This is a genomic window from Amycolatopsis sp. NPDC059021 (genome assembly GCF_042739895.1).
GTDB lineage: Bacteria > Actinomycetota > Actinomycetes > Mycobacteriales > Pseudonocardiaceae > Amycolatopsis.
Genome location: NZ_JBHYIQ010000034.1, coordinates 1 through 52855, shown reverse-complemented (window position 1 = coordinate 52855; position 52855 = coordinate 1). Strand labels below are relative to the sequence as shown.

The window sequence follows — 52855 nt, the reverse complement described above, 5'->3', positions numbered from 1 at the left end:
CGCCGCCGATCGGTGAACAACACCCCCGGCGCGGCGCCGGAAACCCCACCCTCGGAGTAACCCGGCACGACGACCGCGGTCCTTTCACTGCCGGTCGCGCCCCGCTTCTTCGTGTCCTCAAAGGACGTTGCCGAGACCGTGGTGTTCAGCCTCGCAGCCGGGAAAGCCGTTCGGCCGCCGTGCGTGCCTCGGCGCGCAAACGCTCCACAATGGACGCCGCGGAACCACCACCGGCGAGCGGGTAGGTCTGCCCCGCCCACAGCGACAACGCCTCCGGGTCGCCCGCCTTCGCGGCGGCGGCCCTGACCGGGCGGCTGATGTGGTGCAGTTGCGGATAGGCCGACGGCGCGTCCGCCGACAGCTCGGTGAGCACCCGGTTGACCAGCCCGCGCGCCGGCCGCCCGCTGAACGCGCGGGTGAAGGCGGTCGCCCGCGTGCCCTCGGCCAGCGCGGCCCGGTGCGGAGCCGAGGTGCCCGCCTCGTCGGCCTGGAGGAACGCGGTGCCCAGCTGGGCGGCATCGGCGCCCGCGGCCAGGACCGCCGCGATGTCGGCACCGTGCACCAGCCCGCCCGTGGCCACCAGTGGCAGGTCGATGCGGGCGGAGACCAGCCTCAGCAGAGCGAGCAGCCCGTAGGTCTCGCCTCCGGCGGGCGAGGCCGGATCGTCGGCGAACAGGCCGCGGTGGGCACCGGCTTCGAAGCCCTGCACGACGAGCGCGTCCGCGCCCGCCGCGGCGGCGAGTTCGGCCTCCCTCGGCGAGGTGACCGTGACCAGGACCTTGCTGCCGTTCTCGTGCAGGCGCGCGATGTCGGCCTCGCCGGGGATCCCGAAGGTGAAGGACACCACGGGCATCCGGCGCTCGGCGACGACCTCGAACTTGCCGAGGTACGCGTCGTCGTCCCAGAGCGGTTCGCCGGGTTCGACGCCGTAACGGCGGGCCTCGGCGCGCATACGCTCGCGATGCGCCGACAGGTCCGCCGCGGACCGGGGACCCGGGACGAACAGGTTGACCCCGAACACGCCCGGTGTCAGCGCGGCCGTCTCGTCGATCCGTTCGGCCAGCGCCTGCGGGGTGAGGTAACCGGCGGCGAGGAAGCCGAAGCCACCCGCCTCGGTCACCGCCGCGACCAGCGCAGGCGTCGTGGGACCGCCCGCCATCGGGGCCGCTATCACCGGGAACTCGAGATCTTCGAACATGGCACCGAGGGTAGTTCTCCGACGCGGATCGCTCCTGGCGGGAGCGAGCGGGCTCACGAATTGCTGCAAAGTGGTCTAGACCTATGCCGGGTGAAGTGCGACGATCCGGACATGCGCGGCAGCGACGCCGCGCCCCCTTCACGCCAGGAGGACTCCCGTGAAGAAAACCCGAACGCGGCGGCTCGGGCACGCGCTCGCCGCACTGACCCTGCTCGTCGGCACGGCGGGTGTCACCACGGCGGGCACCGCCGCCGCGGCCACGCCACCGCTGCAGTCGATCGTCCCCGTCCCGGTCTCCGTCCAGGCGGTCGACGGTGTCAGCTACCCGCTGACCGCCGCCACCAAGATCTACACCGAAGCCGGCTCCGCACCGGCCAAGGACGTCGGCGAGTACATCGCCGGGGTGCTGCGCCGGTCCACCGGCTTCCCGCTGCCGGTCTCCGACGCGGCGGGCACCCCCGCCGACGGCATCTCCCTGCTGCTCACCGGAGCCGACGCGAAGGTCGGCGATCAGGGCTACCAGCTCAACGCCGCGGCGAACTCCGTGGTGCTGCGCGCGAAAACCGCCGACGGCCTGTTCACCGGCGTGCAGACGCTGCGTCAGCTCCTGCCGGGGAAGATCGAAAGCCCGACCGTGCAACAGGGCCCGTGGACGATCCCGGGCGCGAACATCCTCGACTATCCGCGCTTCGGCTACCGCGCGGCGATGCTCGACGTCGCACGGCACTTCCACCCGGTGGACACCGTGAAGCGGTACCTCGACCAGCTCGCGCAGTACAAGATCAACCACCTGCACCTGCACCTCGCCGACGACCAGGGCTGGCGGATCCAGATCGACAGCTGGCCGCGCCTGGCCACCTACGGCGGCAGCACCCAGGTCGGCGGCGGCCCCGGCGGGTACTACACCAAGGCGCAGTACACCGACCTGGTGAACTACGCGGCCTCGCGGCACATCACGATCATCCCCGAGATCGACATGCCAGGGCACGTGAACGCCGCGCTGGCCTCCTACGCCGAGCTGAACTGCAACGGGGTCGCGCCGCCGCTGCGCACCGACATCGAGGTCGGCTACAGCTCGCTGTGCATCAGCAAGGACATCACCTACACCTTCGTCTCCGACGTGATCCGCGAGATCGCGGCGCTGACCCCCGGCCCGTACTTCCACATCGGCGGCGACGAGGCCTCGGCGACCTCGCAGCAGGACTACCTCAAGTTCATCGGCAAGGTGCTGCCGATCGTGGCGGCCAACGGCAAGCAGCCGAACGGCTGGCACGACATCGCCAAGGCCACCCTTCCCGCGAACGCCACCCCGCAGTTCTGGGGCACCACCACCTCCGACGCCAACGTGGCCAAGGCCGTCGCGAACGGCAGCAAGGTGATCATGTCGCCGGCGAACAAGGCCTACCTCGACATGAAGTACAACGCCAGCACGCCGATCGGGCTCAGCTGGGCCGGGTACATCGAGGTGCAGGACGCCTACAACTGGAACCCCGGCGCGTACCTGTCCGGGGTCGGCGAATCCGCGGTGCGGGGCGTCGAATCTCCACTGTGGACCGAAACCGTGGTGACCCCGGCCCACATCGACCTGCTGGCCTTCCCCCGGCTGGCCGCGCACGCCGAACTCGGCTGGTCGCCGTGGTCGACCCACGACTGGGCCAAGTTCCGGACCCGGCTCGGCGCACAGGGACCGCGCTGGGAAGCGCAGTCGATGAACTTCTACCGCTCGTCGCAGATCCCGTGGGACAACGGCGGCAACCCCGGCACCTGCACGTTGCCGGCTTGGGACAGCGGGACCGTGTACACCGGCGGGAACACCGTTTCGCACAACGGGCACAAGTGGACCGCGAAGTGGTGGACCAAGGGTGAGGAACCCGGTGCGGGCGGCGAATGGGGCGTCTGGCGCGACGACGGCGTCTGCTGACGCGTTCCTCCTGCCGGAGAGCGCTCGTACGGGCGTTCTCCGGTACGGCCCGGAACAGGACCGGGCCGCGCCGCGTTGAGCACCGGCATGAGCGATGACCTGGATCACATCCGCACGCTGTCCCTGCAGGAGCACGGCCTGGCCACGATCGCGACGACCCGCCCCGACGGGACGGTGCACTCCACGATCGTCAACGCCGGGGTCATCGACGACCCGGTGACGGGCGCGCCCGGCGTCGCCTTCGTGGCCAGGGGCGACGCGTACAAGCTGAAACTGCTTCGCCGTGCCGGGCATGCGAGCCTCGCTTTCCGCCGTGGCTGGGACTGGGGTTCGGTCGACGGACCGGTCCACCTGATCGGCCCGGACGACCCGGACCCCGCCTTCGACGCCGCCGGGCTGCCGAAGCTGTTGCGTGACGTGTTCATCGCGGCGACGGGCACGCACGACGACTGGGACGAGTACGACCGCGTGATGGCCGCCGAACGCCGCGTCGCCGTGTTCATCCAGGCACGCCGGATCCTGCGCAACCGCGGCTGATCAGCGCTCCGCCAGACGTCCGAGCAGGTCGTTCGGGACGATCCGTACCGGGAACGGCCGCTCGGCGTCGAACGCCTCGTCCCCCGCTGCCTTCGCGACCCGCTGATAGTGGCCGTACCGGTCGAGTTCGAACACGGTCAACTCCGGCTCGGCCGGGTCGATCACCCAATAGCTCGGCACACCCAGCCGCTCGTACGCGGCCTTCTTGTCGTTCAGGTCGTAGAGCACCGTGCTCGGGGACAGCACCTCGACCGCGAGCACCGGTGCCGCGGGGAGATCCTTCTCGGTGAAGTCCTCCTCCCGGCCCACCACGACGTCCGGCTGGAGCTCGAGCCGATCGCCGATGCGTACCGCGAAGGGCGCGATGAGGACCTCGAGCCGCGGCGGACAGGCCGCCTCCAGCATGCCGCAGAGCCGGAGGCCGGTTTTCTGATGTCTGCGGCCCGGCGCGGGGCTCACGTGGAGCATCCCGTCGATGAGTTCGTAACGTCGGCCATCCTCCGGCATCCCCTCGAGGTCGCGCACCGTCATGGGGCCCGACCCGGCCGGATACTGGATTTCCGTCATGACCGTCATGGTGCCCTCCTTCCCAGGCTTTGACCAGAGCGCACCACGGAGCACCGACAAAAACGGCGCCGGCGAAGACGAGAACGCCCCGCCTCACTCGATCGTGTGAGACGGGGCGCCGAAAAGCCGAAGCTACTTCTTGTTCTTTCCGTTGTCCTCTGTGGACAGTGCGGCCACGAAGGCCTCCTGCGGGACCTCGACCCGGCCGACGGTCTTCATCCGCTTCTTGCCTTCCTTCTGCTTTTCCAGCAGCTTCCGCTTCCGCGAGATGTCACCGCCGTAGCATTTCGCGAGCACGTCCTTGCGGATCGCGCGAATGGTCTCCCGGGCGATGATCCGCGAGCCGATCGCCGCCTGGATGGGCACCTCGAACTGCTGGCGCGGAATCAGTTCGCGCAGCCGGGTCGCCATCCGGTTTCCGTAGTTGTACGCGGCGTCCTTGTGCACGATCGCGGAAAACGCGTCGACGGTTTCGCCCTGCAGCAGGATGTCGACCTTGACCAGATCGGCGATCTGCTCGCCCGCCTCCTCGTAGTCCAGCGAAGCGTAGCCGCGGGTGCGCGACTTGAGCGTGTCGAAGAAGTCGAAGATGATCTCCGCGAGCGGCAGGTTGTAGCGCAGCTCGACCCGCTCCTCGGACAGATAGTCCATGCCGAGCAGGACGCCGCGCTTGGTCTGGCACAGCTCCATGATGGTGCCGACGAACTCCGACGGCGCGAGGATGCTCACCTTGCTGACCGGCTCGTGCACCTCGGAGATCTTGAGCCCGGTCGGCCAGTCCGACGGATTGGTCACGGTGACCTCGGTGCCGTCCTCGAGCACCACGCGGTAGACGACGTTCGGCGCGGTCGAGATCAGGTCGAGGCCGAACTCGCGCTCCAGCCGGTCGCGGGTGATCTCCAGGTGCAGCAGGCCGAGGAAACCGCAGCGGAACCCGAATCCGAGCGCGACCGAGGTCTCCGGCTCGTAGTCGAGCGCGGCGTCGTTGAGCTGGAGCTTGTCCAGCGCCTCGCGCAGTTCGGGGTAGTCCGAGCCGTCCACCGGATACAGCCCCGAGTAGACCATCGGCTTCGGCTCGCGGTACCCGGCGAGCGGTTCGGTGGCGCCCTTGCGCTCCGAGGTCACGGTGTCGCCGACCTTCGACTGGCGGACGTCCTTCACGCCGGTGATGAGGTAGCCCACCTCGCCGACGCCGAGTCCCTTGCTGGCCTTGGGTTCCGGCGAGATGATGCCGACTTCCAGCAGCTCGTGGGTGGCGTTGGTGGACATCATCCGGATCCGCTCGCGCGGGGTGATCCTGCCGTCCACCACCCGGATGTAGGTGACGACGCCGCGGTAGGTGTCGTACACCGAGTCGAAGATCATCGCGCGGGCCGGGGCGTCGGCGTCGCCCTGCGGCGGCGGGACCTGGCGGACGACCTCGTCGAGCAGCTCGCCGACGCCCGCGCCGGTCTTCGCCGAAACCCGCAGCACGTCCGAGGGCTCGCAGCCGATGATGTGCGCGATCTCGGCCGCATACTTGTCCGGATCGGCCGAGGGCAGGTCGATCTTGTTCAGCACCGGGATGATCTGGAGGTTGTTCTCCAGCGCCAGGTACAGGTTGGCCAGTGTCTGCGCCTCGATCCCCTGCGCGGCGTCGACCAGCAGGATCGCGCCCTCGCACGCCTCGAGCGCGCGGGAGACCTCGTAGGTGAAGTCGACGTGGCCGGGGGTGTCGATCATGTGCAGGACGTGGTCCTGGCCGTCGACCTGCCACGGCAGGCGCACGTTCTGCGCCTTGATCGTGATGCCGCGCTCGCGCTCGATGTCCATGCGGTCGAGGTACTGAGCGCGCATCGCCCGCGCTTCGACCACCCCGGTGAGCTGCAGCATCCGATCCGCCAGCGTCGACTTTCCGTGGTCGATGTGGGCGATGATGCAGAAGTTCCGGATGAGCTCCGGTGAGGTGAAAGTCGTGTCCGCGAACGTGCTCACTCGTGTGATCCTCGGGAAAGGTCGGGGATGGCCACCCCTATGGTCCCATGGAGCTCCGGGTGCGGGTGGGGGTCATCCCCGATGCGAGCCGCGACGGGGCGTGGTGCCCTCGAAGTATGAGCACTTCCCCCTCGCCCGTGCCCGCCCCCGGACCGGCCCCCGCCGGTCTGCTGGACCGCACGTTCGGCCATCCCCGCGGTCTGCTCGGCCGCCTCGGTGGCCTGGTCATGGCACACGGCAACGCACCGACCGAGCACCGGATGGCCGCACTCGCGAAGATCGAACCGGACGAGTCCGTACTGGTGGTCGGGCCCGGTCCCGGCGTCGGCCTGGACGACGTGGCGAAGCTCGCCCGGCGCGCGGTCGGCGTCGATCCGTCGCCGGGCATGCTGGCGCTGTGCCACCAGCGCTGCGGCGACCGCGCCGAACTGCGCCAGGGCACGGCCGCGGACACCGGGGAGCCCGGCGGATCGCTGGACGTGGTGCTCAGCGTGAACAACGTCCAGCTGTGGCCCGACCGCGCCGCGGGCTTCGCCGAGCTGTACCGCGTCCTGCGTCCCGGCGGCAGGCTGCTGGTCTCCGCCCACGAGAAGTGGCTGCCCGTGTCCCGGCACGTCCTCGCCCGCGAGGCCGGGTCCGCCGGGTTCACCGACCTCCAGACCTGGACCTGGCAGCCGCCGGGCTTCACCGCGCTGGCCGCGCAGCTCCGCGCCGTCAAGCCCGCGCGCTAGCTCCGGGGATCGGTGCGCAGCGGATGCCCGGCGGGCACCTCGACCAGGACGATGCGGGTGCCGTCGGGGTCGGCGATCCACGCCTCGTCCAGGCCCCACGGCTCCCGGCGGGCCTCCCGCACCGGCGTCACCCCGCGGGTGGCGAGGCCGGCGAGCGTGGCGGGCAGATCACGCACCTGGATCCACAGCGCGACGTCCGGGCTCGGCCCGGTGCTCGCACTGCCGACGATCTCCAGCGAGCCGTGGCCGAGGAAGAACACCGTGCCGCCGGGGAACTCCTTGTCGATCGCCAGGCCGAGGGTGTCGCGGTAGAACGCGGTGGACGCCTCGAGATCCCGCGGATGGATGAGAATCCGGCTGCTCAGCACTTCCATGGGCTCAATCCCTACCGGGAAGATCAGGCCACCGCAATCGCGGCGATACCGGACAGCACGACCACGGAACCGACCAGCCTGCGCACCGCGTTCGCCTCGCCGAGCACGAGCCAGGCGGCCAGCCCGCCGAGCACGATGCTCAGCTCGCGCGCGGGGGCGACCAGGCTGACCGGGGCGATCCGCAGCGCGTAGAGCACCAGGAGATACGCGACCGGGGACAGCAACCCGACCAGCAGCGCCTCACGCTTGTGCTCACGCCAGAGCTTGCCGATCATCGGCCGGTCGGCGAGGGCGTAGGGCATCAGCAGCAGGCTCTCCATGACCGAGCCGACCGCGAAGTAGACGATCGGCGGGACGGCGAGGCCGGTCACCGCGTGCGCGTCCCACAGCGTGTAGCCCGCGATGAACGCGCCGGTGAGCAGTCCGTAGCCGATCCCGGCCCGGCGGGCCCGCGGATCGGTCTCCCCGTCCCGGCGCCCGGTGCTGATCACCAGCACCCCGGCGATCACCAGCAGCGCGCCGGCGAGCCCGAGCCAGCCCGGCCGTTCGCCGAGCAGCACGACCGCCGCGATGACCGAGAGCAGCGGCCCGGTGCCCCGCGCGAGCGGGTAGACCACCGAAAGATCGCCGACGACGTAACCCCGTTGCAGGACGACGCCGTACCCGACGTGCAGCAGCGCGGTGACCGCCGCGGCCAGCAGCCATGTCCACTGTGGACGTTCGTTTTCCACGGCGAGGACGGCGATCGTGACCGGGAGGAGCGCGACGGCCGAAACGCTGTAGTAGAGGAACACGAAGCGGGCGCCGCCGTAGCCGACCCGCTTGGCGGCGAGGTTCCACACGGCGTGCACGACGGCGGCGACGAGGACGAGGGACAGCGCGGTGGCGTTCATCGGACCCTTTCGGGGTTTTCGCGCACGCGAAAACCTCAGGTCCTCCAGGCTTTTGTCCCGTCAGATGAACGGCGGGCTCCTGAGCCGCCGATGGTGCCGCTCGGACCTGTCCCACCAGCCCTCGTTGTGTTCTCCCGCAGGTGCGGGCCGATGGCGGAACCCTAGGCACTGACTCCACCCACCGTAGTACGCGTAAGCGATCACGTCGAGGCCCTCGCGAGGCCGTCGGAGCAGGCTGTTAGGCTTGCCGTTCGTTGCCGTGCGGCATTCCGTCATGGAGGAAACCCGCGCACCGCCCGCGAGGGTGGCCGGGGCCACAGAGTTATCCAGCGACGCGGCAGCGAACTCACCGAGTACGAACAGGAGCGCCACCATGGCCAACATCAAGTCGCAGATCAAGCGCATCACCACCAACGAGAAGGCGCGTCAGCGCAACCAGGCGATCCGGTCCTCGGTGAAGACCGCGATCCGCAAGTTCCGCGAGGCCGCCGAGTCCGGGGACAAGGCCAAGGCCGTCGAGCTGCAGCGCGAGGCCGCCAAGAAGCTGGACAAGGCCGTCACCAAGGGCGTCATCCACGCCAACCAGGCCGCGAACAAGAAGTCCGCGATGGCCAAGCGCGCGAACAACATCTGAGCCCGCTCTCCGCAAAGGCCCCGGCGACCTCGGTCGCCGGGGCCTTTCGCGTGTCTTCGCCTCAGCGGTCGCCCTTGGCGGCGACGACCTCGTTCACCGCGCGCTCCAGTGCGTAGTCCGGGCTCGCCGCGGCACCCTTGACCTCGGAGTTGAGCCGAGCGACGACCCGCATCGCGGTGGCGAGGCCGTCGGAGTTCCAGCCCCGCGACTGGCCCTGCGCCTTGCGCACCTTCCACGGCGGCATCCCGAGTTCCCCGGCCATCTGGTTCGGGTTGCCCCGCCCGGCCGCCGAGACCCTGGCGATGGTGCGGACGGCGTCGGCGAGCGCGTCGGCGACGAGCACATGCGGCACCCCCAGCTGCATCGCCCAGCGCAACTGCTCCAGCGCGGCCGCCCTGTCCCCCGCCACCGCCTTCTCCGCGACGGCGAAGCCCGTGACGTCGGCGCGGCCCCGGTGGTACCGGCGCACGGCCTGCTCGTCGACGACGCCGCCGGAGTCCGCGACCAGCTGTGTCGCCGCCGACGACAGCTCCCGCAGATCCGAGCCGACGGCGTCGATCAGCGCGAGCACCCCGGCGCCGTCGATCTTGCCGCCCGCCCGGCGGACTTCGTTGCGGACGAACGACTCCCGGTCGGCGGCCTTCGTCAGCTTGGCGCATTCGGTGATCTGGGCCCCGGCCTTGCGCAAGGCGGCGGGCAGCGCCTTCGCCGCCTTGCTCCTGCCGCCCCCGGTGTGCACGACGACCAGCACGATCCCGTCGGCGGGGGCCTTGAGGTAGGACAGCACGGCGTCGGACAGCTCCTGCGAGATGTCCTGCGCCGCTTCGAGGACGATCACGCGGCCCTCGCTGAACAGCGAGGGGCTCACCAGTTCGGCGAGCTCGGGCGCTGTGAGTTCCGACACCCGCATCCTGGTCATGTCGGCGGTCGGATCGGCCGCCTTGGCGGCGTCCAGGGCGGCGCGGACGGCCCGTTCGATGAGCAGTTCTTCCTCACCGAGCACGAGATGCAGCGGTGCGGTGGCGGTGGCTTGCGCGGTCACCCCCCGATCCTCTCACCCGCCCCGCGACACGCCCGCTCCGGTGACACCGGCGCGCCCACCGTGGCACGAGCCGATCAGGATGCCGTACGGTGTGTCCCGAGGCGGCGCCCGCGCGGCGCGCCGACAACCGAATACCGCTCATCCAGAGGGGCAGAGGGAACGGCCCGACGAAGCCCCGGCAACCGGCGTCAAAGCCTGTCATCCCGCGATCGCGGGGTAGCTGACGAACACGGTGCCAATTCCGGCCCGCCTCGGCGGGACAGATGAGGAAAGGAACCTCGCGATGACCGCAACCCTCGGCACGACCTCCACCACCAAGACCCCGGACCTGGGCCCGGCCGTCGAACTGGTGTCGAAGGAAGAGGGTCACCGGCAGCCGCTCGCTCCCGAATTCGTCTCCGCCGAAGACTTCTCGCCGCTCGAGGTCGCCTACGACTTCGGCCGGGTCCGGCGCGAGGACATCGAAGCCGGCCCGAAGAACATCTGGCGCTACAAGAAACTCCTCCCGGTTCCCTCCAACGTCGAGGAGATCCCCAACACCGAGCCCGGCGCCACCCGGCTGATCCGGGCCGACCGGCTGGCGAAGGCGCTGGGGGTCAAGCGGATCTGGGTCAAGGACGACACCGGCAACCCGACCCACTCCTTCAAGGACCGGGTCGTCGCCGTCGCGCTGGCGGCCGCCCGCGAGTTCGGGTTCGAGGTGCTGTGTTGTCCCTCGACCGGGAACCTCGCCAACGCCGTCGCCGCCGCGGCCGCCCGCGCGGGCTGGCAGTCCGTCGTGCTGATCCCGAAGACGCTGGAGCGCGCCAAGATCCTCACGACCGCGGTGTACGACGGCGCGCTGATCGCCGTCGACGGCAACTACGACGACGTCAACCGCCTCGCCACCGAACTCGCCGCCGAGCACGAGAGCTGGGCGTTCGTGAACGTGAACGTCCGCCCGTACTACTCGGAGGGCTCGAAGACGCTGGCCTTCGAGGTCGCCGAGCAGCTCGGCTGGCGGCTGCCCGAGCAGATCGTCGTGCCGATCGCCTCCGGCTCCCAGCTGACCAAGGTGGACAAGGGCTTCCGCGAGCTCGGCCAGCTCGGACTGGTGGAAGCCAGCCCGTACAAGGTGTTCGGCGCCCAGGCCACCGGCTGCTCGCCCGTGTCGGCCGCGTTCCGCGCCGGGCACGACGTCGTCCAGCCGGTCAGGCCGGACACCATCGCGCGCTCGCTGGCGATCGGCAACCCCGCCGACGGCCCCTACGTGCTCGACGTGGTCAACCGCACCAACGGCGCGATCGAGGACGTGAGCGACGAAGAGGTCGTCGAGGGCATCCGGCTGCTGGCCCGCACCGAGGGCATCTTCACCGAGACGGCGGGCGGGGTCACCGTCGCCACGGCGAAGAAGCTCATCGAAACCGGCAAGCTCGACCCGGACGCCGAGACCGTCCTGCTGATCACCGGTGACGGCCTCAAGACGCTCGACGCCGTCGAGAACCACATCGGCCCCAAGGCGACCGTCCCGCCGTCCGCCGCCGCCGTGCGCGAGGCCCTCGGCTACTGACGCCGGCTCACCGCCGGGGCGGGCCACGCGGCTCGCCCCGGCGGGAGACCGCCGGACCGCCGCCGTCCGGGACCACCGCGGTGTCGCCGTCGATATCGGTGCGGGTCACCAAGGCCCCCAACGCGATCAGAGCGTCCACAGTGGACTTACTGGGGTGGCCGTAGCGATTTCCCGCGCCCACACTGGCCATCGCGACGCGGGGCGCGACGGCCGCGAGGAAGTCCGGCAGCGAATACCGCGACCCGTGGTGGGGGACCTTCAAGACCTCCGCCCGCAGATCCGCTCCCCCGGCCAGCAAATCGGCCTGCGCGGCCAATTCCACGTCGCCGGTCAGGAGCACGCGCCCGGCCGGGGTGCCCGCGCGCAGCACGACCGAGCTGTTGTTGACCATCGTCCCGTCCTGCTCGGCGGCCGACCGCGCGGGTACGTACCGCGGCCCGAGCACCTCGAGGGACAGCCCCGGCCACTCCAGCCGCTGCCCGATGGTCAGCTCCAGCAGCGGTACGCCCTGGCGCCCGGCCTCCTCCGCGACCTGCCGCCAAGCCCAGCCCGGCGCCCGGCCAGGCCCGACCGCCACCGCACCCACCGTTCTGCCCTCGAACACCGACACCAGCCCGCCGAGATGGTCGGCGTGCAGATGGCTCAGCACGATCAGCGGCACGCGGTCGACGTCGAGCCGCCGCAGGCACTCGTCGACCGGGCCGGGTTCGGGCCCGGTGTCGACGACCACCGCCCGGCCGCGCTCCGCCGTCGCCAGCACCAACGCGTCCCCCTGGCCCACATCGCATTCGACCATCGCCCACGAATCCGGCGGCCAGGCCGGGGCGAGCACCCGGACCGGGACGAACACCAGCAGCACCACGGCGAGCACCACCGTCACCAGCACCCGGATCCGGCGCAGCCGCAATGTCACCACCAGGACGGCGAGCAGGCCCGCCGCCAGCAGGCCGCCCCACCAGCCGCCGGGCCAGTCCAGGACGGCACCCGGTGCCCGCGCGCCGTGCCGCGCCACGAGGATCAGCCAGCGTGCCTCCGGATCGGCCAGGTGGACCAGCACGTTCCCGGCGCCGGGCCACCACGGGCCCACCACGGTGGCGAGTACTCCGAACACGGTGGCCGGGGCCACCACCGGCGCCGCGAGCACGTTCGTCAGTACCGACACCAGGCTCACCGAACCCGCCATACCCGCCAGCACCGGCGCGGTGACCACGAACGCCGCGAGCGGAACGGCCAGCCCCTCGGCGTAGCCCGCCGGAACACCCCGGCGCACCATCGCGTCCGCCCAGCGCGGCGCCAGCAGAACCAGCCCGGCCGTGGCCAGCACCGAGAGCGCGAAGCCGAAGTCGACCGCCATCGCCGGATCCCAGATCACCAGCGCATAGACCGCAAAGGCCAGCGCGGGCAAGGCAGAGCCCCGTCTGCCCAGCGCCAGTGCGAGCAGGCCGACCGCGCCCATGACCCCGGCCCGGAGCACGCTCGGCTCCGGACCCGCGAGCACGAGGAACCCGGCCAGGCACAGCCCGGCCGCGATCGCCGAGGCCCGCGGCCCGATCCGCAGCACGCGCAGCAGGAGCAGCACCGCACCGCAGACGATCGCGAGATTCCCGCCGCTGACGGCCGTGAGATGGGACATCCCCGCGGCGACGAACTCGTGCTCGACTCGTGGCGGCAACGCGCTCGTGTCCCCGACGACCAGACCGGGCAGGAGACCGGCGGGTTCTTCCGGGAGGCTCGCGCACAGCCGGTGCAGCCCCGCACGCAAGGACTCGGCGGCCCGCTGCCACCACGGTGCGGTGCCAGGATCGCCGGGCGGCCCGCGCACCGACAGCACCGCGACGGTCAGTTCCGCGCCCCGCGCGGGCCCCAGTTGCCCGGAGACCGTCACGGCCTGACCGGGCAGCATGCCCGACCACGGCGTGACCGGGGCGAGCAGCAAGACACGTCCGGTGCTCTCGGCGGGCCGCCCCGCGACTTGCGCGGAGGTCACCTCGGCGGGAAGCACGACCGAACGGGCACCGGCCTGGCGGTCGGCGTATCCGGCCGAGCGAACCGGTTTCGGACGTTCGGTGAGCACCACTCGCAGCACGGCCGGAGCCCCATGGGCGGCGGCCGCGCGCAACGGATCCTGTTCCGCGTCGCGAACACGCAGCGCTGTCGGGCCCGCGAGCGCCAGCCCGAGCACCAGCAACGCACCCGCCGAAGCTCGCCAGGACGGGCGGCGCCAGCACACCACCGCGCCCGCGAGCGCGGTGACCGCTCCCCCGGCCACCGCCGCCCACCACGTACCGAGCAGGGCCGCCAGCGTCACGCCCCACACCGCCAGCGCGGCCGGGACGAGCCGAGGATCCTGCGCACGCCACCACGGCAACGGCTGCCGCGTCTCCGGAGTACCGGGCCCCGCGCTCATCCGACGCTCACCTGCTCCCGGATCTTCGAGAACTTCGCTTCGCCAATGCCTTCGACGTCGCGAAGTTGCTCGACACTGGCGAACCCGCCGTGCCGGGTGCGCCATTCGACGATCCGGCGGGCCATCACGGCGCCGACGCCCGGCAGCGTGTCGAGCTGATCGGCCGTGGCCGCGTTGAGATCGACCTTGCCCGGTGGCGCCCCCGCTCCACCGGGCCCGGCCGCCGCCGGCGCCGGGACACCGACCGCGAGCTGTTCTCCGTCGGTCAGCCGCCGGGCCAGGTTCAGCGCGCTCAGGTCGGTGCCGGGTTCCGGGCCACCGGCGGCACGGAGCGCGTCCGCGACGCGTGCCCCCGCGGGCAGGCTGATCAGCCCCGGTGCGCGCACCCGCCCGATCACGCTGATGACGAGACCGGTCTTCGGCTGCGGGGGCTGCTCGGCCACCGGTTTCGCGCTCGGCAGCCCCGGCGGGCTCTCCGCGGCGGGCCTGCCGCCGAAGAGCGCCACCGCGCCGAACACCAGCAGGACGACGCCGACGAGGACGGCGCCGAGCACGAGCCGTCGTTTACCGGCCGAGCCGCCGGCCAGCCCCGCGGGCAGCCAGCGCCGGACCAGCCGCCCACCGGGGCCCATCGCAGGGGCGTCCGGGGACAGCTGATCGGCCAGCCACGCGAGCCTGGCGTTGACGGAGGAGCCCGGGTCCCGGGCGGCGGGGTCGAACACACGATCGACGTTAGGACAGCCGGAAGCCGTCCGGCAGGGGAAATCGGCGCGGCTGTGGACAAGTGGGGTCCTGTGGACAGATCACCGGCCGAGACCGGGATCGAGCGGTTTTCCGTCGTACCCGGAGGCGATACTGAAGGGTTGCCCACTCACCCCTAGCGGCGAGAACCCAGCCGACGCCGATGTGTCCACTATGGACGTTCAGCCGGTCGCGCGCTGGACGACGACGCCGAGCACACCGGGGCCGGTATGCGCACCGATCACCGCGCCGATTTCCGAGACGACGCAGCCGGACGAGCCGGGTACCGCCTCCTCCAGCCGGTTGGCCAGTTCGACCGCCCGCTCCGGCGAGGCGAGGTGATGCACCGCCAGCTCGACCTCGCCCTGTCCGGCGGCCGAAACCGCCAGCTCGACCAGCCTGGCCACCGCGCGGTTCATCGTGCGGACCTTCTCCAGCGGCCGGATCCGGCCATCGGCCATGTGCAGCACGGGTTTCACCGCGAGCGCCGTGCCGAGCAGCGCGGCGGCGGGGCCGATCCGCCCGCCCCGGCGCAGGTAGTCCAGCGTCTCCACGACGAACAGCGTCTCGGAGTGCTCGGCGGTCGCCACCGCGGCGGCCTCCACCTCGGCCGCGGACGCTCCGGCCGCGGCGGCACCGGCGGCGTGCAGGGCCGCGAAACCCAGGCCCATGGCGGTGGTCCGCGAATCGACCACGCGTACCCGATCCGGCCCGACCTCCTGCGCCGCCAGCACGGCGGCTTCCCAGGTGCCGGACAGCTCGCTGGACAGGTGCACCGACACGACGGCATCGGCGCCCGCGTCCAGCGCGGCGCGGAACTCGGCGGCGAATTCGGCAGGGGTGGGCCGCGAAGTGGTGACGATCTTCCGCTGCCCCAACGCTTCGGCGAGCGCGGCCGGGCCCATCTCGGTGCCGTCGAGGGACACCACGCCGTCCACGAGGACGTGCAGGGGCACCACCCGCACCGCGCTGCGCTCGGCGAAACCCTCGGGCAGGTGGGCGGTGGAATCCGTGACTACCGCGACCGACACGCGCGTCAGCCTACGTGGCCGGGGGTGAGGGACGGCGTCATCAGCGCCGCCATCGCGTCGCCGACCGCGGCATGCCCCGCCCAGCCCCAGTGCATCCCGTCCGGGTTCCCGTGCCCGCCGCGGACGTGCTCGCCGACGACGGCGGGGAGATCCAGCATCGGCACGTCCACCCGCGCGCCCCACTCCGCCAGCGCGGTGGTCGCGCCCGGATGCGCGGTGTGCACGCCGCCGTACGCGGCGGCGCGGTGGACCGACGGCAGCATCCCGAAGACCGGCAGCTCCGGCCGGAGGATCCGCAGTGCCCCGACCGCCGTGTCGAGGTAGTGCACGGTGAGCTTCGCGGGCAGCACGACGGGACGGCCGCGCAACGCGATCGCGAGCCGCGGCTGAGCGGCGAGGTAGGCCTTGCGGGCGAGCCTGCGGACCGGATCCGGCCGCAGATAGCGCAATCCGGTGCGCAGATACGTCGGCAGGGGCGAAGGCAGGGTGTCCATGCTGCCGACGGCGAGGACGACGGCGTCGACGTGGTGCAGATCGGCCCATACCCGCGGGTCGCCGATGAGCGACCACCAGGCATCCCGCGCCGTCCAGCCGAAACCGGCGACGAGATCGGCGCTGCCACCGAGCGCGTCGGCCGCGATGTTCGGCCACAGCCGGGGTTCGTCGGCGGCACACGGCCCCTCGGGTCCGTGGAAGCTCAGCGAATCGCCGAACACCAGCAGGCGTGGCCCCATCGTCAGCCGGTGATACCCGCGTTGTACGCGTACAGCCGCCACTTCCCGTCCCGCTGGACGAGCTCGACCCAATGGCAGTTCACGATCCCGCCCAGCGAGGGCCACACCTCGACGGGCAGGCCCAGCAGCTTCGCGGTCAGCGCGATGATCAGGCCGCCGTGCGTGGCCAGCAGCACCGTGTCCCCGGCGCCGGAGTTCGGCAGGCTCAGGTCGGCGACGACCTCGATGGCGCGCTCGGCGACGTCCACCCGGGACTCACCGCCGGGCGGGGCCCAGGTGGCGTCGGCACGCCAGCGGTCGCGCTCGCCGGGATAGGCCGCGTCGACCTCCTCGCCGGTGAGGCCCTGCCACTCCCCCAGATGCGTTTCCCGCAGCCGCTTGTCGATGCGCAACTGGACGCCGAGCGCCTCGGTCAGCACCGTGGCGGTATCGGTCGCGCGGCGCAGGTCGGAGGCGATGACGAGCTCCGGCGAGAACCGCGCCAGCCCCGGCACCGCGAAACGCGCCTGGTTCCACCCGACCGGGGTCAGCGCGGAGTCGAGATGCCCCTGCATCCGTCCGGCGGCGTTGTAGTCGGTCTCCCCGTGCCGCCACAGCACCAGCCGCCGCGGGTTCACAGCGAGTCCGGCCCCTCGTCCGCGGCGTCACCGTCCTCGCCGGGCTCGGCCAGCCCGGCGACCTCGATGCGCGGACAGTCCTTCCACAACCGTTCGAGGCCGAAGAAGACCCGCGCCTCCTGGTGCTGGACGTGCACCACGACGTCGACGTAGTCGAGCAGCACCCAGCGGCCCTCGCGGGCGCCCTCGCGGCGGACCGGTTTGTGCCCGGCCAGCCGCAGCTTCTCCTCGACGTTGTCGACGATCGCGCCGACCTGGCGTTCGTTGGGGGCCGAGGCGATGACGAAGGCGTCGGTGATCACCAGCTGTTCGGACACATCCAGCACGACGATGTCGCTGGCCTTCTTGTCCGCCGCGGCGTGCGCGGCCGCTACGGCCAGCTCCCGTGCCTGGGACGTGGCTGTCACAGTGCTCCTTTGTCGTTGGGGATGCGCCCGAAGAGCGTACCCGGCGGCACCGACATGCCGTGCATCACGCACCTTCGTCCTTGCGATACAGGTCCTTCTTGGCGATGTAGCGGACGACGCCGTCGGGCACGAGGTACCAGACCGGCTCACCCCGCTCGACGCGTTCGCGGCAGGCCGTAGACGAGATCGCCATCGCGGTCACCTCGACGAGGCTCACCTTGCCGCTGGGCAGATGATGCGAGTTGAGCCGGTAGCCGGGCCGGGTCACGCCGATGAAATGCGCGTAGGTGAACAGCTCGTCGGCGCGGTGCCAGGTCAGGATCTGCTCGAGCGCGTCCGCGCCGGTGATGAAGAACAGCTGGTCGTCGGGGTACTCGGCGTGCAGATCGCGCAGCGTGTCGACGGTGAACGTCTGGCCGCCGCGGTCGATGTCCACCCTGCTGACCGAGAAGACCGGGTTGGACGCCGTCGCGATGACGGTCATCAGATAGCGGTCCTCGGCCTTGGTGACCACCCGGTCGGCCTTCTGCCACGGCTGACCGGTGGGCACGAAGATGACCTCGTCCAGCGCGAACCGCGACTGGACCTCGCTGGCCGCGACGAGGTGGCCGTGATGCACGGGGTCGAACGTGCCGCCCATGACCCCGATCCGCCGTGGTGACATGACTGGTGAGCCTATACACCGCGGACCGGGGCCGCGTGCATCACCGGCCGGATTCGTCCTCTTCGGACGCGACCCGCGCCGGCGCCGGGATCGCTCCGCCACACGAGTGTCACCGCGCGACGGCCTCAGCAGCCCCACCATTCACCACAGTCACACGAGCAGGTTCAGTGATGAGACTCTGTCCCATCACTCTGGTAGTGTTTGACGGGACAGAGTCCCATCACCTGCGGGAGAGCTCCATGCACGTCTTCGTCACCGGCGGCACCGGCCTGATCGGGTCCGCCGTCGTCGCCGAACTGCTCGGCAACGGCCACACCGTCCTCGCACTCGCCCGCTCCGACGCGTCCGCGCTGGCCGCCGAGTCGGCAGGCGCCGAGCCGATCCGGGGAGGCCTGGCGGATCTGGACGTCCTTCGCACCGGCGTCGCCCAGGCCGACGGCGTCATCCATCTGGCGTTCGCCAACGACTTCAGCAGCCCCGACGCCGTCGCGCGGGCGGTCGCCGAGGAAAGCGCCGCCCTCGCCGCCCTCGGCGAGGCACTCGCCGGCAGCGGCCGCCCCTTCGTCACCTGCTCGGGCACACCCGCCGTGCCGGGCCGCGCCTCGACCGAGGCCGACCCGGTGCCGGCCGAAGGTCCGATGGGCGGTCGCGGTCGCGCGGTCACGGAAGTCCTGGAACTGGCCTCGCGCGGGGTCCGCAGCTCGGCCGTGCGCCTGCCGCGCACGGTGCACAACGAGGGATCGGGCGGATTCGCCGGTGTGCTGACCGGCATCGCACGCCGGACCGGAGTGTCCGGCTATCCAGGCGACGGCACGCAACGCTGGCCTGCCGTGCACGCGCTCGACGCGGCGGTGCTCTTCCGGCTGGCACTGGAAAAGGCGGAAGCAGGCACCGCCTGGCACGCCGTGGCCGACGAGGGCGACCAGGTGCGGGACATCGCCGCGATCATCGGGCGACGGCTGGGCCTGCCGGTCGAATCGGTACCGGCGGAGACCTACGGCCCCCTCGGCACGATCTTCGCGGCCGACCAGCCTTCGTCCGCCACGCTCACCCGGCAGGTGCTCGGCTGGGAACCGAAACACCCCAGCCTGCTCGAGGACCTGGAGAACATCCAGCCCTGACCGGCGGCGCGAGCGGGGTTCCGTCCACTGTGGACGAAAACCGCACTCGGCCGCGACGTCACGGCAGGAGGTTCAGCAGGAGGGCGAGGGTGCCGAGCGTCTGCAAGAGGAAAGTCGTGCCCGCGTGCATCCCGAGCGACACCCGCAGATCCTTCTTCCGCCAGACGAACCACGGCCCCGGAAGGAAGAAGACGACCCTGGACAGGAACACCCAGGGAGACCACAGGTGATACAGCGAGAACAGCACCGTGCTGAGCACCGGCGCCCACCGGCCCAGCCGGGACAGGCGGCTCATCAGAAAGCCGCGGAAGTAGAGCTCCTCGATGACCGGGAAGGCCAGCCCGGTCAGCGGAATGCACACCGCCAGCGCGACGACCATGACCGAGTGCGGGTATCCGGCGAGGCCGTCGGTGAGGCCGCCGCCCGCGCCCTCGAACGGGAGCCACCGGAACAACAGCTCGTAGAAGAAGCTGTCCATGGGCATCAACGCGAACGACACCACCAGGAACCACACGATCAAGGGAATGACGAGGACGACGAGTTTCCCGCGCGGGAGCGGCTTGTCCAGATAGTGCACCACTCCGCGCAGCGAGAAACGGCCGTTTCGACGGCGGCCCAGCCACAGCAGCAGACCGAGCTCGAACGGCGCCAGCGCCAGCAGCATGGCGATCGCCCAGCCCAGGAACGGCGGATAGCCGATGGCCCTGGTCAGCGGCCGGGCGATGAGCAGGTAGACGGCGACGATCAGGACTCCGGGGAGAAGATGCAGCGCGATCGACAGCGGCAGGGAGTGGCGATCGGCCAGTAACCGCTCGGCGACGCGGCCCGGCCGGGCCCCTTGTGCAGTGGACTTGGTCTCCATGCCGAGGACGCTCGTCCGGTCCGCCGACATGGCGCTGACACGGAACTGACACCGCGCGCGGACGACCGGACAGCGCGGCATCCGGACGCACGCGGTGCGCGGATACCCCGCCGCTCCCCGGCCGGGGCACCCGCGCACCGCGTTCCGGCGGCCTGGGGGAAACCGCCGGCGATCGGTTCCTCCCCCCGAGGGGAACCGGTCTGCCAGGGAGACTCGGCGCCGTGAGCCCCATTACGCCCATTCGAATGTGACCTGCGTCACAAAGTAGCTCGTTCGCGGCACGACCGGTCCATTCGCGACACCGCCGATTACGGGTCCGTCGGTGGCATGGGGTAGACGTGGGGACGTGGACACGACCTCACCTCTCCGAGACCGAGCCGAGACCCTCCTGCGGGCACTGGCCGGTGAGCGAGCGACCCTGCGCGAGGACCAGTGGACGGCGATCGAAGCACTGGTCGCCGAGCACCGGCGCGCGCTCGTCGTGCAGCGCACCGGCTGGGGCAAGTCGGCGGTCTACTTCCTCGCGACGGCGTTGCTGCGGGAGCGCGGCAGCGGGCCGACGGTGATCATCTCGCCGCTGCTGGCGCTGATGCGCAACCAGATCGCCGCCGCGGCGCGGGCCGGGATCCACGCGGCGACGATGAACTCGGCGAACCCGCAGGAGTGGGACCAGGTCCAGGCGGCCGTGGCGGCGGGCGAGGTGGACGTCCTGCTGGTGAGCCCGGAACGGCTGAACAACCCCGATTTCCGCGACACCGTGCTGCCCAAGCTGACCGCGAGCGCCGGGCTGCTCGTGGTCGACGAAGCCCACTGCATCTCCGACTGGGGCCACGACTTCCGCCCCGACTACCGCAGGCTGCGCACCCTGCTCGCCGAGCTGCCCGACGGCGTGCCGGTGCTGGCCACCACCGCGACCGCGAACGACCGGGTGGCCACCGACGTCGCCGATCAGCTGGGCATCGGCACCGGCGGGGACACCGTGGTGCTGCGCGGCAGTCTCGACCGGGAAAGCCTGCGGCTGTCGGTCTGCCGGTTGCCGACCCCGCAGGCACGGCTGGCCTGGCTCGCCGAGCATCTGGAGAAGCTGCCGGGCTCGGGGATCATCTACACGCTCACCGTGGCGGCCGCCCATGACGTCGCCTCGTTGCTGTCCGAGCGGGGTTACCGGGTCGCGGCCTACACCGGGAAGACCGATCCGGCCGATCGGCAGGCCGCGGAGGACGATCTGCTGGAGAACCGGGTCAAGGCGCTGGTGGCGACGTCCGCGCTCGGAATGGGGTTCGACAAGCCGGACCTCGGGTTCGTCGTGCATCTCGGCGCCCCGTCCTCCCCCATCGCCTACTACCAGCAGGTCGGACGTGCCGGCCGCGGTGTCGAGCGCGCGGAGGTCATCCTGCTGCCCGGCGAGGAGGACAGGGCGATCTGGGCGTACTTCGGTTCGCTGGCCTTCCCCGACGAGCTGCGGGTGACGCAGGTGCTCAACTCGCTCGCCTACGCCGACCGTCCACTTTCGACAGCCGCGCTGGAGCCGACCGTCGAGCTGTCCCGGACGAGGCTGGAAATGGTGCTGAAGGTCCTCGACGTCGACGGCGCGGTCCGGCGGGTCAAGGGCGGCTGGGAGAGCACCGGGCAGGACTGGCACTACGACCGTGAGCGGTATGCCCGGGTCGCGACGGCACGCACCGCGGAACAGGAGGCGATGCTCGGCTACCTCGGCACGGCGGACTGCCGGATGGAATACCTCCGCCGTCAGCTCGACGACCCCGAAGCGGCGCCGTGCGGGCGCTGCGACAACTGCACCGGTGAACACTGGGACACGACGGTGTCGGAGGACAGCGTGGTCGCCACCCGCGAACGGCTGGAGCGGCCGGGAGTCGAAGTGGCGCAACGCAAACAGTGGCCCAGCGGGATGTCCGGGCTCGACGTCCCGCTGTCGGGGCGGATCGCGGCCGCCGAGCAGGCCGAACCGGGCCAGGTGCTCGGCAGGCTCACCGACGTCGGCTGGGGCACCCGGCTGCGGGAACTCGTCGGTACGACGGCGAAGGACGGCGAGATCCCCGAGGGCGTGTTCCAGGCCTGCGTCAAGGTGCTCGCCGCGTGGCAGTGGGCGGAGCGGCCGGTCGCGGTGGTCGAGATCCCTTCGGCGACCCGGCCCCGGCTCACGCACAGCCTGGCCACCCGGCTGGCTTCGATCGGGCGGCTCGAGTACCTGGGCGCGCTGGAGTCGGCGGGACCGCCGCCGCGGCAGGCCAACAGCGCACAGCGGCTGGCCGATCTGTGGCGACGGCTGAGCCTGCCCGGCGAGGTCGCCGAGCGGATTTCCGGTGTGGCGGGGCCGATTCTGCTGATCGACGACGTGATCGACACCGGTTGGACGATGACGCTCGCGTCGCGTCTGGTGCGTCAGGCGGGCGCTCCCGCTGTCCTGCCCTTCGCGTTGGCCAGCACGGCGTGACGACCGGAAAACCTGACGGCGAAAGGAGTACACCGGCCGGAAAAACGCTGACACGATGAATTCATGGACTTCGCCGAAGTGCTCAAAGCACGCCATATGGTGCGCACCTACCGGCCGGACCCCGTCGACGAGGAGACGCTGCGGCGGATCGTGAAGGTGATCCACCGGGCCCCGAGCGCCGGATTCAGCCAGGGACACCGGCTGCTCGTGATCACCGACGCCGGGCTGCGGGGGCGGATCGCCGATCTGTACGACCCGGCGTACGGGGGCAAGGGCTTCCCCGAGTGGGTGCGCCAGGCCCCGGTGCTCATCGCCCTGTGCGTGCGCGAGGAGTCGTACCACGAGCGATACCGGAAGCCCGACAAGCTCGACGAGGACGGCACCGAGATCGGCTGGCCGGTGCCGTACTGGTGGTTCGACAGCGGCAGCCTGCTCGTGCTGCTGCAGCTCGCCGCCGCGAACGAGGGCCTGGCCACCGGGTTCTTCGGCCCGCACGAGGAAGGACTGTTCGAATTGCTGGACCTGCCGGACGACTGGGGGCTCGCCGGTGTCGTGACGCTGGGGTACGCACCCGAGGAGGACGGCGTCCGGCGGGAGCTGTTCCGGCAGCAGCGCCTGCCGCTGGACGAACTGGTCGAGTGGCGCCACTAGGCCCGCACGCTGGGAAAAACTTCCGAACCGGCGGGTGATCTGGCAGAGTGCCGTCCACCGAGCGTCAGGTGGAGGCACGATGGCTGAGGTACTGGCGGGCACCGAGGCCAGGCACCGCCTTCCGGTGCGCAAGCTCGTGGCCGCGAGCGTGGGCAACGCGCTGGAGTGGTTCGACTGGACCATCTACGCGACGTTCAGCATCTACTTCGCGGGCGCGTTCTTCCCGTCCGGCAACGAAACGCTGGCGCTGATCAACACCTTCGCCACCTACGCGCTGGCCTTCTTCTTCCGTCCGCTCGGCGGAATCCTGCTCGGGCGCTTCGCCGACGTCCGCGGCCGCAAACCGGCCATGATCCTCACCCTCGTGCTCATGGCCGGTGGTTCGGTCGCGATCGGCGTTCTGCCGACCTTCCACCAGGTCGGCTGGCTGGCCCCGATCCTGCTCCTGCTCGCGCGGATCGCGCAGGGACTCTCCCTCGGCGGCGAGGTCTCGAACGCGTCGGCGTACCTCGGGGAAATCGCTCCGCCCGAACGTCGTGGCCGGTACTCCGCTTTCTTCTACATCTCAACGGGTTCCGCGGTCCTGATCGCGTCGGTGCTCGGGTTCGTGCTGGCGCGAACGCTGGACAAGGCCCAGCTGACGTCGTTCGGCTGGCGGATCCCGTTCCTGCTCGGCGGCGTCTTCGGCCTGATCGGGCTCTGGCTGCGACGCAGCCTCGCGGAGACGGAACTGTTCGAGCAGAACAAGAAACGCGCACGCCGGGTGGAGCGGCCGCTCCTGACAACCATCCGCCGGCATCCGAAGGCGGTCGGCAGGCTCGTCGGCCTGTCGATGCTGTCCACCCTGTCCTACTACACGTTCTTCAGCGCGCTCAGCTCGTTCGCCGTGAAGACCCGCAAGGCCGCGGACGTCGACGTCTTCCTCGCGCTCTCCATCGGTACCGCGCTCTTCGTCGCGCTTCAGTACCCACTGGGCGCGCTGGCGGACCGGTTCGGCCGCAAGCCACAGCTGCTGGTCTGGGCCGGGGCGACGGCGGTGCTCATCGTGCCACTGTCCACTTTGGTCCGCCCGGGGCTCGGCGGGCTGCTGGTCGTCTTCTGCGCCGGTCTCGGTCTCTACAGCGCCATGACCGCGATCGCGCCCGCGATCATGAGCGAGCTGTTCCCCACCGAACTGCGCGGCCTCGGCATCGGCGCCTGGTACAACCTCACCGTCGCGGTCTTCGGCGGGACCGCCCCGCTCGTCATCACCCTGTTCGCCAAGACATCGTCCACTTTGTACTTCTGGTACGTCGCGGCTGTGGCGGTTCTCGCCTTCCTCGTCATCCTCCGGCTCCCCGAGACGCGCGGCAGCGAACTGGGCTAAATCCGTCGTCACCACGCGTTCCCTCCCGCTACGCTGCGAATTCCGCGACGAGGCCGAAGGAGGGACACCGTGCAGGCAGCCGAGGTGAGTGAGGAACTGGCGCGACGCGTGGTGGACGCCGTCGCCCGCGCACTGGACATCACGCTGACTCCCGACGAGGCGCTGATCCAGGTGTCCGCGCGTGAAGGCGTGGACTACCAAGCCAACCTCGCGATGAGCCTCGGCAAACGGGCCGGCCGCGCGCCGCGGGAGGTGGCGGCCCTCATCGCCGAGCACCTCGACCTCGGCGGGATCGCGGAGGCGCCGGAGATCGCGGGCCCCGGGTTCCTGAACTTCGTCCTGCGCCGCGAGTGGCTGGAGCAGCGCGTCATGGCGATCGCCGTCGATCCCCGGCTCGGGATCCCGAAGACGGCGGCTCCGAAGCGGATCGCCCTCGACTACAGCGGCCCGAACGTCGCGAAGGAAATGCACGTCGGGCATCTGCGGTCGACGGTGATCGGCGACGCGCTGGCCCGGCTGCTGCGGTTCGCCGGGCACGAAGTGCTGCCGCACAACCATCTCGGCGACTGGGGCACGCCGTTCGGCATGCTGATCGAGCAGTTGCCCGACGAGCGGCACGAGGGCGGCCGGATCGAGGATCTCGACGCTTTCTACCGTGCCGCACGGCGGAAGTTCGACGCCGACGAGGCGTTCGCGACTCGCGCACGCGAACGCGTCGTGCTGCTGCAGAGCGGCGACGCCGAGACGTTGTCGACCTGGCGGCGACTCGTCGACGAGTCGACACGGCATTTCAACGAGGTCTACGCCCTGCTCGGGGTCACCCTGACCGACGCCGACATCTACGGCGAGAGCTTCTACAACCCGTACCTCGGCAAGGTCGTCGCGGATCTGGAGGCCGCCGGGTTGACCGAGCTCAGCGACGGCGCGGTGTGCGTGTTCCCGTCCGGATTCCGCAACCGGGACGGCGATCGGCTCCCGCTGATCGTCCGGAAACGGGACGGTGGCTACGGCTACGCCGCGACCGACCTCGCGACGCTGCGGTACTGGACGGCCGAGCGCGGCGCCACCGACCTGCTCTACGTCGTGGGTGCCCCGCAGGCTCAGCACTTCGCGATGGTGTTCGCGGTCTGCCGCGACGCGAAGTGGCTCACGGCGCAGCACGCCGAGCACGTCGGGTTCGGGTCGGTGCTCGGCGCGGACGGGAAGACGATGCGGACCCGGGCGGGCGGCACCGTGAAGCTGGCCGATCTGCTCGCGGAAGCCGTCGCCCAGGCCGAGTCCGTCGTGGCCGAGCGCAGCGAGCTGCCCGCCGAGGCCCAGCGGGAGGTCGCCCGCGCCGTCGGTATCGGCGCGGTCAAGTACGCGGACCTGTCCGGCGACCGCGAACGCGACTACGTCTTCGCCTGGGACCGGATGCTCGCCCGCGAGGGCAACACGTCGGTCTACCTCCAGTACGCGCATGCCCGGATCCGTTCGCTGCTCGCCCGCGCGGGCGAACCCGAACCGGAGTCGCCCGTGCTGCTCGACGACCCCGCCGAGCGGGCGCTGGCGCTGAGCCTGCTCCGCTTCGGCGAGGCCGTGCACAGCGCGACGTCGTCCTACTCACCGCACAAGTTGTGCACGTATCTGTACGAAACCGCGGTCGTGTTTTCCCGGTTCTACGAGCGCTGCCCGGTGCTCACGGCGCCGACGGACGAGCTGCGCGCGTCACGGCTGCGGCTGGCGGCGCTGACCTCGCGCACGCTGGTGCTCGGCCTGTCACTGCTCGGCATCGACACGCCCGGCCGGCTCTAGCTCCAGTACAGGTAACCACCCTGGTCACCGGTCTGCGGGTGCTGGTTGACATCGTCGCGGCGGGCCTGGCCGAGGCCGTTCCCCCTGGCGAGCGGACGCCCCCTGCGGTTGCGGTCCTTGAAGTCCACGACCACGGCGATCGCGAGCAGACCGACGATGATGACGCCCAGGATCACGAATACTTCCAGCATGATGCCCCCTCACGCTTGGGCAGTTCTCCAGTGAACCACTTACCGCAACGATACGGCCGGTCGCCATGAACGCCAGAAAACTTAAGCGGCATTTAGGGTTGTTATTTCTGAATTGCTCAGGAGTTGCCCTGATCCTGGAAGACGCGGCGTTTCAGGGCGGGTACCGAGCCGATCAGGCCCAGCACGCCGCGGGCCATCGCCCTGCCGAGCCGGTTCTCGGACACGAACTGGTCCGCACTGCGGGCCGAGGCACGCACAGCCTGGAAGCCGTAGTCCCGCATCCGGTGTTCGTAGTCCGCGACAGCGGCGGTGACGTCGCCGCCGTCGCGGTGCGCCGCGACGAGATTGCGGCACAGCAGCCGCGCGTCCCGCAGCGCCGTGTTCGCCCCGATCCCGCGCAACGGGGTCATGCTGTGCACGGCGTCGCCGAGCAGGGTCACCGGGCCGGCAGGCCACGGCTTCACGGGAACCGAGGTGAGCAGCGGAATCCGCGTCACCGTCTCGCCAGGGGTGTCCGCGACGAGCCGCCGGAACCCGGGATGCCAGTCGCGGATACGCTCCAGCACCATCGAACGCAGGCCCGGACCGTCCAGTTCGGACAGTCCGGCCGGGTACCGCGCCGCGTTCGCGCCGAAGGCCCACATGACGTAGGAACCGGTGTTGTCGAACAGGACCGGATCGATCTCCGCGGTCTCGTCGTTCACCGCGATGCCACCGAATTCGTGCGGCGCGGTGAACATCCCGAGGCCACGCGGCGCCATCACGAGGTTCGGCCCGTCCGTCAGCCGTCGCGGAAGCAGGGGCCGGGTCTCGCCGATGAGCGGGAATTTTCCCGCCACGGTGACGATCCCGGTGTCGACCCGGTCCGCGTGCGGCAGGAACTGCTTGCGTACCCGGGAATTAGCGCCGTCCGCGCCGATCACGAGGTCCGCCTCGGCCGTGCCGCCGTCGGCGAAATGACACGTGACGGACTTCGGTCCCCGTTCGTAGCGGACGAATTCCTTGCCGTAGTGCAGGATTCCGTCGAGACCGGAGGACAGGACCTGGTGCAGTGAGATCCGGCTGACGGAGTGATGCGCCGAGGCCGGGTCGTGACCGCCCTCGTCGTCGATCACGACCAGTTCCCGCAGTTGCTCGGTGACGAACGCGAAGGCACCGCCACGCCGCCCGCAGGTGGCCACGAATCTCTCCCACTGCTCGTCGGGCAGGCAGGCACGCAGCGCCGCCGAACCGTGCGGGTTGATGTGCACCCGGTAGCCCTGCAGCCGCTCGGCGCGCGTCCTGCTTCGCTCGTACACCGCCACGTCCAGGCCTGCCTTCCGCAGCCCGTGCGCCAGGCACAGCCCGCCCGTGCCGCCGCCGATGACGGCGATTCTCGTGGTCATCTCCAGCTCCTCTCGTCCACACCATAATCATCCTTACGGATAATTAAGTCAACTCTGAAGATGATTGAGTCAGCGACTAGGCTGGTCCCGTGGCCGAACCGACTCCCCGCCGCTCGCCGCGTCCGGACGAGCGCAAACGCGACCCCGAACGCACGAAGGCACGGATCCTCGAAGCCGCGAAGGCCGAGTTCGGCGCGAAGGGGTTCGCCTCCGCACGGGTCGGCGACATCGCGGCCCGCGCGGGCGTGAACAAGCAGCTGATCTCGTACTACTTCGGCGGCAAGGAAGGCCTGTACACCGAGCTGACCAGCACGATGAACCAGGAGTACGTCGCGCTGGCCGATCCGGGACGGCCGCTGGCCGACGTCGTCCGCGACTTCGCCGCTGCCGGGCTGGGCGACGTCGACCTCGGCAGGCTGTTCCTCTGGGAGAACCTCACCGACGGCGCGCCGGACGCCGTCGGTGTCGAGGAGCAGCAGGAATTCCTGCGGCGCCAGGTCGACTACGTCCGGGCCCGCCAGGCCGCGGGCGACTTCCCGGACGACGTCGACCCCGCCGCGCTCCTGCTCATCCTGATGTCCGCCGCGAGCGCGGCGCTGGCGCTCCCCCGGGTGGTCCGCGCGCTGACCGGCCAGGACCCGGCCTCCCCCGAGTTCGCCCAGTCCTACGCCGACCAGCTGGCGCGGGTGGTCGGCCACCTCAAGCCCTAGCGGTCAGACCTCGACCGCCTCGCGACGGCGTGCGGGGAAGCGCTGGGTGGCGACGGCGAGGGCCAGCGCGCAGGCCACCATCGCCGCGCTCACCCAGGGCGCCGCGCGGAAGCCGAGGGTCGTGCCGCTGGCCAGGCCGCCGAGCCACGGACCGAGCACGGCCCCGACGTTGAACGCGGCGGTGGCGAGGCCGCCCGCCAGCGTCGGAGCGCCCGGAGCCACCGCGAACACGCGCGGGATCAGCGTGGACCCGACCCCGAACGACAGCACGCCCAGTACGAACACGAGCACGATCGCGACGGCGAGGTGCGCGGCCGTGACCGCCAGCAGGACCCAGCCGAGCAGCAGGGCCGCGCTTCCGCCGAACAGGACCGAGCCGGGCCGGACGTCGGCGAGCCTGCCGCCGAGCGTCACGCCCAGGAACGAGCCCACACCGAACAGCGCGAGCAGCGCGGGCACCCAGCCGGCGCCGAGTCCGCCGACCGTGGTGAACAGCGTCGCGAGATAGGTGAAGGTCCCGAACGTGCCACCGTTGACCAGCGCGCCGAGCAGCAGGACCACCAGCAGCCGGGGTTCGCGCAGCACCCGGAGTTCCTTGCGTGCGCTCGTTTCCGCCGCGGCCGGACGGCCACCCGGAATCGTCCGCAGGATCGCGAAAAGGGCCGGGAGCGAGACCGCGGCGACCGCCCAGAAGGCCGACCGCCAGCCCCAGTACTGGCCGAGCAGCGCGCCGGCCGGGACGCCCGCGATACAGGCGACGGTGACCCCACTGACCACAATGGACGTCGCGCGGCCGCGCAGTCCCGGCTTCACCATCGCGTTCGCGGCGGCAAGGGCGACCGCCCAGAATCCGGCGTTGGCCAGCGCTCCGACGACCCGGGTGGCCAGCAGGACACCGAAGCTGGTGGTCACCGCGCCGAGCACGTGGACGACCACGAAGACGCTCAGGAAGGCGACGAGCGCGCCGCGCCGGGAAAGGCGCAGGCTCAGCAACGCCATCACCGGGGCGCCGATCACCATCCCGGCCGCGAACGCCGAGGTCAGCAGCCCGGCGGCGGGAATGGACACGTGCAGGTCGGCCGCGATGTCCGCGACGAGACCGGAAAGCATGAACTCGGACGTCCCCTGGGCGAACACTGCCAGTCCGAGCAGGTAAAGGGCGAAAGGCATGAACAGACTCCGCAACCACATCGAGGATCGACAAGGCCACGGCGGACCACGAGTCCACAGAGGACACACGTGGCCGCCGAGGGAAAGAACCTGGATTCGGTAACGGCGATCCGGCGGCTGGGGCCGCGCCGGGCACACCGCGACCTGGAGCGGTCGCGGGCCTTCGGCACGCCTGCGCGAGAGAGCCACCGGAGGCCGGTGGCTACAGTCTGTTCGCCTCGGGACTGTTCACGACGGTGAGGCTAGCAACGCCCCGCACGCCGTGTCCACGTGATTCCGCCGCGCCCTCAGCGCAGCGGGACGAGGTCGTCGGCGTGCACGACCTCGCGGCGTTGTTCGGCGGGCAGCTCGTGGCTGGAGCGCCCGATGAGCTCGGGCAGTTCGCCGGCGTCGAAGGCGACGACGCCCCTGGCGACCGCACGCTCGCGGGGATCGACGAGGTCGACGACGTCGCCTGCCTGGAAATCGCCGTCCACACCGGTGATCCCGGCAGCGAGCAGCGAGCGGCGGCGGCGCACGACGGCCGCGACCGCGCCGTCGTCCAGCCGCAGCTTGCCGTTCGCGTCGGCGGCGTACCCCAGCCAGAACCGCCGCGCGGACAGCCGGGTGTCCGCCGCGGTGAAGGCGGTGCCCACCTTGGCCTCGGTCAGCGCGTCGGTGGCGTTGGCCGCGGCCGCCAGCAGCACCGGAATCCCGGCCGCGGCGGCGGTGCGGGCCGCGGCCAGCTTGGACACCATGCCCCCGGTGCCGAGGCCCGAGCTGGACATGCCGACGGTGATTCCGTCCACATCGGACGCGTCGCGGACCTCGTCGATGCGGCGAGTGGCGCCACCGCGCGGATCCCCGTCGTACAGTCCGTCCACATCGGACAGCAGAACGAGCGCGTCGGCGCCGATGAGATGCGCGACGAGCGCGGCCAGCCGGTCGTTGTCGCCGAAGCGGATCTCCTCGGTGGCCACGGTGTCGTTCTCGTTGACCACCGGGACCGCGCCGAGCGCCAGCAGCCGGGAGAACGTGCGCTGCGCGTTGCGGTAGTGCGCGCGCCGCACGACGTCGTCGTTGGTCAGCAGGACCTGCCCGACGGTGAGCGAGTACCGCCCGAACGACTCGGCGTAGGCATGCGCCAGCGCGAGCTGGCCGACGCTCGCGGCGGCCTGCTGGCTCGCGAGGTCACGCGGGCGCTTGGCCAGTGACAGCGGGGCCAGCCCGGCGCCGATCGCCCCCGAGGACACCAGCACGATCTGTGTGCCGTGCGCGACCCGCGCGGCGATCGCGTCGACCAGAGCGTCCAATCGGGACACGTCGAGCCCGCTGCCCGCCGTGGTCAGCGCGGACGAACCGACCTTGACCACGAGGCGGCGCGCGGACGCGACCGCCTGCCGGGTCTCGGTCACCGGCTCTCCCCGTCCTCGGCCGCGTCCGGCCCGTCGCGGCGGATCCGGCGGGCCTCCTTGCGCTCGGACGCGCTGACGCGGTCGTTGCGCTCCAGGCGGACGTCGGTGCCCCGCCCGGACAGGTGCTCCACGACGCCCGGCGTCGAGGGTTCCCATTCGAACTGGACGTCGCCGACGGTGACCGGGCTGCCGGGCACCGCGCCGAGCTTGGCCAGCCGCTCCTCCACGCCGAGGCGGTTGAGCCGGTCGGCGAGGTAGCCGACGGCCTCGTCGTTGGCGAAGTTCGTCTGGCGGATCCACCGCTCGGGACGGGCGCCGCGCACGATGAACGCGCCCTCTTCTTCCGGGTCCACCTCGACGGTGAAGCCCTCGTCGTCGACGGCGAGGGGCCGCAGCACGATCTTCTCGGGCTCCAGCACCGGCTGCGCCTCGCGGTACTCCTCGACGATCGCGGCGAGGGCGAAGGTCAGCTCCCGCAGGCCCTTGCGTGACGCGGTGGAAACCTCGAACACCTTGAGCCCGCGGGCTTCGAATTCGGGACGCACCATCTCGGCCAGCTCGGCGGCCTCCGGGATGTCGATCTTGTTCAGCACCACCACGCGCGGACGTTCCTCGAGCTTCCCGCCGAGGCCGGGGGTGTACTTGGCGAGCTCATCCTCCAGTGCGTCCACATCGGACACCGGGTCGCGGCCCGGTTCGAGGGTGGCGCAGTCGACGACGTGCACCAGCACCGCGCAACGCTCGATGTGCCGCAGGAAGTCGAGGCCGAGGCCCTTGCCCTCGCTCGCGCCGGGGATCAGGCCCGGCACGTCGGCCATCGTGAAGACGGTTTCGCCGCCGGTGATCACGCCGAGGTTCGGCACCAGCGTGGTGAACGGGTAGTCGGCGATCTTCGGCTTGGCCGCGGACAGCACCGAGATCAGCGACGACTTCCCGGCCGAGGGGAAACCGAGCAGGCCGACGTCGGCGACCGAGCGCAGCTCCAGCACGAGGTCCCGGCTCTCTCCCGGCTCACCGAGCAGCGCGAACCCGGGAGCCTTGCGCGCCTTCGAGGCCAGCGCGGCGTTGCCGAGACCGCCGCGGCCGCCCTGAGCGGCGACGAACGTGGTGCCGGGGCCGATCAGGTCGGCGACCATCTCGCCGTCCTCGGTGAACACGACGGTGCCGGACGGCACCTTCATCACCAGGGTTTCGCCCGCGGCGCCGGCGCGGTTGCCGCCCTGGCCCATCTTGCCGTTGCCCGCCTTCGCGTGCGGGCGGAAGTGGAAGTCCAGCAGCGTGTGGACGTTCGGGTCCACGACGAGCAGGACGTCGCCACCGTTGCCGCCGTTGCCGCCGTCGGGACCGCCGAGCGGCTTGAACTTCTCGCGGTGCACCGAGGCGCAGCCGTTCCCACCGTCACCGGCGGTCAGGTGGATCACCGCGCGGTCCACGAACCGGGACGCCATGACTTGCCTCTTTCACTCACGAAGGAACCACACAAATAAAAACGGCGCGGCCACGCTGGGTCTGCCAGCGGCCGCACCGTGGGGGTTCCGGGGGCTCGGCCCCCGGGCTAACACGTAACGAGCGACGTGGTCCGCGTATTCCGCGGACACACGTCGCCCCAAAATCGCTCGTTACCTCGGCACGATGTTGACCGTCTTGCGGCCACGCTTCTCGCCGAACTGGACCGCACCGGCGGCCAGCGCGAACAGCGTGTCGTCGCCGCCACGGCCGACGTTCACGCCGGGGTGGAACTTGGTGCCGCGCTGGCGGATGAGGATCTCGCCCGCGTTGACTTCCTGGCCGCCGAAGCGCTTGACGCCGAGGCGCTGCGCGTTCGAGTCACGACCGTTGCGGGAGCTGGACGCACCCTTCTTGTGAGCCATAGCTCGTCCTCTTTCTTGCGAAGATCCGGAGAAGTCTTACTGGGAGATGGCGGTGACCTCGACGCGGGTCAGCTTCTGCCGGTGACCCTGACGCTTGTGGTAGCCCGTCTTGTTCTTGAACTTGTGGATCCGGATCTTCGGACCCTTGGTCTGCTCGACGACCTTGCCGGTGACCGAGACCTTCGCCAACGCGTCGGCGTCCGTGGTGACCTCGCCACCGTCCACGAACAGCACGGCGGGGAAGGTGTGCTCGGTGCCCGGCTCGCCCTCGAGCTTCTCGACCTCGACGACGTCGCCGACGGCCACCTTGTACTGCTTGCCGCCGGTCTTGACGATCGCGTACGCCGACACGGAAGTCTCCTGCATTACTCGACAATGGGTGGGGGCTAGCGCTATCGGCCCGCCGCGAGGGCGGTCCAGGATTCGCGCAGCGGCCTGCTCTGGTGGCGGGCCGTACTACAGGTTACGTGGGGTTCCCCGGTGCGTGTGCACCGGGGTCCCCTAGTTGTTCACTAGCTCTTTTCCGACGCGTGCACCGGCGGTCCCGCCGGTCGCGACGCGGCACGGCGCGGACGCCGCCGGGTCGAGCGCACGGCGGGTGCCGGGACGCTGACCTCGGGTTCGTCGGCCGCCTCCGGTGCCTCGGCGGCACCGGACGTCACAGGGGTCTCAGCGGGCTCAGGAGCCTTCGGCGTCTCCTGCTCCTCCTGCTCCTCCTGCTCCACGGGGACCTCGTCCGCCGGGGCCGTCACGGGCTCGCCCGCCACTTCCCTGGCGGGCTCGGCGACCGGCGCCTCTTCCCTGGCGTGCCCGTTCAGGCCCGCGGGCTCGGCGGGTGCCTCGTGCTCGGGCTGGTCGCCGTGCTCGCCCTTGGTCTTCGACGAGGCCTTGGCCATCGCCTGGACCGCGGAGACCACCGACTCCCGCTGCTCGGGGGTCGGGGCCGGGTGCACCGGCTCGCTCTTCGGCGCGGGCTCGGCGGGCGGGTGCTCCTCGGCCTTGTTCCGGCCACGTGAGCGCCGCGAGCTCTTCTCCCCGCCACCACCGTGGTTGTGGCCGTTCGAGCCGCCGTTCGAGCCACCGCCCTGTGTGGAACGCGGATCGGTCGAGACGACCACCCCGCGGCCCTTGCAGTGCTCACACGGCGTCGAGAACGCTTCCAGCAGCCCGGTGCCGATCTTCTTGCGGGTCATCTGGACCAGGCCCAGCGAGGTGACCTCGGCGACCTGGTGCCGGGTGCGGTCGCGGCCGAGGCATTCGGTCAGCCGCCGCAGCACCAGCTCGCGGTTGGACTCGAGCACCATGTCGATGAAGTCGATCACGATGATGCCGCCGATGTCCCGCAGCCGGAGCTGGCGGACGATCTCCTCCGCCGACTCCAGGTTGTTGCGGGTCACCGTCTCCTCGAGATTGCCACCCGATCCGGTGAACTTCCCGGTGTTGACGTCGATGACCGTCATCGCCTCGGTCCGGTCGATGACCAGGTACCCGCCCGAGGGCAGCCAGACCTTGCGGTCGAGCGCCTTGGTGATCTGCTCGTCGATGCGGTGCTCGGCGAAGGCGTCGCCGGTGCCGGTGTAGCGCTTGAGCCGGTCGGTCAGGTCCGGCGCGACGTGCTGGACGTAGCCGTGGATGGTCTCCCACGACCGGTCGCCCTGGATCTCCAGCTTGCCGAAGTCCTCGGTGAACAGGTCACGCACGACCTTGACCAGCAGGTCCGGCTCCTCGTAGAGCATGACCGGGGCGCCGCCCTTCTTGGCGGAACCCGCGTCGGCCTTCTCCTTGATGACGTCCCACTGCGCCTTCAGCCGCCGCACGTCGCGGTCGAGCTCCTCCTCGCTGATGCCCTCCGAGGCTGTGCGGATGATCACACCCGCGTCCTCGGGGACGATCCGCTTGAGGATGTCCTTGAGGCGGCGCCGCTCGTTCTCCGGCAGCTTGCGCGAGATCCCGGTGGCACCACCGGCGGGCACGTAGACCAGGAACCGGCCCGGCAGCGAGATCTGCGTGGTCAGCCGGGCGCCCTTGTGCCCGACCGGGTCCTTGGTGACCTGCACCAGCACGCTGTCGCCGGTGGACAGCGCCTGCTCGATCTTGCGGGCCTTGCCCTCGAGACCGGCGGCGTCCCAGTCCACCTCGCCCGCGTAGAGCACGGCGTTGCGGCCCCGGCCGATGTCGATGAACGCGGCCTCCATGCTGGGCAGCACGTTCTGGACGCGGCCGAGGTAGACGTTGCCGACGATCGAGCCGCTGCCCGAGGACGTCACGAAGTGCTCGACGAGCACGCCGTCCTCGAGCACGCCGATCTGGGTCGAGTCGCCCTTCTCGGCGACGACCATCGTGCGCTCGACCGACTCGCGGCGGGCCAGGAACTCGGCCTCGGACAGGATCGGTGCCCGGCGGCGGCCCGCCTCGCGGCCGTCCCGGCGGCGCTGGCGCTTGGCCTCCAGCCGGGTCGAGCCGCGCACGCTGCGCACCTCGTCACGGGCCGGGCGCTCGGTCTGCTCGGCCTTCGCCTGGCGGACGTGGGTAACGGTGTTGGGCGGGTCGTCGGTGCCCGTCGCTTCGGCGGTTTCCCCGTCGTCCCCGCCCTTGCGGCGGCGACGGCGGCGACGGCGCTTGCTGCCGCTCTCGCCGTCGGCCTCGCCCTCGGCCTCGGCGGGGGCTTCCGCGCTCTCGGCCTGCTCGGCGTCCTCGCTCTTGGCCGCCTTCTCGTCCTTGCCCTGCTTACGGGGCTCGGGGGAAGGCGCGGCGGGCTCGGTCTGCTCGTCGGTCTCGGTACCGGCCTCGTCGCCGCCCTTGCCGCGGCCACGGCCCCGGCGGCCACGACGACGGCGACGGCGGCTGCCGCCGGCGTCATCGCCCTCGTCGTCGGGGTGCTCGGCGGCCGCGGTCTCCTGGGTTTCAGGGGTGGCCTCGTCCTCGGCCGGCTTCTCACCGGCGGCGAAGACGGGTTCGGGCTTGCGGGCCGGCTTCGCCGCGGGCGCCTCCGGCGGCAGGAACACCGGCGACGGCGCGGCGAACACCGGCAGGTGCGCGGCGGGCGCCCGGCGGGCCGGGGCCTCCGGCTCCGGCGCGGGCTCGGCGGCAGGCGCGGCCTCCGGCTCCGGCACGGCGGGAGCGGCGGCTTCGGGCGTTCCGGTGGTCTCCGGCTCCGGGGTCTCCCCCGCCTGGTCCTCGACGGCACCCAGCGCCGTGGCGACACGCAACGCCACCTCGCGGGTCACGCTGGACTGCGCGCTACGGGTGGTTTCGCCCAGCTCGGCGAGCTTGGCCAGCAGTTCCCGGCTGTTCGAGCCGAGCAGCTTCGCGAGTGCGTGCACCCGGATCCGGGCCGGGAGATCGGCCAGCGGACCGGTCGTGGGTGTGGCGGGATTCCCGCCGCTGCTCTCGGCGGGTGTATCCGCGTTCGACATATGTTGTCTCCTCCGCCCCCGGGCGCGTCTCCGGCTCACACCGGCCGACGCGGCCGCGCAGGGGCCCCTTTCTGTTCGTTCCGCCCTGGTGCTCTACCAGCGACGGGAATCCTTGCCAACAGCCGCGACGGCGCCACCGGTCCGATGTGCCGCACACGGCAAGGTCTCCTCGGCGGCGTACCGTCCCCGCCCGCGGCCCCTGGCCGCCCGCCACGTCGTCCAGCCACCCGGGTGAACGGGCGGCGACGCGCGTGTGCCGGTTCTGCACACCACCGGGCCACAACACCGCAGGCACCGCCTCTCACGGATGCCCCACGGCCCAGCGGCCACCGCAAGTATCCCACATGAGCACACCGGTCCGGTGTAGTCGGTGCCCGTCGCAGGCCACGCGGGCGCGCCGGGGCCATCCACCCGGGCGAACTTGACAGCAGAGCTTGTCCGGTCGCGCCGGGGTGGCTAGCGTGCGGCTCGGGACGCCCGATCAGCGCGGAGACGCCGGGCGTCCACCGTTCCCGCACCCGGTGGGAGGTCCGGTGTCCCTGCTGGCGCGGCCGCGGCGTGCGGCCGTGTGCGCGATGCTGGTGCTGTGCGCCTGCGTCACGGCCGTGACCACGGCGAACGCCGACGAACCCGCCTGCGCCGACACCGGCAGGACGCTTCGCTACGTCGTCACCTTCGACCGCGGCACCGCGGAGGACGTCGCGCGCTCGCGGATCGCGCGGGACTGCGGGGACACCACGGCGTACTACCCGCAGATCGCGGTGGCGGTCGCGACCTCGGCCGATCCCGGATTCGCCGCCAGGACCGGGCCCGGCCGCGCCTTCAGCGCGCAGGCCGAGCGGCTCGCGAACCAGCGGGCGAGCGGCGGCGCGATCCGCCCCCAGCCCGCCAGGGCGGCCCTCACGCCGACGGATCCCGGGCAGGTGCCGGGCGCGGACCTCACCGGCGAGCAATGGGACATGCGGGCGATCAACGCGCCGTGGGCACACGACGTTGCCCGCGGCAGCCGCGACGTCGTGGTCGGCGTGCTGGACTCCGGGATCGACCCGGACCACCCCGATCTCGCCGCGGCGGTCGACGCCGAGGACTCGGCGGGGTGCCTGACCGGCGCCCCCGACACGGCGCGGGCCGCGTGGGCGCCGACGACGTCGGTGCACGGCACGCACGTCGCCGGGATCATCGCCGCCGCGGACGACGGCAAGGGTGTCACCGGGGTGGCACCCGGCGTACGGGTCGCGTCGGTGAAGGTGATCGACGACCGCGGCTACGCCGACCCCGAGGCCGCGGTGTGCGGGCTGATGTGGGCCGCGGCCCGGCACATGCGGGTGACCAACAGCAGCTTCTTCGTCAACCCGTGGTCGTTGTCGTGCGTACGCGGGAACGACCGCGGCGTGGTGCACGAGGTGCTGGCCAGAGCCGTCGAGTACGCGACTTCGACGGGAACGCTCAACGTCGCGGCGGCGACGAACGAAGCCGTCGACCTGACGCCGTCGCCCCGGTCGGGCACCCCCAGCGACGGCGGCGGCTGCGAGGCGCTGCCCGCGGGCCTGCGGGACGTCGTGTCGGTGTCGGCCGTGGGCGTGGACCGGGTCAAGGCCGGCTACAGCTCCTACGGTCTGGGCGTGATCGATGTCACCGCTCCCGGCGGCGAAGCCGGGCGATGCGTCGTCTCGACCGTGCCCGGCGGGTACGCCCCGCTGTGCGGGACGTCGATGGCGGCGCCGCACGCGGCCGGGGTACTGGCGCTGCTCGCCTCCACACAGCCGGGGCAGGGGCCACGGCAGTTGCGGCGTGCGCTGGAGTCGGCCGCGATGCCGATGCCGTGTCCCGCCGACTACGACCTGACCGGCGACGGGGTGCAGGACGCCTACTGCGCCGGGTACGAGGGCTACAACGGGTTCTACGGGCATGGGATGGCCGACGCGCTGGCCGCGGTCGCGCCGCGGCCGCGGCACCCTGACCCGGATCGCTGATCCGCGGCCGTCCGGCGTGACGACCTCCGTCCCCTGCTCAGGCTTAGCGGTCTCCGGTGAGTTCGCCGGCGACCCGAGCCAGCAGTTCTCGCATCGCGTCGCCGGACAAGGCATGCCGCCTGAAGTAGTCGAACACCTCGAGATGCTCGGTGACATGAGCGGGATCGCGAAAAGCGATCACACCAGCGAAGGTCTCCATGGTCACCAGCCTCCTGTCGTAGACCACGAAGATGTTCAGCGCGGGCACGTCGATCCGTGTGTCTTGCGGGATCACGGCCAGCTGAACGTTGGGCAGCAGACTCATCCGGCGAAGGTGCTCCGCCTGCCGCGCCATTCCCGGGCCGTCCAGTACCGGAAAGCGGATAGCACTCTCGACGAAGAGGATCTCGAAGCGAGCTTGTCCACGCTTCAGCAGCTCACCGCGTTCCAGCTTCGCCTCGACCAGCGCCTCACGCTGGTCCGGCGCGACCTTGTTCAGCGGGCTCGCGATGTTCGCCCGCGCGTACTCCGGAGTCTGCAGGAAGCTCGGGATGCCCGCGGCCAGGAAGTACCGCACCTCGGCTGCCTGTTCGATCAGGCCGGTCAGCTCCCGTTGGCGATGCTGAATGCCCACCCGGCGGACCTGGCGCCTGCTGACGAAGTCGATGTTGGTGGTCCTGGTGAGCTTCAGCAGTTCCGCCGCCTGGTCGGCGGGCACGGCCAGTGCGGTCAGGATCCGATCGACTTCGGTCACCGTCGGTAGCACACGGCCGGTTTCGATCCTGGAGATCTTCGCCTGGCTCATGTGCGCCTTGACCGCCAGGCGGTCACCAGAAAGCCCGGCTGCCTTGCGGAGTTCCCGGAGCACTTCGGCCAGCTCACGCCGGTCGCGGTCCGGCTCCCCGAAATCGAACATCAACCGGAGAGCTGACGCTGATACTCAAGGAAGGGAATCGACCGTTCCAGCGCGAGAGCGCGGTACGCACGGAAGTCATCCAAGCTCGCGTCGGACAGGAGTTCCCTCCCGACGACACTTCCGTCATCCGGCGAATAATGAAGCTTGATCACGGTCGTGTCGTCGAGGAGCACGAAGTCGAAATCCGGCAAGTCGCCAGTGGCCACCCATGACTCTTCCAGGATGCGGAGATCTTCACCGAGCGCGGCACACCGCTGAAAGAAGGGGAACACGTACCGGAGATAGTCGGACAGCGGCGCGCGGACGAGCTGGACCCGCTCCAAGATGCGTCCACCGCTCATCCGGCTGGCTGTCTGGACCAGTCCGGGGTCGTCCTCGGCGATCGTGTACGTCCCGCGTTCCAGGAACTCGCGAAAGCTCGGCTGTTCACGGGGAATGCCGTAGGTCTGGAGCGCTTGGTAGCGATAGCAGGAGCGTTCGAACTCGAGCATCCGGCGGAGATATTCCTCGGGCGATAGCCAGTTCCCACCGATCTCGTGCGTCCCCTTAACCAGCTTCACGGGCTGCCTCCAGCAGGAGCGCAAGCGGAATCTCCACCAGCGCCTCACCTTCGGGGACCTTCTTCGCATCCGTCGCGTAGCCCTGTACCAGGACTTGGCGGTGCTCCGTGAGGAACACGGCAGGGCACTCGATGCCGTTCGAGCAAGCGCCCGCGAGTCTCCTGAACTCCATCCTCCCACCTCTCATCGAACGTCACACGCTATCGGCGGAGAGTGACGAGGAGCGAGGTTTAGTCGCGAGCGCGCATGAGCGTCCTCCGAACGGGTTACCGCCCGGCGGTCAGGTGAGCAGGAGCTCGCCGATGCGGCGGGTGGAGCCGACAACGCCGATCACCGCCAGCGCCAGCAGATAGGCCAGATTTCCCAGCATTCCCGGGGAAAGCGCCCCGACGGCGAGGCCGCGCATCAGCTCGATCCCGTGGTACAGCGGGAAACACCGCACCACCCACTGCAGCGCCTCCGGGTAGACCGTCAGCGGGAAGAACGTGGTGGAGAACAGGAACATCGGCATCAGCACGAGGTTGATATAGTCGAACTGCGAGGTCGACTTCAGGAACGTCACCAGCGCCATGCTGATCGCCGCGAACGCGAACGTGACCAGCAGCGCCACCGGGAGCAGCGCCAGCGCCCACCACGAGGTGAGCAGTCCCATCGCCCCGGTCACGCCGAGGAAGGCGACCGAGTAGAGCCCGCCGCGCAGCACCGCCCAGCCGATCTCCCCCGCGGCCACGTCGAGCGGGCCGATCGGGGTGGCGAGCATGGCGTCGTACAGCTTGCCGTAGCGCAACTTGAAGAAAACGTTGTAGCACTCGTAGACCGCGCCGTTCATCGCCGAGGTCGCGAGCAGCGCCGGAGCCACGAAGGCGACGTAACTCATCGGGCGGCCGTCCGGGCCGGCGACCTCGGTGACCAGCCGTCCGAAGCCCAGCTGGAAGGCGAGCAGGTAGAAGAACGGCTCGAAGACACCGGAAACCAGAATCATCCACGAGCGGCGGTACACCACCACCGACCGCTCGATGACCGCGGACGGCCTGCCGCTGTAGAGGGCGGGCGGCAGGATACGCAGCAGCAGGCCGCGGCGCGCGGGTTCGGCGAGCACGGTCATCTCACACCACCAGACGTCGGTAGAAGAAACGGTGCGCGCACGCCCAGCCGACGGCGAACAACGCGAGCAGGAAGGCCAGGTGCCCGAGCGCGGCCCAGGCGCCCACCCCGCCGACACTGACCGCGCGGGAGAGCTGGGTTCCGTGCCACAGCGGGGAAATCCAGGCCAGCCAGCGCAGCACGAGCGGCAGCTGGGTGATCGGGAAGAACGTGCCGGAGAACAACGTCATCGGCATCACCACGAAACGGAAGATCAGTCCGAACCGCACGCCCTCGTCGAACGTCTTCGCCGCGATCGCCACCATCGGTGTGGCGCAGGCGAGCCCCGTGACCGTGCCCGCGACGATCACCGCGAGCACTCCCGCGTTCGACCAGGCGCCGAAGAGCGCGGCGATGACGGCGTAGACGATCCCGGACAGGGTGAGCCGGATCGCCGTCCAGATGAGGTGCCCGCCGAGCACCTGTCCCGGGGAGACCGGGGTGGCCGTGACCGCCAGGTAGTCGCGCTGCCATTTGAACCCGGACAGCACCGGATAGCTGGAATCGCCGATCCCCTGCTGCGCCGCGCCCGCCACGAGCATGGCGGGGGCGACGTACGCGAGGTACGAGACCCCGCCGGTGACAGGTCCCGCCCGCACCTGCGAGCCGAAGCCGAGCCCCATCGCCGCGAGGAACAGCACGGGCTGCAGCCCGGTCGAGTACAGCGTGGCCAGCCAGTAGCGCCGGTACCAGGTCCAGTGCCCCTCGACCCGCAACCAGGCCCCGTGCCACGCCCCCACGACCCGCCCCGTAGAGCTAACCGACTCCACTACCCCTCCCCAGACAACTCACGACGACTTCTCCCTGGCACACAAGGTGATCCCTGGTACCCGAGGTGACCAGGCTGGACAGTGGCCGCAGCCCGCGTGCGTGGACCTGTTCGAGCGTCGCCTCCCCGGCCATGCTGTAGAGCAGGACGCGATCGGGCAGGACCTCGGCGCGCTCGGCGAGGTCCTCGACCCGGCGGGCGGCGGTTTCCTGCTCCCCCGTGGGAAAGCGCAGTTCGACGACCTCCCGGGTGGAGTAGCGGGTGATCAGCTCCGTCGGCGATCCCTCGGCGACGATCCGGCCGCCGTCCATGACGACCAGCCTGTCGCACAGCTGCTCGGCCTCGTCCATGTAATGCGTCGTGACGATGAGCGTGGTGCCCTGGGCCTTGAGCCGGAAGAGCCGGTCCCACAGCAGGTGGCGGGCCTGCGGGTCGAGGCCGGTGGTCGGCTCGTCGAGCAGGAGGAGCTCCGGGTCGTTGACCAGCGAACGCGCGATCGTCAGGCGCCGCTTCATGCCGCCGGAGAGGGGGTCCACCTGATCGTCGGCGCGATCGGACAGCTGCGCGAACTCCATCAGCTCCTCGGCCTTGCGCCGGACCGCCGCCCGGGACAGGCCGAAGTACCGGCCGTAGACGTGCAGGTTCTGCCGCACCGTCAGCTCGACGTCGAGGTTGTCCTGCTGCGGCACCACGCCCAGCCGCGCGCGGACGCGCGGGCCCGCGACGTCCGGATCCAGGCCGAGTACCCGCAGCTCACCGTCGGTGCGCGGGGACACGCACGCGATCATGCGCATGGTGGAGGACTTGCCCGCGCCGTTCGGGCCGAGGAACCCGAAGGCCTCGCCCCGGCGCACCTCGACATCGATGCCGCGCACGGCCTCGAACTCACCGAACCGCTTGACCAGCGCCTTCGCCTGGACCAGTGCCGGATCTTCCGCTGACTCTCCCACCCCTCGCACGATAGATCCCACCACCGACAAAACACGACCGCTTTAGCGCGGGGGCAGGTGCCGCCGAACGGACCTTGTTGACCTTCGCCCGGCCCGCCCATACTCGGACACCATGACCCACAAGCCGCGAATCGCCCTGCTGGCCGCGCTGACCGGCACCGCCCTGCTCGCCGCACCGGTCACCGCACAGGCCACTGTGGACACTCCGGCGGACGCCGTCGCGGGCGTCACCGCCGTCGATCCACGGCCGGACACCGCGCGACTGGCCGCCGAGCTGCGCGAACTGGCGCGACGGAGCCACGGCGAGATCCGGCTCGCCGAGATCGGCCGGACCAACGAGCACCGTCCGGTGTGGGCGGCGCGGGTGGGCCACGGCCCGGTGCGCGTCCAGTACGTCACCCAGCAGCACGGCGACGAGCCGCTGGGCACCCCCGCCGCGCTCGAGTTCCTGCGCCGCGTCGGCGTGGGGCACAGCGCGTGGCAGCGGTGGCTGCTTTCGCGCGTGACCGTGGACATCGTGGTGCGCGCGAACCCGGACGGGCACGAGCACGACTGGCGGTACAACTACGACCCGGCCGCGACCCCGGAGTTCGGGGAGCGCGGCAAGGGCTACGACATCAACCGCTACCACAATCCCTCGCTGGACCCGGCACGGAATCCGGCCACGGAAGCCGGGCTGATCCAGCGCCGGTACACCGCGTTCGACCCCGGCATCGTGGTGGACTACCACATGCAGGGGCGCTACCAGGACGACAAGGGGCGCGAGATCACCGCGTCCGCGATGTGGCCGACGCATCCGGCCACCCGGCCGTCCGAAGTGGACTTCGCGAAGCAGATCACCGTGGTGGCCAAGCGTTCCATCGAGGCGGCGGGCGGGAACGTGTCGCAGTATCCCGGCGGCGATTACGAAGGCATCGCCAGGAACGCCTACGGGTTGCGCGGCAGCGGGAGCGTGCTGATCGAGCTGAGCGACCAGGGCGCGGCGTACGAGCAGAAGCAGATCCGGTCGGCGCTGGCCTCGATGCTCGCGATCGCGGGAACGGCCGCGAATGGATCGTTGCGGCACGTCGATCCCGCTCAGGCGGACGCGATTCCGCCGCGGGGCAAGCCGATCCCGTCGGCACTCCGGACGTCGGAACCGGCACTGGACTGAGTGCGCCGCCGCTCCCGCCTTCCGTGAAGGACTCCTTACCGGCGCTGAGCGCTGTGAAGGAGGCCTTCACGGAACTTGGTGTCCATAAAGGACGGTGTCAGGCAGTGTGCTGGTAGGCGGAGTAGGTCAGGTAGCCCGCGTCGCCGCCCTGGTAATAGGTGGCTTCGTCGACGGGCGCGATCGGCAGCGCGTTCCGCAGCCGTTCGACGAGATCGGGGTTCGCGATGAACGCGCGGCCGAAGCTGATGAGTTCGGCGCCCAGCCCGAGCCAGTGATCGGCTTCGGCCTTTCCGGCCTGCTTCGGCCCCATCGGATACACCGGGTTCATGATGAGGGTGCCCGGCCACGCACGGCGCAGGCCGACCAGCACCTCCTCGTCGGCGGTGGCTTCGAGATGGACGTAGGCCACCTCGAGCCGGGCCAGTTCGGTCAGCAGCGCGGCGTAGAGCTCGGGAACGTCGGAGTCCTCGACGCCCCAGAACGTCGCGCCCGGCGAGAGGCGGATGCCGGTCCTGGCGCCGCCGACGGCGTCCACGGTGGCGGACACCGCTTCGACGGCGAACCGGATCCGGTTGGCCACCGAGCCCCCGTAGCGGTCGGTACGCAGGTTGGCGTTCGTGGAAAGGAACTGCGAGATCAGGTAGCCGTTGGCGCCGTGCAGCTCCACGCCGTCGAAACCGGCGTCGACGGCGCGGCGCGCGGCCAGCGCGTACGACTCGGCGTGCTCGGGGACTTCGACGGTCTCCAGGGCACGCGGGACCGGCATGGGCTGCGGACCGGTCGGCGTGAACACGTCCCCGGCGCCGGGCACGGCCGAGGGCCCGACCGGCCGCAGACCGGTGGTGTCGGGATGCGAGACGCGCCCGCCGTGCATGATCTGGGCGAAGATCCGGCCGCCGTTGGCGTGCACGGCCGCGGTCACGGGCCGCCACGAAGCGACCTGCTCGTCGGTGTGCAAGCCCGGCGTCCCCGGGTTGGACTGCCCGATCAGACTCGGCTGCACCCCCTCGCCCACGATCAGCCCGGCCGTCGCCCGCTGGGCGTAGTACGTCGCCATCGACGGCGTCGCCAGGCCACCGGCGGCGGCCCGGACCCGGCTCATCGGGGCCATCACCACCCGGTTGGGCAACGTCAGGTCGCCGAGCCGGTAGCTGTCGAAAAGGGTTGTCACGTCAAGACTCCTTCGTGTTCCGGAGCGTCCGGACCCGGACGTGACACCCACGCTAGAATCTGACATGGACGTGAGGTTCAAAGCATTGTGTCGCAGCTCATACGAAGGAGGGCGCGGTGCGCATCGGGGAGTTGGCTGAGCAGACCGGGGCCAGTGTCCGGTCCCTGCGGTACTACGAGGAGCAGCGGCTGCTGACCAGCACGCGGAGCGCCGGTGGGCAGCGCCACTACGCGGCCGAGGCGGTGGGCCGGGTCGCGCTGCTTCAGCGGCTCTACGCCGCCGGGCTGTCCAGCAGCACCATCGCCGAACTGCTCCCCTGCGTCGATTCGCCCAGCGAGGACAACTCCGACGCCGCGTTCGAGCGGATGGCCCAGGAACGCGACCGGCTGTCCGACCACATCACCGAGCTCATCCGCACCCGCGACGCGCTCGACGAGCTCATGACCATCAACCGGCAGTATCGCGAGAGGCCCCGGTCGGGGTTGTCCGCTTGCACGGTTCCCTCGCCCGGAGCCTCTCGCCGCGTCACCCTCAGCGGATCGGCACCGCGAGGCTCCGGGTCACGCCGTTGACCGTCACCGACAGGCGCGCGACGCCGGGCCGCAGCGCGGTCAGCACGCCGGTAGCCGGGTCGAACGAAGCGACGTCCCACGGCGCGGGCGGCCAGAGCCCCGTCGCGATGTGCGTACCCCAGCCGCCGGTCCAGTCCGCGCTGACCGGATAGGCGGCCGGGACGGTCCGCGTGCCCTGGGTCAGCTCGGCGCGGATGTCGGCGTGCGCGCCGGGACGCAAAGCATCGGGGCCCGACACGGTCAGCGCGTCGACGTTGGGCCGGGTCTGGAACCGCACCGGCTGCCCCCGGTCGCCCGGGTCGACCCGCACCAGTGTCCAGCCGACGAACCCGCCGTCGCCGGGAGCGGCGGCCGGCGCCTTGCCGGAGTTGCCGTTCACCAGATACGGCACGCCGTCCGTGCGGGACAGGGCGAACACGCCCGCGTGCGAGGCGATCGACGCGGCGGGTTTGCCGGAGGCCTGTTCGAAGCCGGTGAGCCAGGTGCTCAGCAGCTCGGCTTCCTTGCGGTCGCCCAGCTGCGAGTTGCCGGTCGGGCTCGGATCGGCGACCGGATGGTGCATCGCGACCACGACACCGCGGACGGACCGGTCGGCCTTCGCGCCGTCGAGTGCCTCGCGCAGCATCCGGACCTGGTCGAACCCGCCGGCGCGCAAGGTTCCGCGCGAGGAGTCCATCAGCACCAGCCGGATCCCGCGCACGTCCACGACCCGGTGCGTCGCGCCGAACGCCGCCTCGAACTCGGCGAGCCCGTGCCCGCCGTCGGCCTCGTGGTTGCCGGGCACGTAGTGCCAGGGCACCTTGCCGTCCAGTTCCTCGGCCAGGATCCTGCGGGCGAGCACGAAATCGGGGGCCGTGCCGCGGTCGACGAAGTCGCCGTTGATGAGCACGAGATCCGGTTTCGCGGCGACGGCCTCGCGCAACGCGCGCCGTGCCTGGGCGACCAGCGGCCCGTTCGGATCGTCCGCGGTGAACTGCGCGTCGCTGACGACCGCGACCCGCAGACCGCCGTTGCCGGTCACGCCGGCCAGCGCGGGATCACGCGGCCGCGGGTCGGCGGGCACGGGAGCCGCCGGCGACACCTCGAAGGTGAGATCGTCGAACACGAGATGGCCCGAATACTGCCGATCGGGGACGTTCTCGACGGCGTAGAACCGGACCAGCCGCTGTCCGTCGGGCAGTCCCGCCGGGACGTTCGCGGTGACGTACCGCCAGCCCGTCCAGTCCACCTTGCGCGCGAGGTCCACAACGGACGGTACGTTCGCGGCGTCGCGCAGTTCGGCACGCAGCCAGGCGCCCTTTCCGTCGCCGTCGACCCACAGGCCGATCCGCTGGGTGCCCGCCGGGACGGGCAGCGGCGCGGCGGCGTTCACGTAGGCCGCCCTGGTCGCCGTGGTGCCGGTGAGCCGGTAGTCGAGCGCGAGGCCCGCCGTTCCGTCGTGCCCCGGCGCCGAGGACAGCGCCGCGCCGACGACCGCCGGGTACACCGACGCCGTCCAGCCCGCCGGACCGTCCAAAGGAGACGCGATCCGCCGTTCGGTGCCCGCCGACGCGCCCAGATGCGTGCTCAGCCCCGCCACCGTGGCGGTGATCGCGGTGGCGCCCGACGCCGTCAGCGCCGTGACGGCGAATCCGTCGCCGTCGGGTTCGATACGGAACGCCGAGTGGTCGTAGTCGAGCTTGACGTCGTCCGGCTCGATCCACGTGCCGTAGCCGTCGGCGTCGTAGCCGAAGACCTGGAAGGTTCCCTTCGCCCCGGCGCCGGACAACGCGACCTGCTCGGTGCTGGTGCCGAGCCGGATCGGCTTGCCCAGCACGGAAAGCGTCGTCTTGCCGGAAGCGCGGCCCTGGCGGGCGAAGACATCGACATCGGCGCGCGCGTCCGGCCGGAGGAAGTCGGGGTGCGCGGTGAACAGGCCGTCCGTCACGGTGCCACGCAGCGGGTTCGACGTGCTCCAGCGAGGCCGCGCATCGACGGCGGCGCCGGTTTCGTCGTGGCCGTCGGCGATCAGCTTGCGCGACAGTCCGGAAAGGACTCTGGTGGCGTTGCGGCTGTCGCGCGCGGGCACCGGCGAGAACCCGGTGAGCCGGCCGCTGCCGGGTGTGGTCGCGATGCCGATCCCATTGGGCACCAGGCGTTCCCCGCCGTCGGACGGCGAGTTGCGCACGCTCGCGTCGCGCTCGCCCTCGGCGCGGGCGAGCAGTGTCGAGGAGCCGCCGCCGTCGAGGTTGATCGCGTCGGAGGCGCCGAGCGATGCCATGTGCCTGGCCAGTTCCAGTTCGGTCATGCCCCGGCTGTCCGCCTGCCGGCCGTCCACTGTGGCCAGCCACATCCGGCTGCCGTCGGCGGAGAAGCCGACCGCGGTGCGCGGGTGCATGGCGACGTCGTCCACCGGTTGGACCTGCCCGCCCTTGACCAGCACCTTGTTGCCACCCACGGCGACCGCGATCTTCCCGGCGTCCGAACGCGGCGCGTAGGACACCGCGACCGGGTCACCGGGACGCAGCGCGGCGAGCGTGTCGGCACCGGCGTCCCTGGCAAGCAGCACCGTGCTGCCCGCCGGGATCGGACCGTCCGCCGGGGTGTCACGGACCTGGGCGACGACGCCGTCACGGATCTCCACCTCGGCGACCCGCCGCGCGCCCGCCACCGACGTGCGCCGCGGGGAAGCGCCCCACAGCGGGGTGTAGACGCCGATCGCGTCGCCGCCGAGCACGGGGCTGTTGAAGTTGGCCGCGCGGACGGTGTTCCCACCGGGCAAGGACACGCTCGCTTCGAGAAAGATCTCGGCGAGCCGCGCCTTGCCCTCGTCGGTGATCGAGGCGGTCAGGTTGTGCCCGGCGGCGGGCGCGGTCTGCAGCTGCCCGCGGTCGATCCCGACGCCGATCGGCGCGCCGGTGGCGTTGATGTCGAAGAAGTCGCCGTTCACCCCGGCGATCGCGCCCGACCGTGAAAGCTGCTGCGACAGCGGGGTCCTGGCCGAAACCGTGCCAGGGCTCAGGTAGGTCGGCTTCAGCGTCTTGTTCGTGAGATCGACGGCCAGCGTGTCGCCGCGGATCCAGCCCCGCGGGTCGAAGCGGTCGAACTGGGTGAGGTTCAGGCCGGGCGCGACCGGTGTCGTGGCGGTGCCGGTGACGAGGCCGTCGTCCGGTGGGGCGGCGGCGAAAACGGCCGGACCCTCATGGGCGGACGACGCGGCGGGAGCACCTTCGACCGGTGGCGGGCCGAGCGGCGCGGCCAGCGGGTCGGCGACCGCGGAAGCGGCCGGCGCCGAGGAGGACAGCACTACGGCGGCGGCGAAGAACGCCAGGCGTGACTTGAGCACGAGTTACCCCAGAATCGAGTGGTTCAGCCCAATCAGCTCAACCCACCGGCACTGCCTGCGAAAGACTTCGCGGTGAACACGCCCTGAACGGCGTACGGCGGTTGGCATCCGCCTTCCAGCAGCGACCGGCCGAGCGGGGTGAGGGTGTGCAGAACGGCGCGGCTCACGCGGTGACTCGTGACCAGTCCCGCCTCCCGCAGCACGCGAGCGTGTTCGCTCGCCGAGGCGGGCGCGATGTTCAGCCGCTGGGCCAGTTCGCTCGTGCTCGCACCGGATTCCAGCATCCGCAGCACCAAAGCCCTGGTGCGGCCGAGCAAGGCCGCGAGCGCCGCCGACGCCCGCCCATTCGTCCCGCCGGTGCAGCACGGCACCGTGCGGTCGACCGGGTACAGCAGCGCGGGGCCGCATCCGTTGGCGGGTACCAGGATCGGCGCCAGGCAGAAGTACGACGGAATGAGCCGCACCCCGCGCCCGCCGAGCCGGACCTCGCCGGATTTGGCGGCCAGTTCGAGCACCGGCGAGCGCCACACCGCGCCCGGCCGCAGGCTCGCCAGCAGCGCGTCGACCCCGCCGTCGAGGAAGGCCCGCGCCCGCACCGCGCGGTCCGCGTCCAGCCGCATGAGCACATGCTCGTGATACGGCGCGATCGCCGCGTCGTAGTAGTCGGACAGCGCCCGCTCGTACGGGCCCGAAACAACGGGCTCGGGCGCGTCGGACACCGCGGCCAGCACGCGCAGCGCGGCCGCGAGTGAACGATCGCTCACCCGCTGGGCCAGCACGCGGCGGCGCCACGGTTCGAACAACGACGGACCCGCCCTCGCCCGCAGGAGCCGCAGGCTCAGCCAGGCTTCCCAGCACGCATCGGCTTCCCCGGCGATGCGCACCTGTCCGAGGTCTTCGCCGGTGAAGTGGATACGGAGCACTCAGCGCACGTTACTAGTGGCGCATTCTCCGTGATATCCACCATTTCGGCGCTGGATATTCGCCATTTCGGCGTCATCCGAAATGCGTCGTACCTGCTCGGACTCCCCTGCTCGTTCCGTGCCGGAACAGGGCCGGACACCACGGATTCCGGCAGGGGAAGGTGTTCAGGGAGTCAGCTTCGCGGTGAGAAATCCGGTGGCGACGCTTTCCGTGCCGGAGATCCGCGGTGCCACTTCGGCGAGCGGCCTGCGTTTCCACAACAGGAACAACAGATCCGACGCCGTCGCTTCGACCGTCGCGGCCGGTTCGGTGGCCGGACCGAGCGCGGGTGGCTCGCCCTCGGCTCCGGGACGCAGCGTCCAGCTGTCCCCGGTGTCGGTGGCGGTGAGCACCAGCGGCCCTGGCAGCGGCGGCGGCGCTGTCCAGCGCGTGACTCTGGGCAGCATCGCCGTGAGCACCTCGTCGACGCCGTCGGCCGCGATCGCCGGGTCCAGCGCGAACGCGGTACCCGCCGCGCGGTGTGCGTCGACCAGGTGGACGGCGGTCTCGTGGGTCTGGCGGCGGAACCAGAACGCCTTGACCTTGGGCGTCCCGGCGAAATGCCAGCACGGATCCTCCGGCCGGGCCGCCGCGAGCGCGGCCAGCAGCACCTCGGCGCCCTCGGCGTACCAGTCCGCGAGGTCGCCGGTGATGGGCGCGTCGAAATCCTGTGGCTGGGGTTCACCGGCCTCGACGGTCTTGGCCGCCCAGCGGTGCACGTTCCCGAGGTGGGCACCGAGATCCGCGAGCGTCCAGGGTTCACAGCACGGCACCGGTGCCGTGTGGTCGGCGGTGCGCAGCACCTCGGCGAAGCCCGCTGTCAGCGAGCGCAGCGGGGCGACGTAGCTCTCCGGCGGGAACGGGAGTGTGGTCATGGCTCAGGACTCTAACCACACACACCGACAAAAACGCGGGGGAAGACCGAGTCCTCCCCCGCGTCCCGTTCGCCGATCAGAGGTCGGGGAACCAGAGCTTCAGCTCGCGCTCGGCCGACTCGGCGCCGTCCGAACCGTGGACCAGGTTGTACTGCGTCTCCAGCGCGAAGTCGCCGCGCAGGGTGCCGGGGGTGGCCTTCTCGACTGGGTCGGTGCCCCCGGCGAGCTGGCGGAACGCGGCGATCGCGCGCGGGCCCTCGACGGCGAGCGCGACGACCGGACCGGACGTGATGAACTCCAGGAGGTCGCCGAAGAACGGGCGCTCCTTGTGCTCGGCGTAGTGCTCCTCGGCCAGCGAACGGGGAACGGTGCGCAGCTCCAGCGCGGCCAGCTTGAGCCCCTTGCGCTCGATGCGCGAGATGACCTCGCCGACGAGGCCGCGCGCCACGCCATCGGGCTTGACCAGGACGAGCGTGCGTTCAGTCACGACGGTGTTTCTCCCTGTGTGAAATCGTGTTAACGGAGGCGAGCCTAGCCGACCCGGCCCCGGGGTCTTGAACGCCGTCCACGACTCCTGGCGGTTTTTCACCAATTCCCTACGTGAGTCGGTAACATCCTGGCGTCCGGGCACCTACTCTTCGCGGTCAGTTCAGCACACCTCGAGGAGGCACCATGCGGAAACTCCGCGCGGCCACGACGGTCGCCGGCGCGGCCGTGCTGCTCGCGTCACTGGGCTTCGCTGCCGGTCCGGGAGCGCAGGCAGGCGATACGAACAGCCAGGACGTCATCGAATACCGCGTCCACGACGCCTATCCGAAGGGCGAGGCGCTCGAATCCGCGGGGCTCGAAGTCGTCAAGCGCGACGGCAACGACGTGATCGTCGTGGGCGACGGGAACACCGGTGCCCAGCTCGAGCGGCTCGGCCTGCGCGCCGAGGTGAGCAGGCACCTGCAGCAGGCGCCGTGGTCCGCGCCGTCGCTTGCCCCCGGCGCGGCGCCGCAGGACGAGACGTACTACGGCGGCTACCACACGGTCAACGCGCACTACGCCAACATGGACGCCGCCGCGAGCGCGCACCCCGACCTGGCGACCGTGGTGAGCTACGGCCAGTCGTGGCGCAAGCAGCAGGGCCAGGGCGGATACGACCTCAAGGCCGTCTGCATCACCAAGAAGGCCTCGGGCGACTGCGAGCAGAAGCCGGACTCGAAGAAGCCGCGGTTCCTGCTCCAGTCGCAGATCCACGCGCGCGAGATCGCGACCGGCGAGATGTCGTACAAGTACATCAACTACCTGGTCAACGGCTACGGCAAGGATTCCGAGGTCACGAAGCTGCTCGACACGACCGAGATCTGGGTCGTGCCGATCGTGAACCCGGACGGGGTGAACATCGTGCAGTCCGGCGGGAACAGCCCGAAACTGCACCGGAAGAACGCCGACTTCACCGACGCGGATCTGCGGCAGTGCGGCGACAGCGCGGGCAGCCAGCCCGGCGTCGACCTCAACCGCAACTTCGGCTACCACTGGGAAAGCAACACCAGCAAGTGCGACCAGACGACGTCGACGTCGAACGGTTCCGCGGACTCCGAACCGGAGACGAAGGCGCTGGAACAGTTGTGGGCCAACCTCTTCGGCGACCACCGCGCCGACGGCCCCGACGACAAGCCGGACGCGAACGCGCGTGGCACGGCGCTGATGCTGCACAGCTACGCGGGCATCATCATCCTGCCGTGGGAGTACACCCACACCACGCACACGCCGAGCGACGCGCAGTTCCGCGCGATGGGCGCGGACATGTCGAAGTTCTCCGGCTACAAGGCAGGCCAGGCCGGTGAGCTGCTCTACGACGCCGCTGGCGGTTCGGACGATCTGGCCTACGGCAAGCTCGGAATCGCGTCGTTCACCATCGAGCTGGGCGACAACGGCGGTTCGTGCGACGGCTTCACCCCGCAGTTCTCCTGTGTGGACGGTACTTTCTGGCCGTACATGCAGAAGACGTTCAACTACCTGGCGAGCAAGGCCCCCTCCCCCTACAAGTGATCCCGGGGCTCGCTGCGTGGTCCGTGAAGGCCTCCTTTACAGCGTTGAGCGCTGTAAAGGAG

General features: G+C 70.9%; 48 protein-coding genes and 1 riboswitch. Of the genes, 15 read left to right on the top strand and 33 right to left on the bottom strand.

Annotated elements, in window-relative coordinates:
* Nucleotides 1–145: 145 nt before the first annotated feature.
* Nucleotides 146–1198 carry an NAD(P)H-dependent flavin oxidoreductase gene (locus ACFWX1_RS21225; RefSeq protein ID WP_378389762.1) on the bottom strand — a complete coding sequence of 351 codons (1053 nt, stop codon included), beginning with the start codon at nucleotides 1196–1198 and terminating at the stop codon, nucleotides 146–148.
* A 157-nt stretch (nucleotides 1199–1355) separates the two neighbouring features.
* Here ACFWX1_RS21225 and ACFWX1_RS21220 point away from each other — a divergent pair, with 157 nt between their 5' ends.
* Together ACFWX1_RS21220 and ACFWX1_RS21215 are read left to right on the top strand one after the other, a co-directional pair.
* Complete coding sequence (locus ACFWX1_RS21220) at nucleotides 1356–3119, top strand: family 20 glycosylhydrolase (protein ID WP_378389760.1); 1764 nt, start codon at nucleotides 1356–1358, stop codon at nucleotides 3117–3119.
* Nucleotides 3120–3206: 87 nt separating this feature from the next.
* Nucleotides 3207–3656: a pyridoxamine 5'-phosphate oxidase family protein gene (locus tag ACFWX1_RS21215; protein ID WP_378389758.1), complete on the top strand. Its 450-nt coding sequence runs from the start codon at nucleotides 3207–3209 to the stop codon at nucleotides 3654–3656.
* Here ACFWX1_RS21215 and ACFWX1_RS21210 read toward each other — a convergent pair whose 3' ends face one another.
* Together ACFWX1_RS21210 and lepA are read right to left on the bottom strand one after the other, a co-directional pair.
* A complete protein-coding gene (locus tag ACFWX1_RS21210) occupies nucleotides 3657–4232 on the bottom strand; it encodes a Uma2 family endonuclease (RefSeq protein ID WP_378389756.1) in 576 nt (191 codons plus the stop codon).
* A gap of 123 nt (nucleotides 4233–4355) precedes the next feature.
* Complete coding sequence (gene lepA / locus ACFWX1_RS21205) at nucleotides 4356–6197, bottom strand: translation elongation factor 4 (protein WP_378326683.1); 1842 nt, start codon at nucleotides 6195–6197, stop codon at nucleotides 4356–4358.
* Nucleotides 6198–6313: 116 nt separating this feature from the next.
* On the opposite strand from lepA, the gene ACFWX1_RS21200 reads away from it, so the two are divergent.
* Entirely contained in the window at nucleotides 6314–6928 is a 615-nt protein-coding gene (locus ACFWX1_RS21200) for a class I SAM-dependent methyltransferase (RefSeq protein ID WP_378389754.1), read from the top strand.
* On the opposite strand, the gene ACFWX1_RS21195 is transcribed toward ACFWX1_RS21200, so the two are convergent.
* Both ACFWX1_RS21195 and ACFWX1_RS21190 read right to left on the bottom strand, forming a co-directional pair.
* On the bottom strand, nucleotides 6925–7302 hold the full coding sequence (locus tag ACFWX1_RS21195; RefSeq protein WP_378389752.1) for a VOC family protein: 378 nt from the start codon (nucleotides 7300–7302) through the stop codon (nucleotides 6925–6927). The two genes, ACFWX1_RS21200 and ACFWX1_RS21195, sit on opposite strands and share 4 nt — an antisense overlap.
* A gap of 23 nt (nucleotides 7303–7325) precedes the next feature.
* Nucleotides 7326–8195, bottom strand: coding sequence for a DMT family transporter (locus tag ACFWX1_RS21190; RefSeq protein ID WP_378389750.1), 870 nt, complete (start codon nucleotides 8193–8195; stop codon nucleotides 7326–7328).
* 373 nt (nucleotides 8196–8568) lie between these two features.
* Here ACFWX1_RS21190 and rpsT point away from each other — a divergent pair, with 373 nt between their 5' ends.
* Entirely contained in the window at nucleotides 8569–8829 is a 261-nt protein-coding gene (gene rpsT, locus ACFWX1_RS21185; RefSeq protein WP_378389749.1) for a 30S ribosomal protein S20, read from the top strand.
* Nucleotides 8830–8890: 61 nt separating this feature from the next.
* Here the strand turns inward: rpsT and holA are convergent, their stop codons facing one another.
* A complete protein-coding gene (gene holA / locus ACFWX1_RS21180) occupies nucleotides 8891–9871 on the bottom strand; it encodes a DNA polymerase III subunit delta (protein WP_378389748.1) in 981 nt (326 codons plus the stop codon).
* Between the two features lie 135 nt (nucleotides 9872–10006).
* Nucleotides 10007–10141: riboswitch (SAM riboswitch) on the top strand.
* Nucleotides 10142–10154: 13 nt separating this feature from the next.
* Here holA and thrC point away from each other — a divergent pair.
* Nucleotides 10155–11420 (top strand): threonine synthase, encoded by a 1266-nt coding sequence (thrC, locus tag ACFWX1_RS21175; RefSeq protein ID WP_378389747.1) that lies wholly within the window; start codon nucleotides 10155–10157, stop codon nucleotides 11418–11420.
* Between the two features lie 7 nt (nucleotides 11421–11427).
* Here the strand turns inward: thrC and ACFWX1_RS21170 are convergent, their stop codons facing one another.
* The 7 genes from ACFWX1_RS21170 to nadD all read right to left on the bottom strand — a co-directional run bounded on the left by ACFWX1_RS21170 (nucleotide 11428) and on the right by nadD (nucleotide 18021).
* A complete protein-coding gene (locus tag ACFWX1_RS21170; RefSeq protein WP_378389746.1) occupies nucleotides 11428–13827 on the bottom strand; it encodes a ComEC/Rec2 family competence protein in 2400 nt (799 codons plus the stop codon).
* Complete coding sequence (locus ACFWX1_RS21165; protein ID WP_378389745.1) at nucleotides 13824–14549, bottom strand: helix-hairpin-helix domain-containing protein; 726 nt, start codon at nucleotides 14547–14549, stop codon at nucleotides 13824–13826. The genes ACFWX1_RS21170 and ACFWX1_RS21165 overlap by 4 nt, the downstream gene beginning before the upstream one ends.
* 201 nt (nucleotides 14550–14750) lie before the next feature.
* Nucleotides 14751–15599 carry a DegV family protein gene (locus tag ACFWX1_RS21160; protein WP_378389744.1) on the bottom strand — a complete coding sequence of 283 codons (849 nt, stop codon included), beginning with the start codon at nucleotides 15597–15599 and terminating at the stop codon, nucleotides 14751–14753.
* A 5-nt stretch (nucleotides 15600–15604) separates the two neighbouring features.
* Entirely contained in the window at nucleotides 15605–16333 is a 729-nt protein-coding gene (octT, locus tag ACFWX1_RS21155) for a diglucosylglycerate octanoyltransferase (RefSeq protein WP_378389833.1), read from the bottom strand.
* A 2-nt stretch (nucleotides 16334–16335) separates the two neighbouring features.
* Entirely contained in the window at nucleotides 16336–16950 is a 615-nt protein-coding gene (locus ACFWX1_RS21150) for a histidine phosphatase family protein (protein ID WP_378326673.1), read from the bottom strand.
* Entirely contained in the window at nucleotides 16947–17357 is a 411-nt protein-coding gene (gene rsfS / locus ACFWX1_RS21145; RefSeq protein ID WP_378389743.1) for a ribosome silencing factor, read from the bottom strand. Before rsfS ends, ACFWX1_RS21150 begins: the two co-directional genes overlap by 4 nt.
* Before the next feature lie 64 nt (nucleotides 17358–17421).
* Nucleotides 17422–18021 carry a nicotinate-nucleotide adenylyltransferase gene (gene nadD, locus ACFWX1_RS21140; protein ID WP_345406277.1) on the bottom strand — a complete coding sequence of 200 codons (600 nt, stop codon included), beginning with the start codon at nucleotides 18019–18021 and terminating at the stop codon, nucleotides 17422–17424.
* Nucleotides 18022–18260: 239 nt separating this feature from the next.
* Between nadD and ACFWX1_RS21135 the strand changes: the two genes are divergently transcribed.
* On the top strand, nucleotides 18261–19142 hold the full coding sequence (locus ACFWX1_RS21135) for an SDR family oxidoreductase (protein WP_378389742.1): 882 nt from the start codon (nucleotides 18261–18263) through the stop codon (nucleotides 19140–19142).
* A 58-nt stretch (nucleotides 19143–19200) separates the two neighbouring features.
* On the opposite strand, the gene ACFWX1_RS21130 is transcribed toward ACFWX1_RS21135, so the two are convergent.
* Complete coding sequence (locus ACFWX1_RS21130) at nucleotides 19201–20034, bottom strand: CPBP family intramembrane glutamic endopeptidase (protein ID WP_378389741.1); 834 nt, start codon at nucleotides 20032–20034, stop codon at nucleotides 19201–19203.
* 316 nt (nucleotides 20035–20350) lie between these two features.
* On the opposite strand from ACFWX1_RS21130, the gene ACFWX1_RS21125 reads away from it, so the two are divergent.
* From ACFWX1_RS21125 to argS, 4 genes are all read left to right on the top strand, one after another.
* Nucleotides 20351–22459: a RecQ family ATP-dependent DNA helicase gene (locus tag ACFWX1_RS21125; protein WP_378389740.1), complete on the top strand. Its 2109-nt coding sequence runs from the start codon at nucleotides 20351–20353 to the stop codon at nucleotides 22457–22459.
* 63 nt (nucleotides 22460–22522) lie between these two features.
* Nucleotides 22523–23110, top strand: coding sequence for a nitroreductase family protein (locus ACFWX1_RS21120; RefSeq protein WP_378389739.1), 588 nt, complete (start codon nucleotides 22523–22525; stop codon nucleotides 23108–23110).
* Nucleotides 23111–23189: 79 nt separating this feature from the next.
* Nucleotides 23190–24476: an MFS transporter gene (locus ACFWX1_RS21115; RefSeq protein ID WP_378389738.1), complete on the top strand. Its 1287-nt coding sequence runs from the start codon at nucleotides 23190–23192 to the stop codon at nucleotides 24474–24476.
* A 69-nt stretch (nucleotides 24477–24545) separates the two neighbouring features.
* Nucleotides 24546–26270 (top strand): arginine--tRNA ligase, encoded by a 1725-nt coding sequence (gene argS, locus ACFWX1_RS21110; RefSeq protein ID WP_378389737.1) that lies wholly within the window; start codon nucleotides 24546–24548, stop codon nucleotides 26268–26270.
* Here argS and ACFWX1_RS21105 read toward each other — a convergent pair.
* Nucleotides 26267–26461 (bottom strand): hypothetical protein, encoded by a 195-nt coding sequence (locus ACFWX1_RS21105; RefSeq protein ID WP_378389736.1) that lies wholly within the window; start codon nucleotides 26459–26461, stop codon nucleotides 26267–26269. The genes argS and ACFWX1_RS21105 overlap by 4 nt on opposite strands.
* A 116-nt stretch (nucleotides 26462–26577) precedes the next feature.
* Nucleotides 26578–27846, bottom strand: coding sequence for an FAD-dependent oxidoreductase (locus tag ACFWX1_RS21100; RefSeq protein ID WP_378389735.1), 1269 nt, complete (start codon nucleotides 27844–27846; stop codon nucleotides 26578–26580).
* An 89-nt stretch (nucleotides 27847–27935) separates the two neighbouring features.
* On the opposite strand from ACFWX1_RS21100, the gene ACFWX1_RS21095 reads away from it, so the two are divergent.
* On the top strand, nucleotides 27936–28556 hold the full coding sequence (locus ACFWX1_RS21095) for a TetR/AcrR family transcriptional regulator (RefSeq protein WP_378389733.1): 621 nt from the start codon (nucleotides 27936–27938) through the stop codon (nucleotides 28554–28556).
* Between the two features lie 3 nt (nucleotides 28557–28559).
* On the opposite strand, the gene ACFWX1_RS21090 is transcribed toward ACFWX1_RS21095, so the two are convergent.
* From ACFWX1_RS21090 to ACFWX1_RS21065, 6 genes are all read right to left on the bottom strand, one after another.
* Nucleotides 28560–29726: a Cmx/CmrA family chloramphenicol efflux MFS transporter gene (locus ACFWX1_RS21090; RefSeq protein ID WP_378389731.1), complete on the bottom strand. Its 1167-nt coding sequence runs from the start codon at nucleotides 29724–29726 to the stop codon at nucleotides 28560–28562.
* Between the two features lie 287 nt (nucleotides 29727–30013).
* Nucleotides 30014–31120, bottom strand: a complete 1107-nt coding sequence (proB, locus tag ACFWX1_RS21085) for a glutamate 5-kinase (RefSeq protein WP_378389729.1) — start codon at nucleotides 31118–31120, stop codon at nucleotides 30014–30016.
* Complete coding sequence (obgE, locus tag ACFWX1_RS21080; protein WP_378389727.1) at nucleotides 31117–32568, bottom strand: GTPase ObgE; 1452 nt, start codon at nucleotides 32566–32568, stop codon at nucleotides 31117–31119. The genes proB and obgE overlap by 4 nt, the downstream gene beginning before the upstream one ends.
* A gap of 171 nt (nucleotides 32569–32739) precedes the next feature.
* Complete coding sequence (gene rpmA, locus ACFWX1_RS21075; RefSeq protein WP_378389725.1) at nucleotides 32740–32991, bottom strand: 50S ribosomal protein L27; 252 nt, start codon at nucleotides 32989–32991, stop codon at nucleotides 32740–32742.
* Between the two features lie 36 nt (nucleotides 32992–33027).
* Entirely contained in the window at nucleotides 33028–33342 is a 315-nt protein-coding gene (rplU, locus tag ACFWX1_RS21070; RefSeq protein ID WP_378326773.1) for a 50S ribosomal protein L21, read from the bottom strand.
* A 161-nt stretch (nucleotides 33343–33503) separates the two neighbouring features.
* Nucleotides 33504–36407, bottom strand: coding sequence for a translation initiation factor IF-2 N-terminal domain-containing protein (locus tag ACFWX1_RS21065; protein ID WP_378389723.1), 2904 nt, complete (start codon nucleotides 36405–36407; stop codon nucleotides 33504–33506).
* 533 nt (nucleotides 36408–36940) lie between these two features.
* Between ACFWX1_RS21065 and ACFWX1_RS21060 the strand changes: the two genes are divergently transcribed.
* Nucleotides 36941–38380, top strand: a complete 1440-nt coding sequence (locus ACFWX1_RS21060) for a S8 family serine peptidase (protein ID WP_378389721.1) — start codon at nucleotides 36941–36943, stop codon at nucleotides 38378–38380.
* A 43-nt stretch (nucleotides 38381–38423) separates the two neighbouring features.
* On the opposite strand, the gene ACFWX1_RS21055 is transcribed toward ACFWX1_RS21060, so the two are convergent.
* The 6 genes from ACFWX1_RS21055 to ACFWX1_RS21030 all read right to left on the bottom strand — a co-directional run bounded on the left by ACFWX1_RS21055 (nucleotide 38424) and on the right by ACFWX1_RS21030 (nucleotide 42709).
* Nucleotides 38424–39275, bottom strand: a complete 852-nt coding sequence (locus ACFWX1_RS21055) for a helix-turn-helix domain-containing protein (protein ID WP_378389719.1) — start codon at nucleotides 39273–39275, stop codon at nucleotides 38424–38426.
* Nucleotides 39275–39766 carry a DUF6879 family protein gene (locus tag ACFWX1_RS21050; protein WP_378389717.1) on the bottom strand — a complete coding sequence of 164 codons (492 nt, stop codon included), beginning with the start codon at nucleotides 39764–39766 and terminating at the stop codon, nucleotides 39275–39277. The genes ACFWX1_RS21055 and ACFWX1_RS21050 overlap by 1 nt, the downstream gene beginning before the upstream one ends.
* A 55-nt stretch (nucleotides 39767–39821) precedes the next feature.
* Nucleotides 39822–40007, bottom strand: coding sequence for a hypothetical protein (locus tag ACFWX1_RS21045; protein WP_378389715.1), 186 nt, complete (start codon nucleotides 40005–40007; stop codon nucleotides 39822–39824).
* Between the two features lie 108 nt (nucleotides 40008–40115).
* A complete protein-coding gene (locus ACFWX1_RS21040; protein WP_378389713.1) occupies nucleotides 40116–40940 on the bottom strand; it encodes an ABC transporter permease in 825 nt (274 codons plus the stop codon).
* Nucleotide 40941: 1 nt separating this feature from the next.
* The gene (locus ACFWX1_RS21035; RefSeq protein WP_378389711.1) at nucleotides 40942–41748 is read right to left on the bottom strand and encodes an ABC transporter permease; all 807 of its coding nucleotides are present in this window, start codon (nucleotides 41746–41748) and stop codon (nucleotides 40942–40944) included.
* Nucleotides 41735–42709 (bottom strand): ABC transporter ATP-binding protein, encoded by a 975-nt coding sequence (locus ACFWX1_RS21030; RefSeq protein ID WP_378389831.1) that lies wholly within the window; start codon nucleotides 42707–42709, stop codon nucleotides 41735–41737. Before ACFWX1_RS21030 ends, ACFWX1_RS21035 begins: the two co-directional genes overlap by 14 nt.
* Before the next feature lie 100 nt (nucleotides 42710–42809).
* Between ACFWX1_RS21030 and ACFWX1_RS21025 the strand changes: the two genes are divergently transcribed.
* The gene (locus ACFWX1_RS21025) at nucleotides 42810–43850 is read left to right on the top strand and encodes a M14 family zinc carboxypeptidase (RefSeq protein ID WP_378389709.1); all 1041 of its coding nucleotides are present in this window, start codon (nucleotides 42810–42812) and stop codon (nucleotides 43848–43850) included.
* Between the two features lie 97 nt (nucleotides 43851–43947).
* On the opposite strand, the gene ACFWX1_RS21020 is transcribed toward ACFWX1_RS21025, so the two are convergent.
* Entirely contained in the window at nucleotides 43948–45021 is a 1074-nt protein-coding gene (locus ACFWX1_RS21020; protein ID WP_378389707.1) for an alkene reductase, read from the bottom strand.
* 116 nt (nucleotides 45022–45137) lie between these two features.
* On the opposite strand from ACFWX1_RS21020, the gene ACFWX1_RS21015 reads away from it, so the two are divergent.
* Nucleotides 45138–45593, top strand: coding sequence for a MerR family transcriptional regulator (locus ACFWX1_RS21015; protein ID WP_378389705.1), 456 nt, complete (start codon nucleotides 45138–45140; stop codon nucleotides 45591–45593).
* Here the strand turns inward: ACFWX1_RS21015 and ACFWX1_RS21010 are convergent.
* The 4 genes from ACFWX1_RS21010 to ndk all read right to left on the bottom strand — a co-directional run bounded on the left by ACFWX1_RS21010 (nucleotide 45553) and on the right by ndk (nucleotide 51243).
* Nucleotides 45553–48879: a phosphodiester glycosidase family protein gene (locus tag ACFWX1_RS21010; RefSeq protein WP_378389829.1), complete on the bottom strand. Its 3327-nt coding sequence runs from the start codon at nucleotides 48877–48879 to the stop codon at nucleotides 45553–45555. The two genes, ACFWX1_RS21015 and ACFWX1_RS21010, sit on opposite strands and share 41 nt — an antisense overlap.
* A 71-nt stretch (nucleotides 48880–48950) precedes the next feature.
* Nucleotides 48951–49841, bottom strand: coding sequence for an ArsR/SmtB family transcription factor (locus ACFWX1_RS21005; protein WP_378389703.1), 891 nt, complete (start codon nucleotides 49839–49841; stop codon nucleotides 48951–48953).
* A 165-nt stretch (nucleotides 49842–50006) separates the two neighbouring features.
* Nucleotides 50007–50756, bottom strand: a complete 750-nt coding sequence (locus ACFWX1_RS21000) for a maleylpyruvate isomerase family mycothiol-dependent enzyme (RefSeq protein ID WP_378389701.1) — start codon at nucleotides 50754–50756, stop codon at nucleotides 50007–50009.
* Nucleotides 50757–50832: 76 nt separating this feature from the next.
* Complete coding sequence (gene ndk / locus ACFWX1_RS20995; RefSeq protein WP_378389699.1) at nucleotides 50833–51243, bottom strand: nucleoside-diphosphate kinase; 411 nt, start codon at nucleotides 51241–51243, stop codon at nucleotides 50833–50835.
* A 185-nt stretch (nucleotides 51244–51428) separates the two neighbouring features.
* Here ndk and ACFWX1_RS20990 point away from each other — a divergent pair, with 185 nt between their 5' ends.
* The gene (locus tag ACFWX1_RS20990) at nucleotides 51429–52793 is read left to right on the top strand and encodes a M14 family zinc carboxypeptidase (RefSeq protein ID WP_378389697.1); all 1365 of its coding nucleotides are present in this window, start codon (nucleotides 51429–51431) and stop codon (nucleotides 52791–52793) included.
* The last annotated feature ends 62 nt before the right edge of the window (nucleotides 52794–52855 follow it).

What these genes read in the sequence shown, in the direction of transcription:
- ACFWX1_RS21225 (WP_378389762.1), bottom strand. Translation starts at nt 1,198, where the DNA reads ATGTTCGAAGATCTCGAGTTCCCGGTGATAGCGGCCCCGATGGCGGGC.
- ACFWX1_RS21215 (WP_378389758.1), top strand. Translation starts at nt 3,207, where the DNA reads ATGAGCGATGACCTGGATCACATCCGCACGCTGTCCCTGCAGGAGCAC.
- ACFWX1_RS21210 (WP_378389756.1), bottom strand. Translation starts at nt 4,232, where the DNA reads ATGACGGTCATGACGGAAATCCAGTATCCGGCCGGGTCGGGCCCCATG.
- ACFWX1_RS21200 (WP_378389754.1), top strand. Translation starts at nt 6,314, where the DNA reads ATGAGCACTTCCCCCTCGCCCGTGCCCGCCCCCGGACCGGCCCCCGCC.
- ACFWX1_RS21195 (WP_378389752.1), bottom strand. Translation starts at nt 7,302, where the DNA reads ATGGAAGTGCTGAGCAGCCGGATTCTCATCCATCCGCGGGATCTCGAG.
- ACFWX1_RS21190 (WP_378389750.1), bottom strand. Translation starts at nt 8,195, where the DNA reads ATGAACGCCACCGCGCTGTCCCTCGTCCTCGTCGCCGCCGTCGTGCAC.
- rpsT (WP_378389749.1), top strand. Translation starts at nt 8,569, where the DNA reads ATGGCCAACATCAAGTCGCAGATCAAGCGCATCACCACCAACGAGAAG.
- thrC (WP_378389747.1), top strand. Translation starts at nt 10,155, where the DNA reads ATGACCGCAACCCTCGGCACGACCTCCACCACCAAGACCCCGGACCTG.
- ACFWX1_RS21170 (WP_378389746.1), bottom strand. Translation starts at nt 13,827, where the DNA reads ATGAGCGCGGGGCCCGGTACTCCGGAGACGCGGCAGCCGTTGCCGTGG.
- octT (WP_378389833.1), bottom strand. Translation starts at nt 16,333, where the DNA reads ATGGGGCCACGCCTGCTGGTGTTCGGCGATTCGCTGAGCTTCCACGGA.
- nadD (WP_345406277.1), bottom strand. Translation starts at nt 18,021, where the DNA reads ATGTCACCACGGCGGATCGGGGTCATGGGCGGCACGTTCGACCCCGTG.
- ACFWX1_RS21135 (WP_378389742.1), top strand. Translation starts at nt 18,261, where the DNA reads ATGCACGTCTTCGTCACCGGCGGCACCGGCCTGATCGGGTCCGCCGTC.
- ACFWX1_RS21130 (WP_378389741.1), bottom strand. Translation starts at nt 20,034, where the DNA reads ATGTCGGCGGACCGGACGAGCGTCCTCGGCATGGAGACCAAGTCCACT.
- ACFWX1_RS21120 (WP_378389739.1), top strand. Translation starts at nt 22,523, where the DNA reads ATGGACTTCGCCGAAGTGCTCAAAGCACGCCATATGGTGCGCACCTAC.
- ACFWX1_RS21115 (WP_378389738.1), top strand. Translation starts at nt 23,190, where the DNA reads ATGGCTGAGGTACTGGCGGGCACCGAGGCCAGGCACCGCCTTCCGGTG.
- ACFWX1_RS21105 (WP_378389736.1), bottom strand. Translation starts at nt 26,461, where the DNA reads ATGCTGGAAGTATTCGTGATCCTGGGCGTCATCATCGTCGGTCTGCTC.
- ACFWX1_RS21100 (WP_378389735.1), bottom strand. Translation starts at nt 27,846, where the DNA reads ATGACCACGAGAATCGCCGTCATCGGCGGCGGCACGGGCGGGCTGTGC.
- ACFWX1_RS21090 (WP_378389731.1), bottom strand. Translation starts at nt 29,726, where the DNA reads ATGCCTTTCGCCCTTTACCTGCTCGGACTGGCAGTGTTCGCCCAGGGG.
- obgE (WP_378389727.1), bottom strand. Translation starts at nt 32,568, where the DNA reads ATGGCGTCCCGGTTCGTGGACCGCGCGGTGATCCACCTGACCGCCGGT.
- rpmA (WP_378389725.1), bottom strand. Translation starts at nt 32,991, where the DNA reads ATGGCTCACAAGAAGGGTGCGTCCAGCTCCCGCAACGGTCGTGACTCG.
- ACFWX1_RS21065 (WP_378389723.1), bottom strand. Translation starts at nt 36,407, where the DNA reads ATGTCGAACGCGGATACACCCGCCGAGAGCAGCGGCGGGAATCCCGCC.
- ACFWX1_RS21055 (WP_378389719.1), bottom strand. Translation starts at nt 39,275, where the DNA reads ATGTTCGATTTCGGGGAGCCGGACCGCGACCGGCGTGAGCTGGCCGAA.
- ACFWX1_RS21050 (WP_378389717.1), bottom strand. Translation starts at nt 39,766, where the DNA reads ATGCTCGAGTTCGAACGCTCCTGCTATCGCTACCAAGCGCTCCAGACC.
- ACFWX1_RS21045 (WP_378389715.1), bottom strand. Translation starts at nt 40,007, where the DNA reads ATGGAGTTCAGGAGACTCGCGGGCGCTTGCTCGAACGGCATCGAGTGC.
- ACFWX1_RS21040 (WP_378389713.1), bottom strand. Translation starts at nt 40,940, where the DNA reads ATGACCGTGCTCGCCGAACCCGCGCGCCGCGGCCTGCTGCTGCGTATC.
- ACFWX1_RS21025 (WP_378389709.1), top strand. Translation starts at nt 42,810, where the DNA reads ATGACCCACAAGCCGCGAATCGCCCTGCTGGCCGCGCTGACCGGCACC.
- ACFWX1_RS21000 (WP_378389701.1), bottom strand. Translation starts at nt 50,756, where the DNA reads ATGACCACACTCCCGTTCCCGCCGGAGAGCTACGTCGCCCCGCTGCGC.
- ACFWX1_RS20990 (WP_378389697.1), top strand. Translation starts at nt 51,429, where the DNA reads ATGCGGAAACTCCGCGCGGCCACGACGGTCGCCGGCGCGGCCGTGCTG.